Source organism: Paenibacillus sp. FSL R7-0312 (genome assembly GCF_038004445.1).
In the GTDB taxonomy this organism is placed as follows: domain Bacteria; phylum Bacillota; class Bacilli; order Paenibacillales; family Paenibacillaceae; genus Paenibacillus_AQ.
Window position 1 is genome coordinate 692,060 of sequence record NZ_JBBORE010000001.1, and the last position, 56,467, is coordinate 748,526.

The 56,467-nt window shown below is 49.5% G+C and carries 61 protein-coding genes and 1 riboswitch (2 of these 62 cut by a window edge); of the genes, 15 read left to right on the forward strand and 46 right to left on the reverse strand.

The features are described from left to right. The 5 genes from MKX70_RS02885 to MKX70_RS02905 all read right to left on the reverse strand — a co-directional run. Window positions 1-602, reverse strand: partial view of an alpha/beta hydrolase gene (locus tag MKX70_RS02885; protein ID WP_042232296.1) — the 5' portion only. It extends 19 nt beyond the left edge of the window; 602 of the gene's 621 nt are visible here — the first part of the coding sequence; the start codon lies at window positions 600-602; its stop codon lies off the left edge, out of view. Between the two features lie 228 nt (window positions 603-830). Then, on the reverse strand, window positions 831-1,940 hold the full coding sequence (locus MKX70_RS02890) for a GerAB/ArcD/ProY family transporter (RefSeq protein WP_042232294.1): 1,110 nt from the start codon (window positions 1,938-1,940) through the stop codon (window positions 831-833). Window positions 1,941-1,966: 26 nt separating this feature from the next. Then, the gene (locus MKX70_RS02895; RefSeq protein WP_042232292.1) at window positions 1,967-2,170 is read right to left on the reverse strand and encodes a hypothetical protein; all 204 of its coding nucleotides are present in this window, start codon (window positions 2,168-2,170) and stop codon (window positions 1,967-1,969) included. A 2-nt stretch (window positions 2,171-2,172) separates the two neighbouring features. Next, window positions 2,173-3,309, reverse strand: a complete 1,137-nt coding sequence (locus MKX70_RS02900) for a Ger(x)C family spore germination protein (protein WP_042232289.1) — start codon at window positions 3,307-3,309, stop codon at window positions 2,173-2,175. Between the two features lie 14 nt (window positions 3,310-3,323). Continuing rightward, a complete protein-coding gene (locus tag MKX70_RS02905) occupies window positions 3,324-4,871 on the reverse strand; it encodes a spore germination protein (RefSeq protein ID WP_197073028.1) in 1,548 nt (515 codons plus the stop codon). Between the two features lie 281 nt (window positions 4,872-5,152). Between MKX70_RS02905 and MKX70_RS02910 the strand changes: the two genes are divergently transcribed. Beyond that, window positions 5,153-5,539 carry an MGMT family protein gene (locus MKX70_RS02910; RefSeq protein ID WP_081956354.1) on the forward strand — a complete coding sequence of 129 codons (387 nt, stop codon included), beginning with the start codon at window positions 5,153-5,155 and terminating at the stop codon, window positions 5,537-5,539. Here the strand turns inward: MKX70_RS02910 and MKX70_RS02915 are convergent. From MKX70_RS02915 to MKX70_RS02950, 8 genes are all read right to left on the reverse strand, one after another. Next, entirely contained in the window at window positions 5,515-6,216 is a 702-nt protein-coding gene (locus tag MKX70_RS02915; RefSeq protein WP_042232287.1) for a DUF1361 domain-containing protein, read from the reverse strand. The genes MKX70_RS02910 and MKX70_RS02915 overlap by 25 nt on opposite strands. Window positions 6,217-6,432: 216 nt before the next feature. Further along, window positions 6,433-8,211 (reverse strand): SulP family inorganic anion transporter, encoded by a 1,779-nt coding sequence (locus MKX70_RS02920; protein WP_042232285.1) that lies wholly within the window; start codon window positions 8,209-8,211, stop codon window positions 6,433-6,435. A gap of 108 nt (window positions 8,212-8,319) precedes the next feature. After that, window positions 8,320-8,646 carry an ArsR/SmtB family transcription factor gene (locus MKX70_RS02925; protein WP_039306638.1) on the reverse strand — a complete coding sequence of 109 codons (327 nt, stop codon included), beginning with the start codon at window positions 8,644-8,646 and terminating at the stop codon, window positions 8,320-8,322. Window positions 8,647-8,757: 111 nt separating this feature from the next. Beyond that, window positions 8,758-9,135, reverse strand: a complete 378-nt coding sequence (locus MKX70_RS02930; RefSeq protein WP_042232283.1) for a hypothetical protein — start codon at window positions 9,133-9,135, stop codon at window positions 8,758-8,760. Between the two features lie 64 nt (window positions 9,136-9,199). Continuing rightward, on the reverse strand, window positions 9,200-10,828 hold the full coding sequence (locus tag MKX70_RS02935) for a phospholipase D-like domain-containing protein (RefSeq protein ID WP_052415942.1): 1,629 nt from the start codon (window positions 10,826-10,828) through the stop codon (window positions 9,200-9,202). A 271-nt stretch (window positions 10,829-11,099) separates the two neighbouring features. Next, on the reverse strand, window positions 11,100-11,396 hold the full coding sequence (locus MKX70_RS02940) for a putative quinol monooxygenase (protein ID WP_042232281.1): 297 nt from the start codon (window positions 11,394-11,396) through the stop codon (window positions 11,100-11,102). Between the two features lie 58 nt (window positions 11,397-11,454). After that, window positions 11,455-12,090, reverse strand: coding sequence for a nitroreductase family protein (locus tag MKX70_RS02945; RefSeq protein WP_042232279.1), 636 nt, complete (start codon window positions 12,088-12,090; stop codon window positions 11,455-11,457). Between the two features lie 39 nt (window positions 12,091-12,129). Further along, complete coding sequence (locus tag MKX70_RS02950) at window positions 12,130-12,558, reverse strand: MarR family winged helix-turn-helix transcriptional regulator (protein ID WP_042133283.1); 429 nt, start codon at window positions 12,556-12,558, stop codon at window positions 12,130-12,132. A 108-nt stretch (window positions 12,559-12,666) separates the two neighbouring features. Here MKX70_RS02950 and MKX70_RS02955 point away from each other — a divergent pair, with 108 nt between their 5' ends. Beyond that, on the forward strand, window positions 12,667-13,446 hold the full coding sequence (locus tag MKX70_RS02955; RefSeq protein ID WP_340839534.1) for a carbon-nitrogen family hydrolase: 780 nt from the start codon (window positions 12,667-12,669) through the stop codon (window positions 13,444-13,446). Between the two features lie 513 nt (window positions 13,447-13,959). On the opposite strand, the gene MKX70_RS02960 is transcribed toward MKX70_RS02955, so the two are convergent. After that, window positions 13,960-14,856 carry a lipoate--protein ligase family protein gene (locus MKX70_RS02960; RefSeq protein WP_340781119.1) on the reverse strand — a complete coding sequence of 299 codons (897 nt, stop codon included), beginning with the start codon at window positions 14,854-14,856 and terminating at the stop codon, window positions 13,960-13,962. Between the two features lie 287 nt (window positions 14,857-15,143). Between MKX70_RS02960 and MKX70_RS02965 the strand changes: the two genes are divergently transcribed. Further along, window positions 15,144-16,046: a CHAD domain-containing protein gene (locus MKX70_RS02965; protein WP_042232273.1), complete on the forward strand. Its 903-nt coding sequence runs from the start codon at window positions 15,144-15,146 to the stop codon at window positions 16,044-16,046. 179 nt (window positions 16,047-16,225) lie between these two features. Here the strand turns inward: MKX70_RS02965 and MKX70_RS02970 are convergent, their stop codons facing one another. The 4 genes from MKX70_RS02970 to MKX70_RS02985 form a co-directional block, all read right to left on the reverse strand. Beyond that, a complete protein-coding gene (locus MKX70_RS02970) occupies window positions 16,226-16,567 on the reverse strand; it encodes a thioredoxin family protein (RefSeq protein WP_042232270.1) in 342 nt (113 codons plus the stop codon). 62 nt (window positions 16,568-16,629) lie between these two features. Then, on the reverse strand, window positions 16,630-16,995 hold the full coding sequence (locus MKX70_RS02975) for a MerR family transcriptional regulator (protein WP_042232267.1): 366 nt from the start codon (window positions 16,993-16,995) through the stop codon (window positions 16,630-16,632). Between the two features lie 137 nt (window positions 16,996-17,132). After that, on the reverse strand, window positions 17,133-17,768 hold the full coding sequence (locus MKX70_RS02980; protein ID WP_340839535.1) for a ThuA domain-containing protein: 636 nt from the start codon (window positions 17,766-17,768) through the stop codon (window positions 17,133-17,135). 73 nt (window positions 17,769-17,841) lie between these two features. After that, window positions 17,842-18,564 carry an SDR family NAD(P)-dependent oxidoreductase gene (locus MKX70_RS02985; RefSeq protein ID WP_042232263.1) on the reverse strand — a complete coding sequence of 241 codons (723 nt, stop codon included), beginning with the start codon at window positions 18,562-18,564 and terminating at the stop codon, window positions 17,842-17,844. A 233-nt stretch (window positions 18,565-18,797) separates the two neighbouring features. Between MKX70_RS02985 and ytxJ the strand changes: the two genes are divergently transcribed. From ytxJ to MKX70_RS03000, 3 genes are all read left to right on the forward strand, one after another. Next, the gene (gene ytxJ, locus MKX70_RS02990; protein ID WP_039306673.1) at window positions 18,798-19,124 is read left to right on the forward strand and encodes a bacillithiol system redox-active protein YtxJ; all 327 of its coding nucleotides are present in this window, start codon (window positions 18,798-18,800) and stop codon (window positions 19,122-19,124) included. Beyond that, window positions 19,121-19,363: a glutaredoxin family protein gene (locus MKX70_RS02995; protein ID WP_042232260.1), complete on the forward strand. Its 243-nt coding sequence runs from the start codon at window positions 19,121-19,123 to the stop codon at window positions 19,361-19,363. The genes ytxJ and MKX70_RS02995 overlap by 4 nt, the downstream gene beginning before the upstream one ends. A gap of 699 nt (window positions 19,364-20,062) precedes the next feature. Then, window positions 20,063-20,230: riboswitch (cyclic di-AMP (ydaO/yuaA leader) on the forward strand. Window positions 20,231-20,406: 176 nt separating this feature from the next. Further along, window positions 20,407-20,850 (forward strand): hypothetical protein, encoded by a 444-nt coding sequence (locus MKX70_RS03000; protein WP_042232257.1) that lies wholly within the window; start codon window positions 20,407-20,409, stop codon window positions 20,848-20,850. Between the two features lie 502 nt (window positions 20,851-21,352). On the opposite strand, the gene MKX70_RS03005 is transcribed toward MKX70_RS03000, so the two are convergent. From MKX70_RS03005 to MKX70_RS03025, 5 genes are all read right to left on the reverse strand, one after another. Next, window positions 21,353-21,541 carry a hypothetical protein gene (locus tag MKX70_RS03005; RefSeq protein WP_042210345.1) on the reverse strand — a complete coding sequence of 63 codons (189 nt, stop codon included), beginning with the start codon at window positions 21,539-21,541 and terminating at the stop codon, window positions 21,353-21,355. A gap of 517 nt (window positions 21,542-22,058) precedes the next feature. Then, window positions 22,059-22,256 carry a hypothetical protein gene (locus tag MKX70_RS03010; RefSeq protein ID WP_042232253.1) on the reverse strand — a complete coding sequence of 66 codons (198 nt, stop codon included), beginning with the start codon at window positions 22,254-22,256 and terminating at the stop codon, window positions 22,059-22,061. Window positions 22,257-22,513: 257 nt separating this feature from the next. Beyond that, a complete protein-coding gene (locus MKX70_RS03015) occupies window positions 22,514-23,377 on the reverse strand; it encodes a hypothetical protein (RefSeq protein ID WP_042232251.1) in 864 nt (287 codons plus the stop codon). A 323-nt stretch (window positions 23,378-23,700) separates the two neighbouring features. After that, on the reverse strand, window positions 23,701-25,236 hold the full coding sequence (locus MKX70_RS03020) for a tetratricopeptide repeat protein (RefSeq protein ID WP_042232247.1): 1,536 nt from the start codon (window positions 25,234-25,236) through the stop codon (window positions 23,701-23,703). Window positions 25,237-25,419: 183 nt separating this feature from the next. After that, window positions 25,420-26,456, reverse strand: a protein-coding gene (locus tag MKX70_RS03025; protein ID WP_269322090.1) for an IS630 family transposase whose coding sequence is annotated in 2 segments (ribosomal slippage) — window positions 25,420-25,956 and window positions 25,959-26,456 — 1,035 coding nt in all. Because the reading frame shifts where the segments join, the coding sequence is not laid out codon by codon here. A gap of 129 nt (window positions 26,457-26,585) precedes the next feature. Between MKX70_RS03025 and MKX70_RS03030 the strand changes: the two genes are divergently transcribed. Beyond that, window positions 26,586-27,143: a papain-like cysteine protease family protein gene (locus MKX70_RS03030; RefSeq protein ID WP_081956353.1), complete on the forward strand. Its 558-nt coding sequence runs from the start codon at window positions 26,586-26,588 to the stop codon at window positions 27,141-27,143. Between the two features lie 140 nt (window positions 27,144-27,283). Beyond that, on the forward strand, window positions 27,284-28,063 hold the full coding sequence (locus MKX70_RS03035; protein WP_042232241.1) for a hypothetical protein: 780 nt from the start codon (window positions 27,284-27,286) through the stop codon (window positions 28,061-28,063). 1 nt (window position 28,064) lies between these two features. On the opposite strand, the gene MKX70_RS03040 is transcribed toward MKX70_RS03035, so the two are convergent. Further along, a complete protein-coding gene (locus MKX70_RS03040) occupies window positions 28,065-29,417 on the reverse strand; it encodes an IS4 family transposase (protein WP_042241427.1) in 1,353 nt (450 codons plus the stop codon). Between the two features lie 215 nt (window positions 29,418-29,632). Further along, complete coding sequence (locus MKX70_RS03045) at window positions 29,633-30,091, reverse strand: hypothetical protein (protein ID WP_042232239.1); 459 nt, start codon at window positions 30,089-30,091, stop codon at window positions 29,633-29,635. Between the two features lie 292 nt (window positions 30,092-30,383). Here MKX70_RS03045 and MKX70_RS03050 point away from each other — a divergent pair, with 292 nt between their 5' ends. Beyond that, on the forward strand, window positions 30,384-31,013 hold the full coding sequence (locus MKX70_RS03050) for a class I SAM-dependent methyltransferase (protein ID WP_042232237.1): 630 nt from the start codon (window positions 30,384-30,386) through the stop codon (window positions 31,011-31,013). A 76-nt stretch (window positions 31,014-31,089) separates the two neighbouring features. On the opposite strand, the gene MKX70_RS03055 is transcribed toward MKX70_RS03050, so the two are convergent. The 7 genes from MKX70_RS03055 to MKX70_RS03085 all read right to left on the reverse strand — a co-directional run bounded on the left by MKX70_RS03055 (window position 31,090) and on the right by MKX70_RS03085 (window position 37,216). Next, entirely contained in the window at window positions 31,090-31,284 is a 195-nt protein-coding gene (locus tag MKX70_RS03055; protein WP_042232235.1) for a hypothetical protein, read from the reverse strand. A gap of 13 nt (window positions 31,285-31,297) precedes the next feature. Further along, window positions 31,298-32,587: an ABC transporter permease gene (locus MKX70_RS03060; RefSeq protein WP_042232232.1), complete on the reverse strand. Its 1,290-nt coding sequence runs from the start codon at window positions 32,585-32,587 to the stop codon at window positions 31,298-31,300. Next, the gene (locus tag MKX70_RS03065) at window positions 32,580-33,482 is read right to left on the reverse strand and encodes an ABC transporter ATP-binding protein (protein WP_042232230.1); all 903 of its coding nucleotides are present in this window, start codon (window positions 33,480-33,482) and stop codon (window positions 32,580-32,582) included. The genes MKX70_RS03060 and MKX70_RS03065 overlap by 8 nt, the downstream gene beginning before the upstream one ends. A 3-nt stretch (window positions 33,483-33,485) precedes the next feature. Further along, on the reverse strand, window positions 33,486-34,415 hold the full coding sequence (locus MKX70_RS03070; protein WP_042241425.1) for an ATP-binding cassette domain-containing protein: 930 nt from the start codon (window positions 34,413-34,415) through the stop codon (window positions 33,486-33,488). A 14-nt stretch (window positions 34,416-34,429) separates the two neighbouring features. Then, the gene (locus MKX70_RS03075; protein WP_042241422.1) at window positions 34,430-34,825 is read right to left on the reverse strand and encodes a GntR family transcriptional regulator; all 396 of its coding nucleotides are present in this window, start codon (window positions 34,823-34,825) and stop codon (window positions 34,430-34,432) included. 54 nt (window positions 34,826-34,879) lie between these two features. Continuing rightward, entirely contained in the window at window positions 34,880-35,608 is a 729-nt protein-coding gene (locus tag MKX70_RS03080; RefSeq protein ID WP_340839537.1) for a hypothetical protein, read from the reverse strand. 642 nt (window positions 35,609-36,250) lie between these two features. Then, window positions 36,251-37,216, reverse strand: a complete 966-nt coding sequence (locus MKX70_RS03085) for a tyrosine-type recombinase/integrase (protein ID WP_042232226.1) — start codon at window positions 37,214-37,216, stop codon at window positions 36,251-36,253. Between the two features lie 205 nt (window positions 37,217-37,421). Here MKX70_RS03085 and MKX70_RS03090 point away from each other — a divergent pair, with 205 nt between their 5' ends. Genes MKX70_RS03090 through MKX70_RS03100 form a run of 3 tightly spaced genes read left to right on the forward strand, consistent with a single transcriptional unit; the run spans window position 37,422 to window position 41,496 of the window. After that, complete coding sequence (locus MKX70_RS03090) at window positions 37,422-37,850, forward strand: chemotaxis protein CheW (protein WP_042232224.1); 429 nt, start codon at window positions 37,422-37,424, stop codon at window positions 37,848-37,850. A gap of 29 nt (window positions 37,851-37,879) precedes the next feature. Further along, window positions 37,880-39,877, forward strand: a complete 1,998-nt coding sequence (locus MKX70_RS03095) for a chemotaxis protein CheA (RefSeq protein ID WP_042232222.1) — start codon at window positions 37,880-37,882, stop codon at window positions 39,875-39,877. Window positions 39,878-39,906: 29 nt separating this feature from the next. Next, window positions 39,907-41,496, forward strand: a complete 1,590-nt coding sequence (locus MKX70_RS03100) for a methyl-accepting chemotaxis protein (RefSeq protein ID WP_042232220.1) — start codon at window positions 39,907-39,909, stop codon at window positions 41,494-41,496. Between the two features lie 162 nt (window positions 41,497-41,658). Here the strand turns inward: MKX70_RS03100 and MKX70_RS03105 are convergent, their stop codons facing one another. From MKX70_RS03105 to MKX70_RS03150, 10 genes are all read right to left on the reverse strand, one after another. After that, entirely contained in the window at window positions 41,659-42,159 is a 501-nt protein-coding gene (locus MKX70_RS03105; RefSeq protein ID WP_340839538.1) for an AAA family ATPase, read from the reverse strand. Between the two features lie 79 nt (window positions 42,160-42,238). Continuing rightward, complete coding sequence (locus MKX70_RS03110; RefSeq protein ID WP_197073026.1) at window positions 42,239-42,745, reverse strand: nucleoside deaminase; 507 nt, start codon at window positions 42,743-42,745, stop codon at window positions 42,239-42,241. 33 nt (window positions 42,746-42,778) lie between these two features. Continuing rightward, complete coding sequence (locus MKX70_RS03115) at window positions 42,779-43,231, reverse strand: hypothetical protein (protein WP_340781133.1); 453 nt, start codon at window positions 43,229-43,231, stop codon at window positions 42,779-42,781. Window positions 43,232-44,794: 1,563 nt separating this feature from the next. After that, window positions 44,795-45,259: a DUF420 domain-containing protein gene (locus tag MKX70_RS03120; protein WP_042133229.1), complete on the reverse strand. Its 465-nt coding sequence runs from the start codon at window positions 45,257-45,259 to the stop codon at window positions 44,795-44,797. Between the two features lie 18 nt (window positions 45,260-45,277). Continuing rightward, the gene (gene ctaG, locus MKX70_RS03125; protein WP_042241419.1) at window positions 45,278-46,204 is read right to left on the reverse strand and encodes a cytochrome c oxidase assembly factor CtaG; all 927 of its coding nucleotides are present in this window, start codon (window positions 46,202-46,204) and stop codon (window positions 45,278-45,280) included. 27 nt (window positions 46,205-46,231) lie between these two features. Then, a complete protein-coding gene (locus tag MKX70_RS03130) occupies window positions 46,232-46,555 on the reverse strand; it encodes a cytochrome C oxidase subunit IV family protein (protein ID WP_042232209.1) in 324 nt (107 codons plus the stop codon). Between the two features lie 4 nt (window positions 46,556-46,559). Then, entirely contained in the window at window positions 46,560-47,186 is a 627-nt protein-coding gene (locus MKX70_RS03135) for a cytochrome (ubi)quinol oxidase subunit III (RefSeq protein ID WP_042232206.1), read from the reverse strand. 6 nt (window positions 47,187-47,192) lie between these two features. Then, on the reverse strand, window positions 47,193-49,031 hold the full coding sequence (gene ctaD / locus MKX70_RS03140) for a cytochrome c oxidase subunit I (protein WP_042241416.1): 1,839 nt from the start codon (window positions 49,029-49,031) through the stop codon (window positions 47,193-47,195). Between the two features lie 137 nt (window positions 49,032-49,168). Next, entirely contained in the window at window positions 49,169-50,218 is a 1,050-nt protein-coding gene (gene coxB, locus MKX70_RS03145) for a cytochrome c oxidase subunit II (RefSeq protein WP_039306711.1), read from the reverse strand. Window positions 50,219-50,620: 402 nt separating this feature from the next. After that, complete coding sequence (locus MKX70_RS03150) at window positions 50,621-50,809, reverse strand: hypothetical protein (protein ID WP_019913840.1); 189 nt, start codon at window positions 50,807-50,809, stop codon at window positions 50,621-50,623. A 627-nt stretch (window positions 50,810-51,436) separates the two neighbouring features. Here MKX70_RS03150 and MKX70_RS03155 point away from each other — a divergent pair. Both MKX70_RS03155 and MKX70_RS03160 read left to right on the forward strand, forming a co-directional pair. Next, a complete protein-coding gene (locus MKX70_RS03155; RefSeq protein ID WP_042232203.1) occupies window positions 51,437-51,775 on the forward strand; it encodes a DUF4870 domain-containing protein in 339 nt (112 codons plus the stop codon). Window positions 51,776-51,861: 86 nt separating this feature from the next. Further along, the gene (locus tag MKX70_RS03160) at window positions 51,862-52,809 is read left to right on the forward strand and encodes a diacylglycerol/lipid kinase family protein (RefSeq protein WP_340839539.1); all 948 of its coding nucleotides are present in this window, start codon (window positions 51,862-51,864) and stop codon (window positions 52,807-52,809) included. A gap of 615 nt (window positions 52,810-53,424) precedes the next feature. On the opposite strand, the gene MKX70_RS03165 is transcribed toward MKX70_RS03160, so the two are convergent. Genes MKX70_RS03165 through MKX70_RS03180 form a run of 4 tightly spaced genes read right to left on the reverse strand, consistent with a single transcriptional unit; the run spans window position 53,425 to window position 56,046 of the window. Beyond that, window positions 53,425-54,000 (reverse strand): xanthine phosphoribosyltransferase, encoded by a 576-nt coding sequence (locus tag MKX70_RS03165; RefSeq protein ID WP_042232198.1) that lies wholly within the window; start codon window positions 53,998-54,000, stop codon window positions 53,425-53,427. 42 nt (window positions 54,001-54,042) lie between these two features. Then, window positions 54,043-54,348 (reverse strand): hypothetical protein, encoded by a 306-nt coding sequence (locus tag MKX70_RS03170; protein WP_042133213.1) that lies wholly within the window; start codon window positions 54,346-54,348, stop codon window positions 54,043-54,045. A gap of 42 nt (window positions 54,349-54,390) precedes the next feature. Next, window positions 54,391-55,209, reverse strand: a complete 819-nt coding sequence (locus MKX70_RS03175) for a TrmB family transcriptional regulator (RefSeq protein ID WP_042133210.1) — start codon at window positions 55,207-55,209, stop codon at window positions 54,391-54,393. Between the two features lie 36 nt (window positions 55,210-55,245). Continuing rightward, window positions 55,246-56,046 (reverse strand): zinc ribbon domain-containing protein, encoded by an 801-nt coding sequence (locus MKX70_RS03180; RefSeq protein WP_042232195.1) that lies wholly within the window; start codon window positions 56,044-56,046, stop codon window positions 55,246-55,248. Window positions 56,047-56,236: 190 nt separating this feature from the next. Between MKX70_RS03180 and MKX70_RS03185 the strand changes: the two genes are divergently transcribed. Next, window positions 56,237-56,467 carry the 5' portion of a hypothetical protein gene (locus MKX70_RS03185; protein ID WP_042232193.1) on the forward strand. 144 nt of this gene lie beyond the right edge of the window, so only the first 231 of its 375 coding nucleotides appear in the window; the start codon lies at window positions 56,237-56,239; its stop codon lies off the right edge, out of view.

Sequence of the window (56,467 nt, forward strand, 5' to 3'; positions counted from 1 at the left end):
AACTCATGATAGAAATTAATAATGACCAGCAGTACGGCCAGCGATTCATTGACACTGCCCACTTCCAGAGAATGGTTAGCGTCATCAATTCTGTACACCCGTACCTGCTTCAAGCCGCTGAGCTCGGTGGAATGCTGCTCGGTGAACATCGGGTCACTCCCGCCGTAAATAACGCTGCCCCGGCTCTGCTTAATGTAAGGGATACTTTCAGCTACCGGAGTAAGGAACAGCTGGGATATCTTCTCCCCCATTCCCGTCTCTGAAGCCACCTTACCGGCGATAACGGTCCCCATGCTCTTGCTGATGAACAGCAGCTGCTCATACTCCGGAAGCGAAGCAAGTGCCACCTTGCATTCTTCTGCGACAATATCGATCTCTTCACGTTTGAAGGCCATCCGTGCACTTTGGTATCCATATTCCAGCAGCAGCAGATCACAGCCGTATTCACGGGCCAGCTTGCCTGCATATTCCAGCAGGGGCCGCTCGGCAGAATAATTCTGTCCCGGAAATACCACGACCAGCGCTTTGGAGCCTTGCACAACATACTTATGTCTGACCTCCCTGCCCCAATGCGAGGACATTACGATGCTGGACACACTCATCTATTCTCACGCCTTTCGTTAACCTGTTGTATAGAGGCGGTCGCTTCCGCTCCTGCAGTTCCAAAATCCCCCTCTGATTCTCAAACGTTAGTCTCTGCCTCTCATTATAGCTAAATTCTAAATCATTGGACATTAAATAGCCCCACAATGTGGGACTAAGGGTAATAACGCCTAAGTTAAGTATCTTATCTCAAAACGTGTTAAACGTTGTTCTTCAGCGCTTGCGGGCTACTGCTGCCGGGAAGCCGCAAGCCTGCGCCCCTTTCCCCGGGAGAGAATCTCCGCAGTAATCCATAGAATTACAGGAATAACTACCTGGAACGGGAGTGCGTATATCTTATAGATATGATACGCAAAATACTGCATATCCATAATATCCGTGTAAATGAAATCGGATAGATAGACCATGATAAGTCCCATCTGCAGCACCACCGACCGGTAGCTCTTCAATTTGAAAACTCTGGCCAAGCCAATACAGGTGACGTACAGGCAAAGACTGACTTTAATGAACATCGTGGTTACAAATACTATGGCCCCCGAGCCCTCAATTCTGGTCAGGAAATCGCCAATGTTAATTCTGCTGATAGCCACATACGAGGGAAAATACAGACTTGACATAATATCAGGACCCAGCACCAGTAAATTACGGAAAGTAATTATAATTATAGTTATTCCCGCAATCAGTGTTCCGCTTACAAGCACCCGTCTGGCGGAGCCTTTGGCAGGCAGCACATTGAAGGCGCCCAGAAAGACCACAATCTCGGCAAATGGAAACGTAAATGCTCCTGCTGCATCTCCAAAGACAGGCCTCCATCCGCGGTCCAGCAGCGGCAAAAGATGATGGAACTCAAATTTAGGAACCGAAAGGAACTGGATCAGTATAATCACCATGTAACTAAACAGCAGCAGGAATTTAGCGCTTCTGCCGATCACCTCTATTCCTGCAATGACTACCCAGACGCATAGCAGTCCGATCATTAGCATAGGAGCGATCATCGGCGTTGAGGTTAAGGCAACCGTCTTGCTGAATTCCCCGAAATTCCGCAGCACAAGCGCCCCCAGATGCAGCGCGTAGAAGATGTACAGGCAGGAACCCAGCCGGCCAACAATAGGACCGAATACTTCGATCAGCATATCAAACAGATTCTTACCCGGAAACAGGACATGAAGCCTCGCGTAGATGAGCATGAGCGGCACAGCCAGTATTATGGCTATAATCAGGGCAATCCAGCTGCTGCTGCCGGACTGCCCGGCCACGCCCATGAATAATGAACTACCCATAATAAACTGTACGGTTATGCTAATGGCCTGGCCCGCTGGTATGATCTCTTTGCTCATGTGATCTCCTCCTTCTGGAGCGTGCTTCAGTACAGTTTTTTTATCAGATTTACGATAACCGGTGATGGACTGGGGATCTCCCAATGCATCGCGAGCGCGAAGGCCAGAGAGAAGGATATCAGGCACAGCACGGAGCATACGTAGAAATCACGTTTCATCCCCCGCTTTAGCAGCCCGTAAGGGTCAAGTACAGCAATAACCGAATAGATGACTATAAGGTAGATAGCCATGGCTAATCCCCCCGCTTGATGGCCCGCTTGGTTTTGGCACTGCTCTCTATGGTAACTTTTGAACGGACTGTCACATCCACCTGGACGAACTCTTCCGGCCATTGCCCCTTAATCTCAGCCCATAATTTGGGATGATACGCATGTATCACTTCACCAAAGCCAAAGATATCGGCCCCGTACTCCTGCTGCACCTTGTGGATTACAGCGAGGATATTCGTCTGAAGCTGCTCACTAGCCCTCGCTTCAATATCCTGGGTCGTCTCATCCTTCTGGAAGCCTTCATGTGTCATCACTTCATCCAGCCCCACTTGGGTATCTGTATGAATTTGCATCAGCACCTTACCCTCGACGATTCTAGGCTTCAGCTTGGTCCGGCTTCCTAAGATCTCCAGAGAGTACGAAGGGATTCCGTCTTTATTACCCACCTCCAGCACTCCTCCTTGTATCTTATTCTTTACAAACAGTGCGCTCTTCGTCTCATCACCGTTCAGACTTCCTACCATTCTATCCTTCTTGAATATGGCGGTGCCGTCCACGCGTTCGGTCTTCTTCCCGTTCTCATCATGAATGCTGATAATGGGAGCTATGGCGCTTTTGCCCACTGTCTCTAACTTATCAATGAAATCCCATATTTCTACAACGGGTGCTGAGCCGACATGCTTCTCGTCCCGCATCATCTGGGCCAATTCAAACGACAGCACGGTCTGCGTCGCTTTATTCAAATCCAGCACCTCATGTGCTGTTTTCTCGCCCGAGACAAATATGAATACATCTGACCGGGTTTCCGTATCTCTGCTGTACCAGTCCAACGCTTTAATTAGGCCGTCTCGGGCAATCTCTTTACTGACGATAATGCTCTTCGAATGGCTCCAGAATAGCTTCTTGCCAGTCAAGGAAATCATATTGCGGACAATTTCGAACATGGTATCACCGCTGAGACTTAACATCCTGAATCCGGACTGATTCCTGTCCTTTCCGCCAGTGGTATCAACTATCTCTGCTGTAAGCTGCAGCTTCCCGTCCTCCTTGTTCTTGTCAATCGCTACTCCAGCTACAATGGCCATATCATCAACCTCAGTATAATTCCAGCACCCGGTGATGCTCAGCAGCAGCAGCAGCGAGATCTGAACAGACAGCATTCTGCGCAAAATCCTCATGACCGCTTTGCCGGCTTCTTGGATGGCTGCCGCCTCATATTGCGCGCTCCAATCATTGCGGGACGCAGGTACATATCCCACCATGGCGCCCGAATGGCTGTATCCTTAATATCCTGCGGACGGATGGAGCCTACTCCGAGCATGTAGGGAACCCCGAAGGAGCGCATGCTCATCAGGTGAATCACCAGGCCGAGCAGGCCGAAGTAATATCCGTATATCCCCAGGAAAAAGGTCACCAGAAGCAGTCCCAGCCTGACAATAATTAGCGGTCCGGTCAGCCGCGGATTGAGCAGTGTCGTGATTCCCGTTAATCCCACGACAATAACCATCGGTGCACTGACAATTCGCGCATCAACAGCAGCCTGACCCAGAACCAGTGCTCCTACGATACTGACAGCCTGGCCAATGGAGGTTGGAATACGGGCTCCCGCTTCCCGCAGTACCTCGAAGATTGTAAGCATAATTATCGCCTCAACTATCGTAGGGAAAGGCACTGACATCCTGGCATTGGCAATGCTTAACAGCAGCTGCGTCGGAACCATCTCCTGAGCATAGGTAACCAGTGCAACATACCCGGCGGGTATGCTGACCGACATGAAGGCTCCAAGTACTCTAAGCAGCCGGTTAAAGGAGGCAAAATAATAATTAATATAATAATCCTCGCTGGCCTGAAAATTCTCCACAAACACATACGGCAGTGTTAATACAAAGGAAGTCCCCTCAATGAGAAGAGCAATTCTTCCCTCCATAATCTTGCCAACTACAGAGTCCGGCCGTTCAGTACTGCCGATCAGCTCGAAGGGTGAATAGGGTTCGTCGCGGATAAGCTCGGCAAGATAGCCTGTATCCAATAAATGGTCAATCTCCACACGCTCCAGACGTGTATAGAGCTCCTTAAGAATGTCGGGGGAGGCCAAACTTTCCATGTAGCAGATGCAGGTCTGTGTCTTGCTGCGTGTTCCGATATTGGTGAAGACAAATTTCAAATCAGAGTTCTGCACTCTGCGGCGGATAAGGGTAAGATTAACGAGCAGCGATTCGGTAAAGCCTTCTCTGGGACCTCGCACCGCTTTTTCCGTCTCAGGCTCTGCTATTGAGCGTGTCTCCCACCCTTGGGCATTGATATTGAGCGCCCCGGCATAGCCGTCTAAGAGAAATACGGTCTTCCCGCTCACTACTGCACCGACCAGTTCTTCCAGCTCCGTAGAGACCATAATGTCACTGATATTGATAACTTCCATACGGATTTTCTCCATCAGCTCGGCAGGATTTCCACTCTCTTTCTCTGAGAATTCATAGTTCATCACCGGCTTAGTAATCCCATTCTGAATAAGATCCCGGTCAATCATTCCCTCCACGTAGATTAAACCGCAGCGGACCGGTACGCCGTGTTTATTCTCAATGACCCGGACCCTCAGGGTGCCGTCGTTGTTAAATATCCTCCGGAACAGCGCTATCGTATCATCCAGCGAAGGACTCAGCGGCTGGTAAGAAGATATTTTGCCGGCAGATTCATTATTCATTGCAGCATCCTTACTCTTCACAGCAGTCACCCCTGTCGCATTTCTATTGCTCTGATTATCCCCCGTCTCTCTAACTCCTATTCGCCATAATTATGCTGTAGAGGAAGAACTCAGGCTTAGGCAACGAACAGCAAAAAGCCCCTGTCTGTGCAGACAGAGGCTTGGCAGGGCAGGACCGGGAGAACTATTATCAGGCTATCGCAACTGCTCCATCCCGGCAGATGCTCTATGCAGCGCTTTATGTTATGGTTGTCCTAAGTACATACAGCGGATAGTTCTATTACAGACAAAGGAGCCTGTACATGACACCATTCACCAAAAGAGTGATCACCATTATTCAGTCCATTCCGGAAGGAGCCGTCATGACCTACGGTGGAATCGCCCGCGCGGCCGGAAGTCCCCGGGGAGCCAGGCAGGTAGTGCGCATTCTGCACTCCATGAGCAGGAAGTATAAGCTGCCGTGGCATAGGGTCATCAATTCCAAAGGAATGATCTCGCTTACCGAAGACGAATCCGGCTCACTGCAGCAGCTGTATCTGCTGGGTGAAGGGATTGTTATTGACGAGCGAGGAGTGATTGACCTTGCACGTTATCAGTATCACCCAGGACCCGGGCTGGAACTGGAACTAGATCCGGAGCAAGATTCCAACCTTTACGCTGAAGATCATCTTCTGCCGCCCTTCGAATAAGCTTTGCCGCTCCCGCTGGCAAGACCGTTCAGCAGACAATATAGCGTAGCATAAATCACCAGCAGCACAAAGGCTACGAACAAGCTGAAGAATACAGACTGCTGGTTCAGACTGGTGATCACCAGCTGATACAGCTGATGGCGGTCTGTCAGCACATCCCAGCTGTTCAAGCGGTAGACTCTGCCCAGTAGAACGCCATAACCGCCCATTACGCAGGCAAACAGCACGAAGATCCAGGACAGCACCCCATTGGTCTTGCGGTAGATCACATGCTGGAACTGGTACAGGGAGAAGAATCCGGTCAGCCAGCCGCTCCAGGTGAACAAGAGCAGGGTGGTCAGATCGTACCAGTACCGGTTCTGGATCGTCCCGCCGACGATGTATTTGCTTTTGCGGATGGTTAAATGCACGAGGTCAGTCATAATATAGGGCGCATTCGGGAAAAAGAGCATCCAGGCTATACCGAGCGGCAGAATCAGCAGCCCCCCGATCTTCCGCTTATCCAGCTCATGCGCGGCCATGGAGAAGAAGAACGGCACCCAAGCCAGAAACAGATTCCAGAGCAGAAAAGCATAGAACGTATCCGTCCGCAGCGAAACTACGCGATATACGGCAAGTGTCGCTGCCGTCATTCCAACCAGTAGTATAAATACCTTCGAATAATTCAGTTCCTTCATGAGAGGATAATCTCCTTACCTTGTTATATAGTTCAGCTATGTACACACTTCAATTGTCTTTTCACTCTTCTAATTGTACAAATATGGAACCGCTTAGTCCAACATTGTATGCGGCAGCTATACAAACAGCCCGGACGCGTAAATGTCCGGGCTGGAGCTGTTGCTATTGATGTTATTAATGTTAAGTCTGTATCAGCAGGAAACGGGTTCCGTTATCTACACCCCGCCGCTCAGCTTCCTGGCGACAGCCGGAGTACGCCCTTTGAAGGCTGCGCTGCGCGGGTAGGCCTCATCAAGCCCTGAGAATGCACTGCATTCTCTGAAGGCAGCATGCTTGCAGCCCAGGCAACGGCTGTAATCAATGCTTCCCAGCGCTTCATTGATCGCTTCCCCTGTATGATCATAGAACTGGGCAGCCCCGATTCTGTCATACAGACCTGTCTTCTTCAGCAGATCCAGCGGCTGGCTCTGGATACCGGAGATCATCAGTCTTCCGCCATCCGCGTGCAGCTGCTTCACCAGACCGGCCAGATTGGCTTCACCGGTGGTGTCCATTAGCGGCACCTTCCCCATGCGAAGCAGAATGACCTTCGGCTGATCCGGCCCAAGTCCCGGCATGGTACTGTCGAAGCGGTAGGCGGCTCCGAAGAACAGCGGTCCTTCGACATTATAGATTCCGATCTGCGGACAATCGTGGCTGTCCGTCACCATATGTGCCTCAACCTTCACGGAGGAAGGGTCCGGCAGCACTTTGGAGACCATGTGTACTTCTCCCATACGCTTCACGAAGAGTATCACCGCAAGCACCAGCCCCACCTCTACCGCCAGCGTCAGATCCGCAAACACAGTCAGCAGGAAGGTAATGAACAGCACCAGTGAATCCCCCGTCTTCAGCTTAAGCAGGTGAAGGAATTCCTTACGTTCACTCATGTTCCAGGCCACGACCATCAGGATCGGGGCCATCGCGGCCAGCGGAATGCTGGAAGCATAGGGTGCGAATAACAGCAGAATCAGAAACACAACAACGCCGTGAATGATACCGGAGAGCGGCGAAGCCGCACCGCTGCGGATATTGGTGGCCGTTCTGGCGATCGCTCCGGTCGCTGGTATTCCGCCGAACAACGGCGCAGCAATGTTGGCGATCCCTTGGCCGACCAGCTCGCGGTTGCTGTCATGGCGGCTGCCTGACATGCCATCGGCGACTACTGCGGACAGCAGCGACTCAATGGCGCCCAGCATCGCAATGATGAAGGCCGGGCGGATAAGCAGTCTGATCTTCTCCCAGGTAATGACAGGGAAATGAAAGCTCGGCAGTGTATTGGGGATATCCCCGTAAGCTGAACCGATCGTAGTCACCTTGCCGCTGAAGAATAGAGCAGCAATAATCGTAGCGCACAATAGCCCGATCAGAGAACCGGGCACCTTCGGCGCGAAGCGCATCCCCAGCACTACGACAGCCAGACAAATCGCTGCTGTCAGGATACTGTACAGATTGATTGTCGAGATATGGGCGCCGATCTCTTTCATATTGTCCAGGAAGCTCTCATGCCGCTCCATATCCCTAAGACCCAGAAAGTTGGCAATCTGCCCGCTGAAGATAATAACGGCAATTCCTGCCGTGAACCCGATTGTCACCGGCTTCGGAATGAACTTGATCAGCACCCCGAGCCGCAGAACGCCCATCACCACGAGAATGACCCCAGCCATCATTCCGGCAATCAGCAGATTCTCGTATCCATACTGCATGGCAATAGCGAATAAAATAGGAATAAACGCACCCGTAGGCCCGCCAATCTGAAACTTTGTACCGCCGAATAAGGAAATGAGAATACCGGCTACTATGGTCGTATAAATTCCGTACTCCGGTTTGACACCGGAGGCAATAGCAAATGCCATCCCCAAGGGGATGGCAATCACGCCGACAATCGTCCCTGAAATAATATCCTTACGCAGAGAAGCAATATTATAGCCTTTAAAACGGCCCCACCCTGTCATCATTTAACCTTCTTTTCTTTGAATATCTGATTATTTGAATATAAGACTCACATTACTCCTGCCTGCCGTTCTTGTCAACGGGGTAATCAGCCCCCCGGGAAGCCGGGGTCATTCGCTGCGGATGCCTTCAAGCAGGGAGATGGTGTTTACAAGATGATTGTCGAATATTTGTTTGGCTACAGCCAGAAGGTCTTTGATGAGAGGATCTCTGAGGGCATAAATTACGGTGGTTCCTTCCTTGACACTGGCCACTACGTTCTTGGCACGGAGTACGGCCAACTGCTGGGATACGGCAGAGCCTTCCGAGCCGAGGATCGCCTGCAGCTCATTCACATTCTTCTCGCCTTCACTGAGCAGCTCCAGAATGCGAATCCGCATCGGATGAGCCAGCGCCTTGAAGAATTCCGTCTTAAATTGTTGAATATCGCTGTTCATGGGACTTCTGCTCCTCTTGCTATACTTTCTAATGTATATTATCTTAGCTCATTTAGCTGAAGGTGGCTATGCCGGACAGGAAATAGTTAGTCCGGTATCCGCCCCGCAGGCTCAAAGATTGACAGGGTACAGCATGAGCTCCCCGGTTCTGATCTCCACGAATCCGCCCAGCGCCATCGGTTCACCCAGGCAATCGAACATGATTACATCGCGGCCAAGCCGCAGATACCCGGTGCCGTCCTCCTCAATATTCTCCAGTATACCCGTCAATATGACAACCTTCCCGTCCATACGTATCTCAAAGCGGCCTCCGTGCGCCGGCACAATATCCACCCAGCGCATGAACAGCGAGGGCAGCTCAAATTCAGCCTCGCAGGCCTCCCCGGCAGCCACAGCGGCACCGCGCCAGGTTCCTCTGCCCTCGCCGAATTCGGACGCGAAGAGTACCTCATCCTTCTTCAGGCTTGTCCCAAGTATGTTAATGTTCATCCTCTTTAGCTCCATCTTCATATGTTATACCGCTCATTATACATGACATGGACCAGCAGGCATATCAGGTGTAATTATGCGTCGCCTTGTTCAGATACGTGCTGGGATGCAGCCAGGGGTACTTGAAGAATTCGTGCTTGTCGCTGATTTTACGGGATACCCCAAGATCATAATCTATCATCCGTTTCACCTTGTCTGCGAACGGCTCACTCTTAACCAGCATTCCCATTTCAAAATCGTGGCAGGCACTTCGTTCGTTGATATTATAGGAGCCGTGAAATACAGCCCGCGCTCTGTGGTCATAAGTGATTTTCCAGTGGGAGAAGCGTTCTGTAAAGCTGTAGTCATAGAAGGACACCCCATTGCAGAAAGGAATGTACATATTGCTGCGCACAGCTGCCTTGTTCGTAGGATGATCATTGACCTCAAGCGAATTGCATATCGAGATATGGCAGGAACACTCCGGTCCAACTTCACCGAGCCGGTCCCAGAAATCTTGGTCGATTAGGTAAGGATTCACAATAATTGTCTCTTCGGCGGCATACGTAAGCAAATCCAGATAATACTGCTGAATTAGATTCACCGGATTTCCGGGAAAACTTAGAAAGAGCGTGCATTCTTCCCCGCCGAATTCATAGTTTCCTGCAGGGTGGTAGAACGGCGCTTCCACCTCAAAGTGATCTCCTCCAAGCAGAAGCCACCTGGCGTGAAAAGCCTCATTCAGCGGCCGGGCAGCCTCCCCTTGAATCCGGAAACAGCCGTCATGCCACTCCTCTTCCCTGGAGGGAATCCCAAGCGGTCGTCCGTCTATCTGTTCAGTTGCCGATTCCTGGATAGGCGTCGCAAAAGTATATTGGTCACCGATATTCAGACTGCCTATAACGGAGGTTATCCCGTCAATGACCATAAATTTACGGTGGTCGATCACATTCAGCCCGGTAATTATCACATCCTCCTGTACCTTGTCCTGCAGAAAGAGGATACTTTCAGGGACGCCCTGAGACTTCAGTTCCTCACGCTTCACTGCCCATTCCGCAGCAGCGTAGCAGGAATGAAATGTATCTTTCAGCCGGGCTCCTGCCTGCTCAAGAACTTCTGCAATCTCAGAGAAACTTCCTACTTCAAGATTACTTCCGTATCCCATGGCGGTGACGGTGTAATTCACCAGCATCCGGACTTCTACTCCCCGCTGAAGCGCATAAAGCAGCTCCGAAGCGATCAGATTTCCCGAATGGTCATTGAAGAACAGCATCACGGACAGATGGATATAGCGCTGTGCATTGCGAATCTCTTCCAGCAGCATCTCCAGGCACTGCGGCCCGTTCACATAAGGATCTACCCGGTTATGCCGGGTAGTCTGCGGCGCCAGCGCTCTAAGCTTGCCGGAATCGAGGCCGGACACGGCTGATGCGAGCTGTTCAAGCAGCTCCGGGCTGAATCCGGGAAGCTCCTCCAGCTGCCGGACATCGGTGATCACACCCCCATGCTGTGCCTGCCGGTAAGCGCGGACAACCGCACTGTCCAGAATAGGCTCAATAATAGAATCGGCGGCGTCCGTGTTCTTAGCGATAGTTCTTAATGAGCCGCCGGATATCCGGTAATTCACGTAATCCGCGAGATCCTGCCGAAGCCGTTCATCCCACTGCGCTGCAGGTAATTGCGGCAGTTGCTTGTTCCTATGTATATTTCCCATTCGATCCCCTCATCCCTTTCATCCCCCACTCTCTTCAGGTCCTGCCTGCGCGTTACAGCGCGTGTAAGGGTAAGCTTAGTTACCCGGCACGCCTGTTTTATAAACGTTCTGCTTCTTAGCAATGTTTTCTTCCAAATCCTGCTGCGGATGCAAAATGGGAAACCCCGGCAGCCGTTAGGACTGCCGGGGTTTCCCAGGGGGGATATTAGCTAGCTTAGGAGAGCTACAGAACTATAGCCCGGAGGGCATGCTCCCCCTCTTCAAGCCGGAATTATTTGCTCAATTCTTCAGCGTTATACAGCTTAACATCGAGCGGTGCAGTCAGGAATTCTCCTGCTTTGGCGGCGAAGCCGGTGAAGTGCGGGCTTGTATTATGGGCGGCTACAGCCGCCTGGTCACGCCAGATCTCGACCATAATGTAGGTATTTCCGCCAGCTGTATGCTTATACAATTCATAAGAGATGTTGCCTTCTTCTTCGTGGGTTGCGGCAACCAGGGTCTTCGCGACTTCAAGGAACTCCTGCTCCCGTGCGGGATTTACCTGAAGCAATGCATGGGTAATAATCATCTAGTATTCCTCCTAAGTTTCTTGAATATTAGCTTACACGGCCAGCACTATCCAATGTTTATTTCCACTGGGCAACGGTGTTAACCGGTAGACGGACGGATGCATAGCCTTCTTCAACCGCTTTCCCGACCGAAATCAGCATAACTGGAATATAACGTTCTTTGTCCATATCAAACAATTCCGCAATCTGATCCTTCTCGAAGCCGCCGATCGCGTTCGTGTCATAGCCGTGGGCGCGGGCTGCCAGCATCAATTGCATCGAGACCAGACCCGCATCAATCATTACCGTTTCTCTGTTCACGTCCGCAGGCAGCTTCGCGAAGTGGGCACCCAGGGCAGCCAGCTGTCTTTCTTTTACCTCAGCAGGCATCAGCCCGCGTTCTACCGCAGTCCCGTAGATTTCTTCAGCATAATCGAAGTTGTTCAGATCACCGAATACGGCAATCATTGCTGCGGAGGTTTCTACCTGAAGCTGATTGAATTTGGCAATGGTGGCCAGCTTGGCTTTGGCTTCCGGGCTTTCGATGATAAGGAAACGCCAAGGCTGCATATTCACGGAGGAAGGGGCCAGAGTCGCTTCAGTAAGGATTTCTGTCATTTCCTCTTTGCTGATTTTGACGGAGGTATCGTATTTGCGGATTGAGCGGCGTCCTGTAATAATGCTTGTGAAATCATTGTTTCTGGTTGCGTTCATGAATAATTAACTCCTTTATGGTTTGATTATAGGTGACGGCTACAGTAGATTAATATTATATTGCAGCCGGGTAAGCATCTCTGCGAGTACGGTACGTTCCTGTTCATTGAACCCGGTAAGCAGTTCGCTGATGAAGCGGGTCTTCTCTTCCCGGTAGGAATTAATATGTTCCCGGCCGTGATCGGTCAGGGAGACGAGGGTGACCCTGTTATCGGCAGGATTATTCCGGCGGGCAATCATTCCGCTGTCTTCAAGTCCTCTCAAGTGGCGGGTGACCGCTGCGGCATCGATATCGAGTGTCTTTTGCAGCGAAATCTGGCTGATCTCGGAGACTCGAAACAATTCCTGGAGAAGGCGGAACCGGGTGGGTGTAATGCCAGCACAGCGCTCGAATTTCGGGCTGATTCCCTTATGCAGCGCCTGCAGCAGCTCAAAGATCGTATCTTCATCGGGCAGATGTTCTGTCAAAATTAACCCCCTTACGCAAATATATTGTGCAAAATCTTTTTGACAAAGATTACTTTACACCGAAATCATTGACCCGTCAACTAATTAAAAAACAGAGGAGACCGCCTTATGAAAATAGCCCTGATTCAGCTCGATATAGCATTCGGCAATCCGGAGGTGAATTATGCTGCGGCAGAACGAAAAATTCGCGAAGCCGCCGCCGGCAACGCGGACTGCATAATCCTTCCCGAATTGTGGACGACCGGCTACGATCTGACCCGGCTGGATGAGATCGCTGATCACGGGGGCCAGGCTGCCGGGGCACTGATTTCCAGTCTAGCCCTGGAATATGGGATTAATATCATCGCCGGCTCAGTCGCCGTGAGACAGGATACCGGAGTCACCAATAGCATGTTCGTCTTTGACCGTACCGGAGCACTCGCCGGGCAGTACAGCAAGCTGCATCTGTTCAAGCTGATGGATGAGCATCTCTACCTCCAGCCCGGCTCTGCCAAAGGACTGTTCAAGCTGGACGGCACCTTATGCGCCGGATTAATCTGCTATGACATCCGTTTTCCGGAATGGGTCCGTGTTCATATGTCAGAGGGCGCAGAAGTGCTATTCGTCAGTGCAGAATGGCCGCTGCCCCGCTTATCCCACTGGCGGGCGCTGCTGATCAGCCGGGCTATTGAGAACCAGTGCTACGTGGTGGCCTGCAACCGCTCCGGTTCTGATCCGGCCAACATTTTTGGCGGCCATTCCATGATTATTGACCCTTGGGGAGAGATTGTGAGCGAGGCTTCCGGCAGCGAAGAGATTCTCAGCGGCGAGATCAACCTCGCCAGGGTGCAGGAAGTGCGCGGGCACATCCCGGTCTTCTCCGACCGGCGGCCGGAGCTGTATCTGTAGGGCGGGTAAGACGCCCTCTCCCGGGATTCAGGGGCACTTCTGCCCCTCATTTCAGCCAAATGACCACTTCCATCGGATTCAGGGGCACTTCTGCCCCTCATTTCAGCCAAGTGACTGCTTCCCTCGGATTCAGGGGCACTTCTGCCCCTCATTTCCGCCAAGTGACTGCTTCCCTCGGATTCAGGGGCACTTCTGCCCCTCATTTCCGCCAAGTGACTGCTTCCCTCGGATTCAGGGGCACTTCTGCCCCTCATTTCCGACAAGTGACCACTTCCCTCGGATTCAGGGGCACTTCTGCCCCTCATTTCCGCCAAATACCCTCCCACCAACCAACTTAAAGGGATTTCCCCCTCCTCCTCCCCAAGCAGCAAAAAGCGCAGGCGAATTTAGCTCGCCTGCACTCGTCTGCATTTGCCTGCACCCTTCTCGTGTGCACCTGTCTGCACTCTTCAATGGCCGCCCGCTCGCCGCTCTCCACGCTCCCAAGGACTCCCGTTACATTGCCTACTTGCTTCAGCGCGCGTATCGCTCCCGCAGCACATGCGCCGCCTGCAGTACCCGCGGATCGCCGTACTGAAGGCTGTAGCCGGTCTCCTGCTGCAGGCGATCCGCAGGCTTCAGCAGCGTGCCCCGGCGGGCAACCGCCTGCCGGATGCCTGCGGTGAAGACTGCGGCCGAATCCGGGCCGCCAAGCTCCCCGAGCGCGGCGATCGTCTCCGGCTGCACGCGGGGATATTCCAGCGATTCGTCCCCGTCCGCTGCCTGTGCATAGAAGCTGCGGATGAGTTCTCCGCGCGCTTGCCCGGAGCCGGACACGACAACAAACGCGTGGACGAAGTACGCATTGCTCTGTCTCCGCTGGGCAATGCCGCAGAACTTGCGGCCGCCGATAGCCAGGTCGAAGTCACCGGGGCAATACGACCCGGTGACTTCTTCGGCACGGATCAGAGCCGCCGCCTGCGGATGGCTCACAGCTACGGCTTCGGCAATCAGCGAAGCCAGCAGCCGGAAATCATCGTGAAAGTCCAGCTTGCCCGGACGTTTGGGCAGCAGCAGGGACACGCTCACGATCCCAGCATCCAGCGGCACCGCAGCGCCGCCTGAATGCCGGACCGCCGTGCGAATTCCCTGCGCCTCAAGCGCCTGCATCGCCGCTCCTGCACGGGGCAGCCTGCTGTCCCGCAGCCCCAGCGCCACACCGCCCGGGTGGCTCCAAAGATGCAGTACCGGCGGAACCTGTCCGGCTCCGACATCCCGGCACAGCATTTCCTCGAAGGCAAACGGAACCAGCATTTCCTGCCCGGATTCCGTTTCCTCCGTTTCCCCGCTCAAATGCGTGAAGAGCACCATCTCTTCAGGCAGCCTGCCCGCCACTCCATTTTCCAGCACATTATAAGGTTCACTTCTCATTCGGATTGCCTGCGAGTCCCACTGACTACCTCTTTCCCGGATACGGCAGGCCGGACACCGCCCTGATCCCGCAAGTTACGCTGCGTATTCCGCTGTGTTGTAATTACACTTTCTTAATTAATCCTATTGTAACCGATCTGCGTCCTGGCCGCGAAGCCCCCGTAATATAGACTCTGTATTTGAAATGGCGGCTGGAACCCGTTATCCTTAGAGGGTAAGAAGATAATCCCAGCCATAAGAATCGTGTTGAAGCTCATGCTATACACAACCCTTAGGAGTGATGCCGCATGACAACCGAACAACTGACAAAGGACAGGCAAGTAAGCAAGGCCAGACAATGGGAGCAGGCAATGAACAAGCTGTATATCAACTTCCGGGACTACAGCCAAGATGTGCTGAAGGGCTTCGGAGATGAAGATATTCATCAGGCCAGAGTCAACAGCCGCAAGCTTCTGACGCTCCTGTCCATTCTTGATCCGGGCCATTCGGCTACGGAAGAGTTGTACAGCACCTTCAAGCAGGCACAGAAGAAGCTCGGCAAGGTACGGGACGCAGATGTACTGATCGCATCGTTCAAGGAACGGCGCAAGGCCGCCAAAGAGGCGGGCGATGTCAAAACCGCCGAACTGCTCACAGCAGTAATCGAACACCAGAAGGCCAAGCGGAAGATATTCCGCAAGAAGCTGGAGGAAGGGCTCCCGAAGCTGTCCGGCAAAGCTCTTGATGCACAGTGGACCCCTTTTATCGATACACAGCTGGAGCCGCTCGCCGCCAAAAAAGATGCCAATGTGGTCATGCGCGAGCTTGAGGTCGCTTTTGAGCAGAAGAAAAAAGCCTGCAAGACCCTGTTCAAGGGGCCTGAGGCTGAATCGAAGGAAGCCTTCGAAGCTCTTCATGAGCTGCGGATTGCCGCCAAGCATCTGCGCTATACCGCTAACGCGGCCGCTTTTGCGCTGAATCAGAAATTCCATGCCCACGAGGCCATCTACAAGGATATTCAGGAGCAGCTCGGGGTGATTAATGATAAGCGGGTGTGGCTCGAAACACTGAATTCCATTGGACGTGAAGAGCTGGATGTCGGCAAAAAAACATGGGCGGCATTCACCGAAAGTCTGCGCGCAGAGGTACTGGAAGCATTGCACCAGAATGAGGTTGTCCCTGTTGTTCCTGCAGCAGAGAGCACGAAATAACGGCATTATATATATTTCCGGTAAATACAAAGGCAGAACGCTGCATGATCCTCATGCGGCATCCTGCCTTAATTCTTGGGCTGCGGGTGCCAGGAAACGCTGCCTGGGAAGAATCGCGGGCCTGTGCTCCACGATATCGGCGGCAAAGCGGCGCTACCGCCCCTCCCCGTTACAATACCTTAAAGAGTGCCGCGTACCACTCCGGCAACTTTGTTCAACACACCCTGATATACGGATTTTGGCCGCAGGCCGACCAGCTTCTCCACAGGTTGACCTCCGCTGTATACGATCACTGTCGGCATGCTCATTACACCGGCTTCCGATGCAAGCTCCGGCAGTTCATCACAGTCCACCTTAATCATACTTACGTCATCCCCGTATTCGGCATTCAGCTCTTCCAGAATCGGCAGCAGGGTTCTGCAGGGCGGACACCAGGACGCACCGTAATCCACCAGCACGGTTCCGCCGGCCTTCAGCTGTTCACGTACAGCTCCGGCGTTATCGGCAATTATCATAGCCATCTTAAGCCCTCCTTCAAAATTTAACATTCATTATTCACAGAAACAACTTCAATCGATCCGCCTTATTCCGCTTCATTCTGCTGCTCTTGCAGAATTGAAGCCATCCGCTCCTGCAGGTTCAGCTTGATCTGATTCAGCTCAATCAGCTGACGTTCAATCTCTTCCAGCTTGCTGCGGTACAGCGGCATCACTTCTGCACAGAACGCCTCTTTATTCTTCAGAACACAGTGCAGGAATCCGGCAATCTCTTCTGTCGACAAGCCAAGATTCAAATACAGCTTAATTGTCTCCACCGTATCCACGGCAAGCGGAGAGTATTCACGGTACCCGTTGTCCTGGCGCAGCGGTTTGATCAGTCCCTGACGCTCATAATATCGCAATGAACGGACGCTTACGCCCGTAAGTGTGGCTAATTCACCTATTTTCATGGTATTCTCCCCGGGGTTCATGAGAAATGGTCTGCCCTCAGTATAAACCCTGACACTAGTGTCAGGGTCAAGGTGTTTTTTTAGAATAAACAAAAGAAACCAGCCTAAGCATAACTTAAGCTGGTCGCCACATTATCTTACAGCAGTCCGGCTGCCCATAACCCGCCTCTGCGGATCATCCGGCGGAACGGCTCTACCGAGAAGGAAGGCAGATGATGGCCGGGCATCAGGTAGACTACCCGCCCTTGTCCGAATTCATGGCACCAGGCCGCCTGCCGCATCGCCCCTCCATGGGGATATTCTGCGAGAATGGTTGATTCGAAGTATGGCACCTGCTCAAAATAGTACGGCTCATCCTCAATCACAAAGTCATTGATACCCTGCATAATCGGATGCTCCCGGTTGGGAATCGTCATATGAAGCGCGGTATAGTCCGGATGATGGGTGAAATGGGCGCCCAGCATTACGCCGAGCTCCTGATTGCGCTGCAGGGAGATTCCGTTGTGCACTACGAGCAGCCCCCCGCCGCCAGCCACATAAGACAGCAGGGCACCGCTCTGCGCAGCGGATAATTTCTCATCAGAGAATTCAGTATAGGAGACCACCAGCTTGCAGTCCGACAATTGTTCCTTGTTCATCAGCCCGTAATCCTCAGTCGAAGCCACCTGAAATTCCGGTTCCAGCAGCTGCTCAATCTCGCGGTCAACTCCGGCGAACGGATGGTACTTAACCTCGGTATAGCTGCCAAACGCAAGTGCTTTGAAGGAAGTCATTGCATTCACACCTCTCTTGTTACAAAGTTAATCTATAATTTATTAGTCCATTATTTCATATATTGCGCTGCTGTTACCAGGGCCAGTGATTGCCGTCCAGATCGATGTAAACCGGTTCCTCGCCCAGATACTTCTTATGCTCCTGAACAATATTCATGATCTTATAGGCCGACTCCTCCGGAGTTGTCACCGCTTTCAAATCCTTCTCTCCGTATATGCAAGACTGCAACCACCCGGGATGGAAGACCATGACCTGTCCGCCCAGCATACGCAGATGGTTGTGCATCAGCGAGGACTGCATATTCAGCGCCGCCTTCGACATGCAATAGCCGTACATATTAATCCTTTTATTCCGGCTGATACTGCCGGCCTCTGAGGAGATGTTAATAATCAGACGCTGTTTGCTCTGCAGCAGCAATCCCATGAGCGCATTGCTCACTCTGAGCGCACCGAGTGTGTTCACATTATAGAGCTGCGCCATGGCCTCATCATCCATATCCACGAGTATTGTTGCTTTGTCTGCGCGGTGGATAATACCGGCATTGTTGATAATAATATCGATATGGCCCGTACTGCCGGCAATACTCCGTGCTGCTTCCTTCACACTCTCTGCGCTGCCGATATCAAGAGGGACCAGCATCAGCATGTCCTGGTATTGCGCTTGCAAAACTCCCAAAGCCTCCGATTCTGCTAAATACTGGCCAGCAAAAACTGTGTACTTATTCTCCAGAAGAAAGCGTACCATGTAAAACCCGAGCCCGCGGTCAGCACCGGTAACAAAAGCGACCCTTTTCATGAATTGCACACCCCTCATACCTGCTTATTTATGCGCAGAGCGTTACTGCATCTCTCACACATTAGCATGGCATTTAGCCTTTAACAACATCCCCCAAGGGAGGAGGGGATAAGCCTGCTGAACATTCTTTTGCTTTAATTTTGAACTATGTTACAATCAAGAATAATAGTTGTTAACAACACAATTGTTGACAAGATGCTTTCAAAATTCTATTCCAGAAAGGTGATCCTCTGATGTCTATTCAACAAATCCATACACTGGATGAACTGCAACAATACGTAGGGCAACCCGGCAAAAAATTGCTCTTCAAGCACAGCACCACCTGCCCGATCAGCGCCAAAGCAAATGAGGAGTTCCAGGCCTATACACAGAATTCCGACACGCCTGCCGCCATTGTACATGTTATCGAAGACCGTCCGGTTTCCAATCAGATTGCCGAGGATTTCGGGATTAAGCATGAATCGCCGCAGATTTTCCTGCTGGAGGATGGTGAGGTCCGCTGGAACACTTCCCACTGGAAAATCACCCGTGGCGCCATCAAGGAAGCTGTGGAGCAATGAGCCAGAACGTAATCATCTATTCCACATCCGGCTGCAGCGACTGCAATCAGGTGAAGCAGCTGCTTGAGAGCAAAGGCATTCCCTTCGAAGTCAGAGATGTGATGACCAGTACTGTCTATCAGGAAGAAGTCGAGAAGCTGGGCTTCATGGGTGTTCCAGTCACCGTATCCGGAGACCGGGCTGTCAAGGGCTTCAATCTTCCTGAGCTTCAGGAGCTTATTGAAGCAGCTGGTCATTAATAAGCTTACCCGTATGCAAAAAGGTGCCGCCCTCCCAGCAGGGCCGGCACCTTTTTAGGGTTCAAAATTATTCTGCCGGGAAAAAACTCCGTCATAGCTTCACTCCGTTTCCACACCGCCGGGCGAAGGCATCCACCGATGACGGTTCCAGCAGATCCAGCGCCTCTTTATTGACAGTCTGCCCTTACAGAATCAAATGATAATCCCTGGAGTATGGTCCAAGTCAAGCATTCGGAAAGCGGGAATTAGGCCCTCCGGGATGTATCGTTTGCAGGGCTAGAACGGAAGCATTTTCGTAAAATCAGACTCTAATTCAGGGACAATTTGTAAACCGCCATAATTACCCTAATAACACAATCACGAATCTATTTGCCTGACGGGTAACGCATACAATAACATTTATCTCCCGTTATCTCCCGATTACTCACTAATACACCATTTTTCAAAAATCCATTATCGACGGTATTTCCGTCTAACGCATTAATATTTCCGGAGTTCCCCTGCCACTGCCTCCCAAAAATAAAAAACGGCGATTGAGCGAGATAAACGGATGATAACCGGCCACATATATGGTTTTAGTCTCCAATATTCCTTGCGAAGCAGCAATTTATTGCAAATCCGGCGCAGAAGCACTCTTTTCCATTTTTACAAAGACAATCCTAAAAGGGTATGATTCGTGTTGAAAGTTAACAGCGATAATGTGAATGCACGCTGAATTTCCGCCAAGCGGAAAACGGGGGAACCATCAGGCCGCAGGCCTACTTGGGGTGAATCCGAAGGAGACTTCAATTGCGCAGTCTCAAAAGGTAGGGCGACTCTCACCGTCCGAATCCGACAGCTAACCCCGTAAGCGTAAAGAGAGAGATCTTGATCCGCCACGATTTTGCCCCAGGCTTCTTACGCCTGTAACAAAACCGCAGCAGAGGTCCTCCTCTGTCTGCGGTTTTTTGCGCACTTATTCCGGCGGATCAGCATTTCGGCAAACCAATCAGCTATATATCCAAACAATAAAATCGCCCACATTCAGGAAGGAACGTGTCCACATGCCAGACCCATTATCGACCAAGGCAGCTGCCGCTGCCGGATTCACCGGCTATATTGAGCAATACAGCGGAACCGTATATGCACTTAGCTGTCTTCTGCTGGAGAAGGGCACCCGCGCCGATCAAGCCACAACTGCCACATTCGCGGCACTCTTTGAGCCTTGGCTAAAGGGTAGCATCCAATCGGACTTCTCCCTTGCCGCCTACAGGGAATGCATCCGGCAATGCTCGCTGGTTGCTCAAGACCGCGGCCGCTGCTCTTCTGCCTTGCTCACCTGGGAGGATCAGATTGCCAGCGCCTTATGGTACGGCATCCAGCTGCCGCTGCCCGAGATCAGCCTCATCCTGCAGCGAAGCGTTCCTGAGCTGAAAGCGCAGCTCAGAGAGATTCGCGAACATATGGCTGCTGCGCGGCCAGCTGTCCCGCGTCCGTCGGCGGGATAGGGAAAGCTGCTGGGGCCTGCACCAATAGACTCAGGCAGGCTGCTGCGATCTATGCGGACTGTAGATCCGTTATTTCGTCCGGTCAGGCCATTCAGCGATCCATGCGGACTCAGAGGACCTTAACTAACCCGTTTCGCCTCATTTTGAGCTCCATCGAACAATATAAGCGCTCCTGAGTCCGCAACGAGCAAAAAAGCAGGCTTTTTCACAAAATAAGGTCCTCTCAGTCCGCGTAGCACTACGTATGGGAGAATTCCGCTGACGGCAAGCTAATAAGTTCTCATTCCCTTAAGGCTCCAGGTTACGCTCACTGAAGCTCCCAACTTATACACATGCACGCCTTTGGCAATGTACATTTGCCTGACAATAACGAAAAGCCGCAGCTTCCGCCACGGCTCTCTATTTGCTCTCGTGCCAGCGCTTAAAACACTAACACTTGTATTGAATTCACTAACCAACCCATACCCTGTTCTTGCCTATGCTGTCTGCTCCATTCCAGAAATCAGCGCTTGCCCTTGCCGCCCTTAGCGAACCGCCAAAAAGCCATGCAGCATCCGAGCAGCCCGACGCCCAGCAAGATGGTCTGCAGTGCTCCCAGCCAGGTTGATTTGTCCGACGGGATCAGACTGCTGATAATGATCAGCAGGATGGAGACCGCGACCAGCACGGGGGTTTGTCTACTTTTTTTCACGAAAAATCACCACTCCTAATTACTAATATTACTAAGGTACACTATCTGCGGGGTTTTAACCAGTTTGGGGGGGTTGTGATCACTCTATAGAACAGCATTATTCATAAGCCCAATCCGGTTGATTCGCTAAATCACTTACATGCAACTAATTAATAACATCCTATCCCCCGCTTCACATAAGTCTATCTGTTTAGATACGAGGATTAACAATAACATTGCAAATCAGTTTTATCGTGGATATAATATGTCTGTAATAACTATTTAGTGAAATTAAAGGAGACCGGGCTATGACGGAGTTTTGGGAAACAAGCTTCATAGAAAAACAAACGAGACCTGATGCGCCTCGGATAGATTCCGGTACCGCATCGCCTGCCTTGCCTGCTCCAGCAGTTCGGGCACTTGGCTGAGTGCTCCGGCCTGACCGGAGACCATAATCGTTACATTCAGCTTGAGGATTCCGCCCAGCGACGAGATCAGCTCCTGAGCGAAAGCAAGCAGCCTTGCCTATATCCACAAATTATTTCATGCTCTTAAATCCCTTATTCTTAAGGAACATCGAGACGGCCAGCGCCAATACGATGATCCCGCCCCCTGTCATGAATCCCTTAAAATATATACGCACTTCAGATCCGTTAGACGGGGTTATCAGACTTAGCATAATGAGCATCAGACCCGAGAATACCATCATCACGAATTCCTGTTTCTTTTTATCCATTCTAAACACTCCCCAAAAGGTAAGTAGTACTTTGTTTATCTTTGGACTGTGAGCAGCCATTATAGATCGGACAAAAAGACGCCGAAAAGGATGCTTTTTTAATACCCAAATCAGACTATCGACAACTTGAAATCAGATAAGGCGTGTTTTTATCATGTATAAATCAGATTTATTCAGAAGGCATTATTCTATGCTTAAAATAAGCATCTTACACCATTAAATCAATATGTTAGACATCTTAATTCATTTTCAATCCACTAACTAAAAACTGCGACGAATTGGCTCATAGATAAAACCTTTGTTTTAATTTCAAATGCATCATATAAGAACTTAATTTTTTTCAATGTTTTTTTATCTTCAGAAATAAAATATTCTGCACCCATACCCCAGAATGCATGATTCTCATCTCGAAGAATGTTATCTAATGTATTTTTTTCAGTAATGCCTTCTTTAAACAAAGGGTGAAAGTCTAGCAGCATGTAGCCATTGCTGAGCAACAATCCAATAGGTAACGGTTCCTTTGAATTCATTTTAGACCATTGAATAACAGCATCCTTCCATCCTGCTTTCAATTTTTCTATATCAGAAACATCTAATAAATCAAGAATAGGCGACATATATTTAAGCAGGTAACTATACTCCATATTATTCCGATCTGTGCTTTCTTTAACAAATTCCATTACCCTATCACGTAGATTTTTGTATGAATCTACAGATGAAAAAAAATTAGTGAGTAATTGGTTTAGAGTGTTCTTCTCATTGTTATCTGCTTGTTTAAGTATTTCTTGTTTAAATAATCTGACTGGTGATATCTTTGAAAGTATTATGCGGCTTAACTCTTCGCTCCAACCAATCACCCAACCGTCAGTAATTTTCTCGAGAAACTCCAAATCTCCTTGAACTTCCATTTCATATTCAGGTTTAAATCGGTTTATTCTATCATTAATATGCGCGAGGCTAAAAGGGAGCCTATATTTTTTTTTACTTATTTTACGAACAATCTCTCCGAACTCCATATCTAAAGCTAGCTTGTTTGCTCTCGGATTTTTTATATACTTGACTACATTCCAGTCTATATAGACATAGGGTGAATGCAAGTCAATTTCTTGGTTAATTTCCATTATATACACCGACCTTAACTATAATTTCCTCATACTGCGATATATTTTTTTGTATTTCAACACTAATTGGTCAATTCGTTAAAATAGTCAACTATATAGATTGAACTTGTGATTTCACTATTTAGGGATGGGCCGTGACTCCAGAGAATGTTTGGACTTCCGGCCGCTGTTATCTACAGATTTCTTTTATTCGTACCGCTGTTCGCGGTGGAAATCCGCAGACAAAGGCGGACGCTTCCGCTCCTACAGTTCCAAAATCCCCTTACACCACTTTTCCCTTTTTGTATATTTTCAAGTTCAATCTACATAGAAGTTGAAGTTAATTATTTTTCTGGAGTTCCAGATAAGTTTCCTATAGCTGTTTCAATTGAGTTTCTAAACTTATCACTTGTACAGAATTTTAACGCTTCTTGATAAATCGCTAGTGCATTAGTTTGATCACCAAGTGCAGTTAATACTTGAGCTTTGTGATTAAGAAAAGTAGTTCTGAACCGTTCTTCAGATTTTTTAATTATATCAATTGCAGTATTAATCTCTAATAGAGCATTACCTAAATCAGATAGATCATATAATGACAGAGAGTATCGATGGTGCCAAAAGCTATTGTCTCTATCTTTAATTGGTACCTCTTCTAATTTACTTATTGCAAGTGAAGGTAACGCTAATAATTGGTACAACTCGCAAATCTGGGTCTTTTGAAAGCTATTTGTTTTGAACATTTTTTCAAAGAATATTTTTGATGATTCAAACGCACTTTGGCCTTTCTCAGAATTCAAACCTTCGACTTGCCTATAACATTTGCCAAGCTCCTTGTATAATTGGCCTGATAAAAACAACATATAATCAGTAGATGACTCTTCAGAAGGTTCTGGTATCATCTCCATAATCTTAATAAATCTTGTCGGATCATGGTAAGATATTGTCTTGCCAATCTCAGTGATAACTTGATACGGTTGCGTGAATCCCCAAATAGAAGACATAGATATCGCTTCTTCAAAAAGAGTTCCGTTAAATAAATATTCGTCAATAACTTCTTTAAACTCAGTTTTTTTAAGTTCATTAAAAGCCGCAAGTACAATGGATATACTTACCTGCTGACGATTTTCATCAAAGGATTTAAAGATGTCTATTAAATGTTCTTTTGCTTCTTCAGTCTTTGTAGTATAAGTTATTTTTAACAATTGCAATTTACTATGAAATGGTTTGGGGACATTTTCAATTACTTGACGAAAATATTCCTCTGCTTTATCAGTATCTTTGACAAAAACATAAAACTTTCCTCTATGGTGCATTAGTTCATATTTAACTTCATTACTCAACCCTTTAATTCCCATCAATTGTTCTAGGAAAGGTAACTGTTCTTCAGCAAATTTAATACCTTCATCAGTACTTCTCCATTTTCTAAGCCTATGAATATATTCAATGCAATCAATAAAAGCTAATATTTGAAAGTAATCCTCTTGATTGAAATTGTATTCTGAACCAAGAAACTTGTGAATATTGATTTTTTCAAGTGTTTCTACTAGAGCTTCTAATTCTAAATGTTCAAGTGAAACATAAATTAAGGCAAACTCATCCGGATATTTTTTGGTCATATTAATTAATTTTTCTTTATGAAGATGCAATGTTCTAAAATAAAAGTAATCTTTTTTTATTAAATGCTCTTTAAAAAAAGCAATAAACTGTGATTCAAAATAATCCGAATAATCTATATGACTAGCTTTTAGAGAAATGCATTGATATATTAAATCATGGACTTTTAATCCATTTATTCCATTGTCACTTATTAAATCTCGGATCTTCAGTTTATTCAAACCGATTTTTGATATTAATTTAATAAGTAACGCTTCGCTAATCACTTGATTATCAAGCCATTTGATAGCAGCAATTTCACGGTTTATTGACTTTAAATGACGCTCAAATAACCTATCTAAAAAAATCTGTCCGTTGCTATCCTCGTAATGAGGGAATTGAAGTGTATCTTGTTCAATTTCCTCCCAACTAACTCCATCAAATCTAACTATATAAATTGAATTAAAGAATTACACATTTATACACAATCGATCAATCACTTCCATTGGATTCTGGTTTATGCGTTTCATAAAACTGCTGACAGCGGTTCGAATTTTGTATGTTTTATCGTAAAAAACGTTGTGGATGACATCACTTTTTAACCATTTCCAGAGTCCCTCAATGGGATTGAGATTAGGAGAATATTTGGGCAAAAACACAAACTCTAGCCGGGGTTCATCCTGTAGAAAACGTTCAATGGAAGCTGCTTTATGAATACGACCATTGTCCAGTACCATAACGATTTGCCCGGTAGGATATTCGGTGAGAAGTGAGTTCAAGAAGTGTTCGAACGCCTTTGCATCGTATGATTCGCTTTCTTGGTAAAACACTTTACCCGTTGCATAATCCAGTGTTCCAAAGAGCTTCGCGCCCTCATGCTTGCCATAGGTTTTAATCTTTCGTTGTTGCCCCCGAGGAAACCAATTGTACTGCAGGGATTGGTAGGCTCGAATCATGGATTCATCTTCAAAGAGCAAATGGGCGATTTGTCCGTCCATGAGCTTTTTTTTAAAGTGATTGCGGTCTTCTCCCGAAACCTTTGTTGCTCTTCTGGATTCGCAGCCGTCAAGGTATACGTTGCTTTCGTGTAACTGAATCCAAGTCGATGCAAAAGCAAAGATAGACCACGCTCGCTAAAAGTTTGATCGAATTCACGCTCAATATAGCCAATAACAAGTTTCAAGGTCCATGTGTATTTCGCATCAAATCCAACGTCAGCCGGACGTTTGTTGGTAAGCACTTTGGTGAGTTGGTCCGTCTGTGTTTTCGTCAGTTTTGGAGGTTTACCCGGTGAATGCTCCATCGCCAATGCATCCAGTCCACCATCCCGATATTTATGCAGATAGCCACCTATAGTTTTTCGCGTACGATGAAGAGTCTTTGATATTTGTTCAAGGGTCTGTCCTTCCAATCGAAGGCGAACTGCAAGAAAACGCTCGTACATTCGCTTATCTGTTGTCTGTTTCATCGCTTGTTCCACTGCTTCAATTTCTGTCTGAACTTGCATTTCCTTCACGTCCTTTTCAAATCGTCTTACTTTTTATTACCCGATTTTGGACATGAAGGTTAATTTGGGTATTTCTTTAGATCATTTTATATAGCTATATTTTTACACTAAAATAAAGGTGGGGAAAAAATGTCTCGTAAAAGAAAACTATTATTAGTCTTGCCGTGTTTATTACTTTCTCTCTCGTTATTTGCATCTAGCGCTTCTGCTTATATTAATTACAGATACAACTCTGTGACAGCACAAGTTCAACAAAAAACTTTATGGTGCTGGGCAGCAGTTTCAAGTATGCTTGGTAATTATCTTGGTGCTACACCGACACAATCGCAAATTGTTACCTACATTTATGGATCTCCAGTTGACCAGACAGGTACTGTTACCGATATGAAAAATGCATTAGCCAACTGGAATGTATCTTCGACTGCATTGCTCACAACAATTTCTTTTGGAGATATTATTTACAATATTGATAGAAATATGAATATGAACGCTGCAATTGGCTATCATGGTGGAGGTGGACATGCATTACTCATCAGAGGATATTACCAAGATACGAGTAATTCAACACAAACAGTATATTACATTGATCCTTTTAATGGATCTTATAATACCATGTCCTATAGTAGTTTTTCATATAATAGCAATTGGTATTGGGGTAATACTTTAACTGCAGTTTATATAAATTAAATTCTTAATTCTTCTCAAAACAACAAAACATCCATTTCGTTCTTATTTTTATGCATTTAGAATACTCTATAATAAATTCATTACCAGTTGAGTCTTTCTACAAAAGAATGTAATTAAATAAAATCAAGGAGGTTTAATTAATGAAAAAGAAAATGGTTTTTTCTTTTTATATTATCTTCAATCTTTTGCTATTTAACTTAAATAACTTCATATTTGCTGACTCTTTTGAAATGACTCCCAATAATGAAATTAAAGCTAGTATAGAAAATGAATTCAAACAAAAGTATCTCGATTCTTTAAATTCAGTGAAATCAGAATATGGGCTTCAAGAGGAAGAAAATTTTGAAAACGCACAATTAAGTTCGGGGGTTGCTTACTACAAAATATCTGATGATGCGAATAAAAGTGATTTAGTATTTGCAGGCTATTTATTTTCAATAAAAATAAATGATCGAGATGCTGGAACAATTTATTCAAATAATGATTCAGGTTCGTGGCAGATCTTTAATATCACTAATAAAGTGAATTTTGAGCAATCTTTAATAGCGGCTGAATCTGCTCTTATAAAAGGAGAAAATGTTAAACTTGTTAGTGACACTAGATATGGTATAGATGCTTTATATATTGAGGGAGAAACAGGGGAGCGTATATTAGATTTAAATAGTGATAACTCTAATTTTCAAAAATCCACTGAAAATAATACTATATCAAAATCAACTTTTGATGAAAAAATAAAAAATATTAAAGAAGAACGGGCTGCTACACCTAATGAAGAAGGAGTAATTCAGATGGGGTCAAGTCAAGTTGGTTTCACTAAATCTGAGGACACCTCTAATAACCTTCCATTAATTTTATTCATCTCTGGCATTATTGTATTTCTCCCCATCTTATTCATTTTAAAGAAGAAAAATAATAATTAACTCAACTTTCGCAGCCCAAATCTCCAAACAAACCCTTGATATAGCTGGGTAAACTAGAGATCCAATCTTGTAGTTGACAAAAAACAGCTGTTTTGTTCTTCTTGGTTTTGGCCTCTGACATTTCGAGAAATAAACTCATGAGTTGCTGAAGCGCGGTCTGGAAGTCCAGATCGCGAACTTCATCTGCAAAGAGGAAAAAGAGTCCTCCCAGTGTCCGGTCATCACTCGATTGACGCCGTTCGTATTCCATTGCCAAATAACGGCTGAACACAATCGTTGTGTGACTGATCAATTGGTCGAAGGAACGGCCTTGAAATTCGGTACCCAGTTTCAAATAGCTTTTGGTGACTTTGAAAAAGGTCTCTATACTCCAGCGCATACCGTAGATTCGTACAATTTCAGCAGCATCCAACGTTACGTCTGTACTTAAAATCGCCAGCCATTCCCGTTTTTTATTCCGGTTACGGACAAAAACAAGCTTCACGGGCAGATCACAGGTCGTGTGTACGATGACGGAGCCTTTGATGTCTTTTGAATTGGACTTCGGAAGGCTTTGAAAAACTTCACTTAGCGTCATTCGCTTGCCTTGAACCAGATAGCGCTGTTTCATTTCCTTGACCATACCAATCACAGCGAAGCCTTTGCCTGTGAGCTGACGAAGCAGTGGAGCTTGCGTAAACCAGCTATCCATGAGTACGTAATCGGCGGTGAATCCTGCACGTAAAGCCCGTTCCAGCAAGGCAACAACGGCATCCGGCTTCCGAGAAAAGGCCTCCATTCGACGTTTGTACCCGTTGCTGCGTTTCGAGAGATTCGAAGCCATTTCGCACAACCAATTGGCCAGTTTAGCTGAAGACAGCATGGCAAAGTCAAGCGGAGCGAAGCTAAAACCGTCCGACCAGCCCAGGGTTAGCATGGTGTAACCTTTGGTAAATTTGCCCGTGGAATGGTCAAAGACTCGTGCCAGTAACTCTGCTTTTTTGCTCCGGTTTCGGCTCAAAACGGAATCGTCGATGATGAACACTCGTACACGCGTAGATGAAATAAGCGATTCGAAACCCTGCACGGTGCGAAGACTTAAGGTTTGCAAAAAGCGCCGCCACGCAAAAGAAGCTTGATTCAAAAATCGATAGATGACATCTTTGCCGGGAAGATCTGCTCTACGGTCACTTTCCAGAAGTCGAAACCAGTTCTTTCCTTCGAAGACCAAAGAGAAAACGATTTGAAAAACCGCTAGACTCGAAAGACCAAAGGATTTGGAAATGCCTGCGTGCCGTAAGGCTTTCCCGATGTGGAGCGAAGCAAAAAGTTTGGAAAAGCGAGACTGTTCAGACAGGGAATGTTGTTGTACCATAGTGTTACGCACCTTTCTTGTTGGCATGGTTGATTCGACACTTCCATGATACCAAACAAGAAGGTGTTTTTTGTCAATAGAGACCAATATATTGAATCCTTCTTACGCCCTCAACGGTTTATGACAATATTCCAGGTGCGAAAGTTGAGTTACTAATATTACTAAGGTACACTATCTGCGGGGGTTTAACCAGTTTGGGGTGATTTGTGATCACTCTATAGAACAGCATTATTCATAAGCCCGATAACAAGTATTGCTTCTTCCTTATAGCCTTCAAGATTATCTAGCGCCACCCATTCCGGGTCATCTTTTCTATACTGATAGAATCTTACAACCACATCTCCTCCGTCGGGCTGACAGCTCAGTATGATAATAAATTGCTTGCCGCTATAGTCCTCTTGCAGTTTCCGTGTCCACTGATCCATTATTTTCATGCCACTTGCAAAATCACTTAGATGCACATGGTTAATAGATGCTTCTAATTCAGTTCTGTCTAGGTATATTGTTTCTTTGACTGTTTTTAAAGTTCCAAGTTCCGTGGTATCTATCAAAATACAATGATCCCATTCCGTAAAATTAGGACTCGCTCTCTCCAAGGCTACATGGATTGAAGGTGGCACATTTTCAAGTAAATAACGCATCGCCTTATTTGTCTTCTTGCTTCTCCTCATCAATACCGGTCATCCACCTTCCATACCCCATCCATTTTAATTATTGAATAGACAGCGGAATCATCACTCCCGTTATCCCAGGACCTGTCCACCATCACTTCATATTCATCAGTGTTTATTTACAGATCCTTCATTTCATCTATCGCCTTAGTTTCCGAGTTATCTATAATATCCGCCCGCTTCACAAAAGTCTATCTGTTTAGATACGAGGATTAACAATAACATTGCAAATCGATTCCATTGTAGATATAATGTATCTTCAATAACTATTTAGTGAATTAAAGGAGACCGGGCTATGACGGAGTTTTGGGAAGCAAGCTTCATAGAAAAACAAACGATGTGGGGATTTGAACCTTCTGACTCGGCCATCCTAACCAAGGATTTTTTCCTTGAAAAGAATGTTAAAGACATCCTGGTTCCCGGCATTGGATATGGCAGAAATGCAAAGGTTTTTATGGACAATGGAATAGAAGTTACTGGTATTGAAATTTCGCAAACAGCGATTGACCTGGCGAGGCAGAGCGGGCTGGATATGAATATTTTTCACGGCTCGGTAACCGATATGCCATTTGATAACAAGCTCTATGACGGTATATTCTGCTATGCCCTGATTCACTTATTGGATCAGCGTGAGCGGGAGAAGTTCATTCAGGATTGTTATAATCAGCTGAAGCCGGGTGGATATATGGTCTTTACAACGGTATCCAAAAAAGCTCCAATGTACGGTAAGGGTGTCCAACTGGATACAGACTATTTCGAGATCATGGACCGAGTGAAAATGTTTTTTTATGATGCTGACTCCATTCAACAGGACTTTGCCAATTATGGCCTGGTCGAGAGTTCAGAAATAGATGAGCCCGGTAAGAATATGAAAAACAAACCTTTCATAAACTTCTTAATTGTAAAATGTAAAAAAGAAGGATAGAGCCCACCAAGCTCACTGTCTGCATACGTAGAAAAAGCCCACCCGCCTCCTCCGGCGAATGGGCCTTGATCTATTTTTACTGGCTGCGCTTCTGATATCTGCCAAAGGCTATGATGGTCACCACCATACCCACAATGCCTATACCCGTTAGCATCCCTTGCGTGAAATCCATCAGGTTACTTCCGTTAGAATCGAGCATTCGGGCCGCTGTTAGGGAAAGAAAAGAAGCTGCAAATAGTAATCCGGCGTTTTGTTGGTGTTTTTTATCCATTAGTTCCCGCTCCTTAGATCTTATAAGCCTTCATCGCTTTTCTAATCTCCTTAATACTAGGACGCTTGCCGTACATCAGGACGCCGGTGCGATAAATCTTGGCGGCGAGCCAGCCGAAGACGAAGGTCGTTGCCAGCAGGATGGCCAGCGAGACTATGATCTCCCAAACGGCCACATGGCCAACGCCGATCCGCAGCAGCAAGCTGAGTGAAGAGGTGAATGGAACGAAGCTTGCTACCTTAACCAGCAGGGTATCCGGGTTCGAGATGCTGAACAGCGGCAGGTAGAAGCTGACGAAGCCGAGCATCAGCACAGGCATAATCGCCTGCCCCAGATCTTCTGTCCGGCTGACAATCGAACCTACAGCTGCATACATCAGGGCATACAGGAAGTAACCCAGGATATACAGGATAAATCCATACACCAGAATGCCGGCATTCAGCTGTCCCAGATCCAGATTAAAGTCAGTCAGTATACTGGAATTGTGCGGAAGCATCAGGTTGACAGCGATGCTGGCAGATATAATGGCGATCTGCAGCAGGCCGACGAGGAAGATCCCGATGACCTTGCCGAACATCTGTGTTAAGGGTGATGCGCTGGTGATCAGAATCTCCATGATACGCGAGCTTTTCTCCGAGGTAATCTCAGCGGCGATCATGTTGCCTGTCATCATCACGGACATGAAGAACAGCATCAGCAGGACGTAGACGACAACATAGTTAATGACCGGCTTGGCATCCCCTTCTTCTGCACCGGACGCTGCTGCATCGGCATTCAGCTGTTCAGTGCCAATGGAGACCGGAGCGAATATCGCGGCTACCTGGCTCTCCGTCAGCTTATCGCCAACAATAAGTCCGGTATTCACCTGCTGCAAAGCAGTTTGAAGATAACTCTGCACTTTGTCGCTGATATCCCCGTCTTTGCTATGATACGTTACCGGCGGTACCCCCTCACTGCCTTCTGAAGCAAAGGTGAGATACCCCTCAACTTTCTCGTCCTCCAGCCCTTGCTTCAGCGCTGCATCATCTGCGGAGGTATAAGCTGTGAATTCGACTTGAGCATCTGTTTCAGCCGGTGGTGTATACGCCAGAAGCAGTTCGGCAGGGCGGAAGCCCTGCTCGGCAACCACTCCGATTTGCGTAGCTTCCTTAGCACCGTCTTCTCCCTTAAATACTTTGATCAAATAAGGAATATTCATCCCGATACTCAGCAGGAGCACCAGAATTAATGTTGTAATCATGAAGGACTTGGTTCTTACCTTATTCTTGAATGTGAAGCCTATAATACTCCCCATCTTATTCATTAGATTCACCCACCGCTCTGATAAAGATTTGGTTTAGCGTCGGTTCCTTAATCTCGAAATGCTCTACCTCGCCTTGAGCCATTGCCAGCTGCAGAATACGCTGCGCTGCGCCAATCTCGCTGATGGACAACAGATACCCGCGTTCCTGGCGCTGCACTGCAGTGACTCCGGCAATCTCCGCAAGCCCGTTCACATCCCCGGCCGTACGCAGTAAGACTTCTTCGCGCGGATACCCCTTCTTGATTTCACGGATATCCCCCTGCACTACAGTGTTAGAGCGGTCAAGAATCGTAATATTGCGGCATAATTCTTCTACATGCTCCATCCGGTGGGTGGAGAAAAGAATACTTGTGCCCTGATCACGCATCTCCCGGACCGTATCCTTCAGCAGCTCCACATTCACCGGATCGAGGCCGCTGAAGGCTTCATCCAGAATCAGAATCTTCGGCTTATGGACGACGGCAGCAACGAAGCCCATCTTCTGCTGATTGCCCTTGGACAATTCTTCAATCTTCTTATTGTAGTATTCCGGAACATCGAACCGGTCCAGCCAGTAGCGCAGGCTCTTATCCGCCTCACTTGCGGGCATCCCGCGCAGCCGCGCCAGATAGATAATCTGATCGCTTACTTTGACCTTCGGATATAGGCCCCGCTCCTCTGGAAGATAGCCCATCAGATGCTGAAGCTCCGTACTATACGGCTTGCCGTTATAGAGGATACTGCCTTCATCTGGATAGATCAACCCCAGCACCATGCGCATAGTCGTCGTTTTGCCGGCGCCGTTTGCACCCAGCAGACCGTAAATTTCGCCTTGTTCCACCTTCAGACTGATTCCGTTGACTGCTGTTTTATCACCGTACTGCTTCACTACCTGCTCCAAATGCAAAGCTTCCATTCGTTATTCCCCTCTCTTCTGGTCGATCAGAACCGGACGATGTCCCCGGGTCCACAAGCTTAGGATTTCATCCAGCTCCAGGCTGCGGCTCTTGATAACCTTTACGCCCAAATCATGAATGCGTTTCTCATATTGAAAGATTTGCTGGGTCAAAAATGAAGCCACTCCCGGAGTTTCCAGCTTAAGCTCCAGCGCCTGCGGCAGCTCTGCTGCCAGTTCTTCCAGCGCCTGTCCGCCTTCTGCCTGAACCCATATTTCACTCCAGGAGCCGAACAAGCTGTCTTTCTCGGCCATTCCCAGCAGCTGCCCCTGATGCATCAGGACAATGTAATCCGCCAGCCGCCGCACCTCTTCCACAATGTGGGTCGAGATCACGATGGTGGCCTCATGCTCATCCATGTACCGCTGCAGAGTCTCAATCATAATCTTCCAGGCAAAAGGGTCAAGGCCGGAAGACGGCTCATCCAGCAGCAGCAGCCGGGGCTTCGCAGCCAGGGCCGCGGCAATCTCGAATTTGCGGCGTTCACCCTTGGACATCTTGCCCAGCCTGGCATTCTCCGGCACCTCCAGCTTCAGGAGCAGCTCCTCGTAATAGCCTTGGTCCCAGGCAGGATACCAGTGTCGGCGGAATCCGGCAGCCTCGCTGGCTGTCCAGAAATTCTCTTCATTCTGCGAGATCTCCGGTACATAAGCGATAGTCTGGCGGAGCTGGAGCGGCAGCCCGTCACGGTAGGCTTCCTCAAACCAGCGGATCTCACCTTCCTCTGGAAAAGTCAGCTGCAGCAGCATGTGCAGCAGCGTGCTTTTGCCGGAGCCGTTCTGACCCACCAGCGCAGTAATGTAACCCTGCGGCAGATTAACATTAAGCGGCCCTACCGTCTTGCCCCTCCGCTTCTTGCACACATTCCGTAGTTCTATGGCTTGCTGTACCATGAGATCCCCGTCCTTCATTCCTGTTTCCCGTATTTGTCCTGCACAATTTCCTTGAACAGCTGTGTCAGCTCATCTTCACTGCAATGTACGGACAGCCCCACATCCACTGCACTCTCCAGCGCTTTGCGGATGGCGTCCTGCTTATAGCCTGCCATGGTTCCGTCGCCTACATGGGAGACGAAGGTGCCCGTTCCCTGTCTTGTGCGCAGCAGCCCTTCATTCTCCAGATCCTGATAGACCCGCCGGACGGTAATCACACTGCACTTCAGGTCACCTGCAAATTCACGGATGGAAGGAAGCAGGGTTCCCTCCGTGATCGTGCCAGAGATAATCAGCGATTTCAGCTGGGTTTCGATCTGATGATACAGCGGCTCTGCGCTGTTCTCATTTATCTGTATGGGTATCCACATCATACGCACCTGCCTTCCAAGCTCCGGCATGCCGGACTAACGCTTTGCCCCGTTTCATACGAGATCACGGCTCTTCAGCCGGTGAATCGTCCACCGGGAGAACAACTGCACCGATACAATGCCGAGCAGCAGTGAACCCCACATCAGCGGAGACAACAGCCCCCACTCCTTGGAGACAGCCACACTTGCTAGCAGCAGATTCCCTCCGGCCAGATAGACCAGTCCAGCAATGCCTATGGCCAGAAACATGATGATGATCATAATCAGGAAATATGCTTTGCCGCTGACCGAGAACTCGATAAAAATGTATATTCCGGCAATAACCAGACCGCATCCAATCCAGGTAAGGGCGAATGCGAGGTACATGGTGACCGGCAGCTCGCTGCGTATATTGGCGCCGATCGTATAGATTAAACCAAAGTACAGTGTGCTGTTCAGGATAAAGGCAAACAGCGTATTCAGTTTTCTTTTGCAGAGAATGACCTCAGCAGGTACCGGCAGGGAACGCATATACGCCAGCATCCGGGTATAGGTATCATCCGCCAAATATTTCATGTTCCTCCGGGAGAAGGTAATGCCCAGCATAGTAATTATGGTGACCAGTAAAACATCGCTCAGCAGCCTCCCCTCGCCCCGGTCCATCGCATCATCCAATACCATTCCGGCCAGTGCGGCCATATACCCCATGAATACGACGGCGAACAGCAGCGCCCACAGCAGCTTCAGCCTGTCACCGCGGAAATCGCTGCGCACGATGAACCAGGCATTCTTTAATGTTGTCATAATCTCTAACCTCGCTTTGTGAGTTCATCAGCGGCAGGCGGCAGTAGATTCACACGGTTCAGTGTGCTTCTCTCTGTGCTTACTGTATATATCTATATACACAGTATATGACCTGTGATTTCCGGTGTCAACCCAAAGTACATCGATAATTCGAACTTTTCATCTCCAGGTCAGGAAAGCTCCCCATAAGCAAATAACCCCCATATAGGGGGTTGGCGTTTGAAAAGATTCACTGTGTTCATTCTGTGGGACAAACGGATGTGCTTCATGGATGCAGTAGAATAAATTTAGTTTTTTCACCCATCATACACATTATTAACCATATTATACATTAAATATTTATGTATGACTTGACGAATTGTGTCGTACAATATCACTTATGCGACATTTTTCACCAAAAATAAGAATAACCCTTCACATTTACGCATAACGAAGCAGCAATGCGTTAATTATAGGCCATTTCTTAACTTCTGTATAGAAACTTCCCGGATAAAACTCTCTCCAACCGATCCGCTTTTAAGTTGATTCCACCTGCAAATCGCTTGAATTCTCCGTAGAATAAACCTTCTATGCTTTGACGGACGGCTTCAAGGACAAAATTCAGTCCTGCCCGTGTTCCTGCACATTTTGTCAAACCTTGTCTTATTGAATAAAATTCCGCAGGCTGTCCTCCACAAAATCCGGGGCGGCCTTTTGAATTTGCTGAACCGTGTGGAGATAACGCTGAGTGGTATTGATGTGGGAATGTCCCAGCGATTCCTGTACCTGTTGAAGCGAGGCCCCTTGCAGCAACGCCAGTGTGGCACTGGTATGGCGCAGCCAGTGCGGAGTAGCCTTTTTCTCAATGGAGCTTGACTCTCCGGCTGTCTTGATGATCCGCTCAACCTGTCTTGAGGATAACGGAAACATCCGAAGCTCCGCATCAGCACTCCCCTTCACATCAGGGGCACCGGGTAATTGAGAGTACAGACGCCAAAGCATTGGCGGCACTTTGATTTCTCTGCGCTTGCCGCCCTTGGCATTCGCGACCGTCAGCCAGACAGAGGCCTCCAGAGGATCCGTATGGAAATCGCCCCATTTCATCGCTGTCAGCTCAGATACGCGGAGTCCCAGCATCACCAGTGTCAGCCCGATCAGGTAATTGCGCAGGCTCTGCTTCTGAAGCTCCCCCAGCAAATTCCCCACTTCTCTTTTGGTCAGGAAATTCTTCCGGCTTGTTATTGAAATTTTGGGAATGCGCACGCTTAAGGTGGGATTGGCTGCAAAGATGCCGATATGCTGATCACTACCCCATTTATAAAATGACTTCAAAGGCGCAAGAAATGCGGCAATACTTGCCGGAGCCAGTTGCTTCGGATAGCTGTAGCCTCCCTGGGTCAGAAAGAATTTATACGCCTCTATCTCCCTCCAGGTCACTTCCCGTAAGGGCGTACCCGTTATATATTTACGAAAGTCAGCAATGGCCCTCCTGTAATTACGTTCTGTATTGGTATTGGCGCAGCAGGTTACCACAAACATCTGAACAATCTGATCATCACTGATATTGCCCGCACCCGAGTAAACCAAACTTAACTGGGCGCTGCTCATTTCTGCCTGTTTTATTGTCATTTCACTGCTCCTCCATGTATAAAAATGTCGCATAAGTGATATTGTACGACATCTTTCCGGTAATTTGTCTTTTTACGACATGCGATCTTGAATACCGGGCACTGCAGGAGCAGCAGGATTATCGATTGTGAAGAAAAGGGGGTAGGAATCCGTACCCAAGGAGCAGCTGCGTACAAGCAATTATTAGAGAAGCCGGAGGTAAAATATGGAGTCTGCCTTACAGAAGCAATATGTTGAATTCGGGGTGGATCATGAGCATTACGCCATCCCCATTTCTGATGTTCATGAAATTATTAGAATGCAGGAGATTACGGATATTCCTAACGGCCGCCATTACGTTAAAGGGATCATCAATTTGAGGGGAAAAATCGTGCCTGTGCTTAGCCTGAGGGTGCTGCTGGATATGGCAGAGCTCGACTATACCAAGCATACACGTATTCTGGTCGTCCATCACCTGGAGGACGCTGTTGGTATCATAGTCGACAAGGTGAATAAAGTGACTACATTTAACGATATTCAGCCCCCACCTGACAGCTTCTCCGGAATCAGCCCTTCCTTCTTCAACGGAGTAGGCTTCTCATCTTCGGGACTGGTCGGAATCCTCAAGCTGGATGAGATACTGCTGCGTGAGTAATCGGCGGCTACACGGAGAGAAGGTGAATTATGGTTGACTTATCAGAATACCGCGGGATTTTTCTTGAAGAACTGGAGGATCAGCTACAGCTGATCGAAGATGAAGTACTCCGGCTTGAACAGAGCGGAGAAACGGAAGCCGGAATACAGCAATTCTTCCGGGCGGCCCATACCCTGAAAGGCTCCTCTGCATCCATGGGCTATAACAGGCTGAAGGAGGTCACACATCATCTTGAGCATCTGCTTCACCAGATGAGGAACGGAGAACGGCAAGTTACGAATGAGCTGATCCGCCTGTTCTTCCAGGCGCTGGACGGAATGCGCGCACTGCAAAGTGAGATCGCCGCTAATGATCAGGAGACGACAGATGTATCCGGGCTTATTCAGAAGCTCAGCACATTTGGAGTGGAAGAACGGCAGAGACATGAACAGAAACCGTCTGTCCGGCCAAGCAGGGCCGGCATTCCTCTCCAGCCGTTCTGGCTTCATGTCTGGCTCTCTCCCGGTTGTGAAATGAAGCTGCCGCGGCTTCACCTGATCGATGCCAAGCTGCGGAGCCTCTCCACGGTCCTGCGAATGAAGCCGGAGCTGGAGGAGATCCAGGCCCATGACAACGGGATTGACGGGGCATCCTGGATGCTGTCCCCCAAAGGCAATATCCATGAGCTCCGGCAGGAGGTCCTCTCCATCATGGATGTTGAGAGTATCTACATAGAAGAATTGCCAGACAGTTCCCTGCGTCCCGCTGAATTCATGAAGCCGCCCCTCCCGGAGCCAGAGAGACAGGATCTCCTGGAAGAGCCGGAAGTACTGCCGGCTGCCTCCCAGATCGCCAAGCCGCAAACCATCCGCGTTCAGGTGGAGCGGCTGGAGAAGCTGATGAACCTCGCGGGCGAACTAGTCATTGATCAAACCCGGTTTCATCTCCTGAACCGCAGGTTCCACCAACAATATGGTGCGAATGAATTGACCGCAGAGCTCGGTCAGCTGGCTGACCATCTGGCAAGTATTACTGGTGAGCTGCAGGAGAGCATGATCAAGGTACGAATGCTGCCCCTGGAACAGCTGTTCAACCGTCTCCCGCGCATGGTCCGAGACTTGTCCGGCTCCCTGAACAAGCAGATTGAGCTGGTCATTGAAGGCAAGGAGACCGAGCTGGACCGGACACTGATTGAAGAGCTTGGTGACCCGCTTATCCATCTTTTGCGGAATGCTGTCGATCATGGTATCGAAACCCCGGAAGCCCGGCGCATCGCCGGCAAAAGCGAAACAGGAACCGTACGGATCGCCGCTTCACATGAGGATAATCAGGTCGTTCTGGTTATTGAAGACGACGGGGCCGGTATTGATTCCGAAGCGATTGCCCAATCCGCCTTAAAGAAGGGCATCATTACCGCTGAAGAGGCCCGTAACATGACTGACGATGAGGCCCTGCGCCTTATTTTCAGACCCGGCTTCTCCACAGCCAGTCAGATCAGCGATATCTCCGGCCGCGGGGTAGGAATGGATATCGTCCGGAATGACATTGAACGGATCAATGGAATGATCGATATTGAGACCACCAAAGGGCAAGGCACACGCTTTACTATCCGGCTGCCCTTGACACTCGCTATCATCCGCGGACTACTCGTACATGTCGGCTCAGCCACCTTCGTTATTCCGATGAGCAGCGTGGCCGAAATTATCCGTACAGCCCCCGGTGAGATCCGCTCTGTTCGCGGACAGCCTGTCATTACCGCACGCAATCAGCTCGTCCCGGTGGTCTGGCTGCAGGATTGCCTGGGGATACCACCGGAAGCAGACGCAAGCGAAGCTTCAGTTCCACTGATCATTCTGGGACGTGGAGAGAAAAGGCTGGCACTGGCAGTAGACGCGCTTGTTGGCAACCAGGATATTGTGATTAAATCGCTAGGCTCATACATAGGCAAAACAGACAGCATTTCAGGAGCTACCATTCTGGGGAACGGCAAAATTGCGCTTATCATAGACACGGCAAATCTGTTTGTCACAGCAGGTACTTTTGTTTAACAAATTCATGATTACTGGGGGAAACAGGTATGAAATGGTTTTATAATTTAAAAACAAGCGTGAAGTTAATCTCATCCTTTTTGGTAGTCGCTGTCATTTTAGCCTTCGTGGGTCTCTATGGTCTGAGCAATCTGGGTTCAATCAATAACAGCCTGGATGATATGTACACAAACAATCTGGTGCCTGTCTCTTCACTCCAAAGTTCGCAGAACAGCTTCTCCGTGATGCGCGGCATTGCCCGTGACCTGTATATTAAAGAAACGGCCTCTGAACGGAATCAGCGTGTGGAAGACTATGAAACCGAAAAGCAGAATGTGCTGGACAGCATCGCAGCCTTCCGTAAAACAAAGCTCAGCGAGGACTCCGTCCAAGCGATCGCACCGTTCGACAACGCCTGGAACGCCTATGTAAAAACTTACGATTCCCTGATCAGCGCCGCCATCGCCCAGAGGGACGACGAACTGCTGAGCATACTCCGCAGCCCTGCTCTCGCCAATGAAGCAGAGGAGCTCAAGCAAATCATCAACAATCTGATCAGCATCAATATCAAGGAAGCGGATCAGGCCAAACAGGACGGGGCTTCCCTGTACAGCTCCTCGCGCACAATTACGCTTGCTATCATTGTAGGTGCCGTGCTGCTGTGCATCCTGCTCGGCTATATGATCTCCCGGATCATTTCAAATCCGCTGGCGAAGGTAGTACAGATCCTCTCCAAGGTAGCCGATGGCGATTTACGCAGCCAGTCAGAGATCGACACCAAAGATGAAATCGGCATACTGGCAGCCAAGGTTAATGAGATGGTCAGCAATCTCCGCAAGACCGTAGGGTCCATCCTGCTGCATTCCCAGAGCCTGTCCGCCGCCGCAGAGGAGATTTCCGCCAGTACTCAGGAGGTGGCGAGCGGCAGCACTTCTACCGCGAATGATGCCGGGACGATCAGCGAGCTATTCAAAGAGCTCTCCAGCGCCATCCACTCTGTAGCCCAGAACACCGAGCAGGCTTCGGTCATCTCCGATGAGACTGTAGCGATTGCCGAGAACGGCAACAGCATCATTCAGGAATCGATGGAGAGCATGCTGGCCGTCAGCGGTCAGATGTCCCGGCTGGAAGAGGACTCCCAGAAGGTCGGCGATATCATCGATGTCATTGAGGATATCGCTGACCAGACTAATCTGCTCGCTTTGAACGCCGCCATCGAAGCCGCAAGGGCCGGGGAACAGGGACGAGGTTTCGCCGTCGTTGCCGATGAGGTACGAAAGCTTGCCGAACGCAGTGGTGAAGCCACCAAGCAGATAACTGGGATCATCAAGGGGATGCAGCTGAACACGCGCGACAGTGTGAGCGCCGTTCAGGAAAGTGCCGAGTTGTCACAGAAAACCGGTGTCTCTTTCCATAAAATCGTTACGATGGTGAATAATGCCGGACAGAAAATTTCCGAAATCGCCGCAGCCAGTGAAGAACAAGCGGCCCAATCGACCAATGTACTGGCCGCTGTAGAGAATATCTCCGCCACCACTCAGCAGTCGGCTGCAAGCAGCGAAGAGACCGCTTCTTCCGCCCAATCTCTGGCCAGCCTGGCCGAAGAGCTGCAGAGCACTGTCTCCTCCTTCCGCCTGTAGCTTCACCTTTGCTCCAAGCAGCAACATTAGACAGACCTTGAAAGTGAAACAGCGGCAGTTGTGGACAGAAATTCAAGTCCTTGACTGTCGCTGTTTATTTAGCTTCTTCCCCTATCCAAATGTAAGGCAGGCATCGTCTACGACAATCATAGCTCAAGTTTATTATTTCTTCAGACTTAGCTGTTCACGTAATAACATCCAGCTTTCCGTCACGGTTTGATGAGCCGTATCGATCACGATGTGGTCGCGGTCCCAAGCTTCGTAATATCTGTTCTTAACCTCGTCCCAAGTGGGGAGAGTAAAGCCGGGGATATCTGTTGTACGAGTAGTGACCCGATGCTTGAGTACACATTCGTCTGAGCAGACCACTTCGATTTCGACATACGGAATTTCTAAAGACTCTGCTACATTACGCCAAGCTTGGCGTGTATAGTGAATGGGATTGACCGTGTCTGCGATCACATCCAGACCTAAAATAAGATTCTGCCTCGCTATCTCGTAACAAACGATGTAACCCTCAGGTCCGTCAACCTTGACCCCGGCAACACGCATAGCCTGTTCTACGACATCAACACGAAGATACGGTGCTCGAAGTTCACTTGCTAAAGCAGATGATAACGCAGACTTGCCGGTGCCCGGCAACCCGCCAAATATATACAGCATATTGATTCCCTCCTGCAAGACAACCTGCTTACATTTTACTGTATATTGCGTCGATTAATATGATTCTAGTAATTTTCGATCAACACTCCGCGTCACATATCAATTCATTATTCCATTCAGCCAACATTCGTCTTTGTCTAATTTCTAAATCAGAGTAGGGAGCAGCCACAATTTCAATGTCATTGAATAAATCATTATAAATCGGTAACGGACTGGTCATTTCTTTGAATTTTTTAAATGCTCCGATATCAGCATCATTTGCTGCCCACACTACCTTTTTAGTCTTGGAGAGAACTATAGTCCCCGTACACATCGGGCAGGGCTCACACGTCGTATATAACGTAAGCCCGTTTTTCACAACAAATTTCTTGCTTTCAACATCTACTATTTTATGTCCAGCCTTTCTTATAGCGTCAATTTCTGCATGAGATGTTGTATCACAGCTGGAAAAAACTCTATTTCTACCCCGGCTAACAACGGTTCCGTTAGAATCAATAATGACTGCCCCAATAGGGTAAGTCCCTTCTTCTTTTGCTTTTTCCGCCTCTTCGAAGGCAAGCAGAAGGTATTCATAGTGGTTGTCCATTTTCACCCATCCTCAGCTATATTCGTCCTCGTCTTATATCCAAGTTTGAAACGATTTATTGACCATCCTTACATTATTCATTTTTGCCCAACTCTTTAGATCAGAGATACCTTTATCTTCATCCTTTGAATACCTATATGCCATATCCAATGGGACGATCTTCCTCTTATAAGGTAATATCCCGACAACAGGTTTAAAGTAGCCTCTGATCATTATCACTTTAATATCGCTTGAGTTGATTATTCTCCCATTAAGAACAATTTGGTCATCGGATAGGCATAACTCGGTTAGCTTCTTAAAAAACGTTCTATACAATGCGAATAACAGTACAACTAAACCAATAAGAATCGCTGTAACCGAAGCATAAAATACACCTCTCTGATCCCACATTCTCAATACAATAATAGATTGACTCGATATCATAATTATCATCCCTATAATGGTTCCGATTTTTGATGGACTCTTAATTGAATGATTTATTTCCATCAACATCGCCCCCCTGTTCACTAAATATCAACTCTCCTGCCCCCTTAGCGCAACGAAGGTAGCCGTCCCTCTAGACAGGCTGACCTCGCTTTAGGTGAGCTATCGTTTCCTGTTGAATGAGTTTATCTCATCCTATTTTTGGGGGAACCCATATACGAAAAGGATCATACCTATGAACGTAAGAATTGGCACAAAAATGTTATCGAAACCATTTTACCACATTGTCCCAAATTTGTATTTCTATTTCCGTCAGTTCAATAAACGAATCACTGAATCAATCACGGTTTGAGGTTTGTAAAATATATTTGCCACGATGGCCTTCGCGCCAGCACATTGTGTTCGGTTTTTCGCTTACATTTGGCCCGGTGGCCTTCACGCCAGCACATTGTATTCGGTTTTTCTGTGAAAATACGTCTGGCACTGCGATAAACGCACGGCCTACGCGGCGCACCCAGTCCAATTGTGTTCGGTTTTTCGATTACATTTGGCCTACACGGTGCACCCAGTCCAATTGTGTTCGGTTTTTCGATTACATTTGGCTTACGTGGCTTACCCAGTCCAATTGTGTTCGGTTTTTCGATTACATTTGGCTTACGTGGCTTACCCAGTCCAATTGTGTTCGGTTTTTCGATTACATTCGGCTTAAGCGGCGTACCCAGTCCAATTGTGTTCGGTTTTTCGATTACATTTGGCCTACGCGGTTCACCCAGTCCAATTGTGTTCGGTTTTTCGATTACATTTGGCCTACGCGGTGCACCCAGTCCAATTGTGTTCGGTTTTTCGATTACATTTGGCCTACGCGGTGCACCCTTTCCAATTGTGTTCGGTTTTTCGATTACATTTGGCTTACGTGGCTTACCCAGTCCAATTGTGTTCGGTTTTCCGTTAAAATATGTTAAATAAATGAAAAGACGATGTTCTGTTTTTTAGCCACGCAGCGCTCATTTTCATGCTGGAGTTGTGCCTTGAAAGACATGTTTGTTTTCGCTTACATTTGCCACGATGGCCTTCGCGCCAGCACATTGTATTCGGTTTTTCGCTTACTTTTGCCACGATGGCCTTCGCGCCAGCACATTGTATTCGGTTTTTCGCTTACATTTGGCCCGGTGGCCTTCGCGCCAGCACAGTGTGTTCGGTTTTTCGCTTACATTTGCCACGATGGCCTTCACGCCAGCACATTGTATTCGGTTTTTCGCTTACATTTGCCACGATGGCCTTCACGCCAGCACATTGTATTCGGTTTTTCGCTTACATTTGGTACGATGGACTTCGCGCCAGCACATTGTCGGTGTTCAGTTTTTCGCATACTATATGGTCAAATCTGATGAAATGGCAGGTCAATCGGACTGAGATTCTGTTAAGCGTCCGGATATCCGTCATTTGGAGCTCAAATGAACCATATAAGCGCTTCTCAGTCCGATTCATCCCCGCTATAAGGTTTATTGGAGATATAACGTCTTCTCAGTCCGCTTCACTCGCAGGCTTCAGTACACCAAAAAAAAGCCCGTACACCCGCCCCGCATAAGCGGAACAGCAGATGTACAGGCTTGTCTTCAATTACAGCTAACCGCCCATAATGACTTTCCAGACCGGCAGCGTATGTCCGCCTGGATAGAAGATGTACAGCAGCACATAAACGGCAACACCCGTAATAGCGGTGACAAACCAGATCATAGCCGTCACTCTTCCCCACTTGCGGTGTTTGGCATACTTGGCCTTGAAGCCCAGCGTCAGCGTAGTGATGCCGAATACAGCAGCTACGGTAGCCAGCACAATGTGGAAGATCAGGAAGACATGATACAGCGTCGACAGATCATCCGGTCCGCCCCAGGTCGTATTCCCCACGAATATCGTTCTTGACGAATACACCAGGAAAAAGAGAATTGCCGCCACAGCAGCTGCAATCATAGTCTTCTTGTGCGCTTCGCGTTTGCCCTGAATGATTTGTCTCCAGCCGATAGCCACCAGCACCGCGCTAATGACGATGAACGATGTACTGATCGTTGGAAACAATGTGAAAATATCCATGATTATCCCCCTCGGCACTTACCAGCCCTTATAGTTCAGACCCTCCTCCGCAAGATCAGAGGCAGGCGCGGACAACTCCGTGTCCTCTTGTCCGTTCTCTTTTTTATACCAATGATAGAACACATAAGCAAGCATCGAGGCAAAAATAAATTCCTGAATGAACTTCATCACGATGCCGCCGACCTGCTGATCTACCTTGGGGGACAGAGATCCGAAGAAGCCGGGTCCGCCAAAAGCCTGCAGCAAAGCAGCCGGACTCTGCGGTACACAGTAGCCCATGGCCATCGCCCAGGTATTGGGGTCACTATACGTAGCATACAGGGGAGAACCGGCAAAAATAATCAGCCCGCAGGCCGGTGTCAGCAGGACCATGTTCAGAAAGATGAACCCTACCTGACCGAGGCCGCCCAGTGCGCGGTATTCCGGCAGGGGATTGATCAGATTCCACCACATGAGCCCTGAAGTCAGGAATAATACGGCGTAGTACAGACGGTGAACCGCGAAATGCAGCATGACATAATCATGAATCGCCGGGATATGGTAGAGCGAGAATAATCCGTTGAAGAGCAGTGCGGCAACGATGGGCTTAGCCAGAAAAGCAAGGCCGCGCAGCGGGTTCACCCGGAGCAGCGCACGCCAGCACCAGTCAGGAATCCCCAGCATAATCAGCGGGACTGCGACAAGATAAGACAAGGCCATACTGACCATATGGAACGAAAAAAGGATATGCCCCAGCAGACTGACAGGTCCCCCCTGCGCCAGATAGAGGGCCAGCATTCCGCATAAGAACAGCCCCCTCCGCCAGAAGGGGACTGCAGTACTGCCCTCAAACCGGGAGGCCAGCGGACCGATCAGCACAAAATATCCGGCAGTCAACAGGAGCATCAGGGCCAGAAACAGCGGACTCCACAGTTCAGTAAAGCTGAAGTATTGTAATCCCGGCATCATCGCAAGCCCTCCCCCCGTACAGTATTAATCCCACCATACCCAGTAGAGCGACATTATAATGCAAGTCCCCGCGATAAAAAATCCGCCCAGCATGAAGATAATCGGCATCATATGCCCTTTGTCCTTCAGATGCATCCAGAAGCCCATCTGCAGGATCACCTGCAGCACAGCCATCACCAGCAGCAGAATAACGGCAAAGGTGGCATTCACCCCTCCGGCGGCCACTGCGGCAAAGGCGATCAGCGTCAGTACAATGGAGAAGACAAAGACTACAATATGCCGCTGCGGTCCTTCCGGGCGGTGCCGGTGCTTCACCGGAGATTCCGGAGAATGCTGCTTCGTCGTCATGGCTTCATCCCACCTTTCCGAGCAGGTATACTACCGTGAAGATAAAGACCCATACCACATCGATGAAATGCCAGTACATCGCCGACACATAAATCTTCGGTGCGGTTACCACCGTCAGCCCCTTATGCAATAACTGACCGATCAGTACTGATATCCACAGAATACCGAAGGCCACATGGGCACCGTGAAAGCCGACCAGAGTATAAAAAGCCGAGCTGAATGCACTGGTGGTCATTCCGAATTCCTCATGCCTGATGTATACGCTGAATTCGTAAATCTCCAGGACCAGGAAGCATAGTCCGAGCAGGACCGTGACCAGCAGCCAGTTCCGCAGCATAGTGACGCGGCCCCGGTGCATCGCCTGGATCGCGAAGACACTGGTCAGACTGCTGACCAACAGAAGAAAGGTTGCTGCCGCGACCAGCGGAAGATGAAACAGCTCATTCGCAGACGGGCCTTCATTGGTCTGATTGCGCAGCGCCAGGAAGGTTGCGAAGAGGGTGCCAAAAAGCACCGCTTCCCCACCAAGGAACAGCCAGAAGGCCAGCACCTTGTTGCGTCCTTCGAGGGTTGCTTTTTCCGGTTCATGCGGGAGAGTCCCATTGGCTGCTTCAGCATGTGCTGTAGTCATATCCGCTCACCTTCCTTCCAGCTCTTCGGGTTCAATATGCCAGCCCGGATCATCGAACAGCGACCGCATCAGCATGGAACCGAAGGTAATAAGCAGTCCCAGTGCCGTAACGATATAGTTATTGAACAGAAAGCTCATTATACTGCTGCTGAACTCATCACGGCTGAACATGAAGCCCAGTCCCGCTATGAAAATACCGACCGACATCAGGAACGGCAGAATCGTTGCCGAAGGCATATGAATCGAGCCTACCGGTTCGGACGGGGTCATCGCCTTGTGTCCGGCCATTTTTTCCTTCCAGAAGGCATCCAGGCCCCGCACCAGCGGCGTCTGCTTGAAGTTATATTCCGGCGGCGGTGAAGGAATCGTCCATTCAAGTGTCCGCCCGTCTTCCCACGGATCATCGGCTGCATCAGCCGGCCGTCTCGAGGTCAGGAAGATATTCGTGAGGAAGATCAGCATGCCGACCCCCATCAGCATCGCACCAATAGTACTGACCAGGTTAAGCAGATCAAACTGCTGATTCGGCAAATAGGTGAATACACGGCGCTGCATGCCCATCAGTCCCAGGAAATGCTGCACGAAGAACGTCAGGTGAAAGCCGATAATGAACGTCCAGAAGGTCCACTTGCCTAACGTCTCGCTGAGCATCCGCCCGAACATCTTCGGCCACCAGTAGTGAAGTCCGGCAAACAGACCGAGCACCAGACCGCCGACAATAACATAGTGGAAATGCGCCACTACGAAGTAAGTATCATGGAACTGGAAGTCCGCAGGCGCAGAGGCCAGCATGACCCCCGTTACCCCGCCCATGGTGAAGGTCGGGATGAAGCCGGCTGCGAACAGATTAGGGGTGGTGAAGCGTACCTGTCCGCCCCACATGGTGAACAGCCAGTTGAAGATCTTGATCCCGGTCGGAACGGCGATCAGCATGGTGGAGACTGAGAACAACGCATTCGCTACCGGACCGAGGCCGGTGGTGAACATATGATGCGCCCAGACCATGAAGCCCAGGAAGGCGATCAGAATCGTTGCGAACACCATAGAGCTGTACCCGAACAGCCGCTTGCGCGAGAAGGTCGGAATAACCTCAGAGATGACGCCGAAGGCCGGAAGAATCAGAATGTATACTTCGGGATGGCCGAAGATCCAGAAGATATGCTGCCACAGCACCGGATTGCCGCCTCCGGCCACATTGAAGAAGTTGGCATCCAGTATCCGGTCGAAAGTTAGCAGGACAAGGCCTACAGTAATAGCAGGGAAAGCGAATAGAATAATAGCTGAAGTAATAAAAGTAGTCCAGGCGAACATCGGCATCCGCATGAAGGACATCCCCGGTGCGCGCATCGTGATGATGGTGGCCAGGAAGTTAATGCCGCCAATCAGTGTGCCAAGGCCCGCAATCTGCAGCCCGATGGTATAAAAGTCCACCCCGTGCGTGGGGCTGTAGCCCGTGCTGGAGAGCGGGGTATATGCGGTCCAGCCCGCATCAGGCGCACCGCCCATTACCCAGCTGAGGTTGAGCAGAATACCGCCGAACAGGAAGGTCCAGAATCCGAGCGCATTGAGAAAAGGAAAGGCTACGTCACGCGCACCGATCTGCAGCGGTATGACTGCATTCATCAGTGCGAAGATGACAGGCATAACGCCAAGAAAGATCATCGTTGTGCCATGCATGGTAATCAGTTCGTTGAAGGTCTGGGCATCGAGAAAGGTATTCATCGGCTTAATCAGCTGAATACGGATCAGAATCGCTTCCAATCCGCCGATGCCGAAGAAGATGCCTCCAGCCCACAGGTAGAGAATCGCGATCTTCTTATGATCGACGGTGGTGATCCAGTCCATTAGCCCGGTATGCCGTTTAACGCTGTGGCCATGCTTCAAGGGCTGGGAGGGATGCAAGGATTGCGCTGCTTCGGCCAAGGTACGTACCCCCTTTTTCAAATATGCTGCTTCCGCTTCGGGCTATAGGCTATCCGGCTTCAGTCCAGCGTGTAACCGGCCAGAAACTCGGCAATTCCGTCGATCTCTTCATCGCTTAAGCCCAGATCCTTGGGATCCGGCATCTTGTTGCCCGGCTTCACGCTCTGGGGATCATGCAGCCACGTCTTCAGATTCTCTTCTACCGGTGCCCCGTCCACGCGCGTGTCGTCATTAAGCAGAATGCCGGCCACCGATTCGCGGGAGCCAATTCCGGTCAGATTGGGAGCCTGGGAAAGATCCTGCATACTTCCAGTCGCATGGCAGGTGAGGCACTGGGATTTGAAGGTCTCCGCGAGCGCCGGATCATCCGGCAACACAGAATCAGGAGCCTTCATCGAAGCTAACCACTCCTCAAAGGCCGTACTACTGACTGATTTCACCTTAAACTCCATGAAGCCGTGGGAAGGCCCGCATAGCTCCGCACATTTGCCGCGGTAAACGCCTTCATTCGGCGCACTGAAGCTGAAGCGGTTGACCGTTCCGTCGGGGTTGGTGTCCATTTTGCCGGAGAGCGAAGGTACCCAGAAGGAGTGCAGGACATCCTTGGTGCTTAGCTCAAAAGCGATATCCTTACCGGCTGGAATCACCAGATCCTGTGCTGTTGTCACCCCGTAATCCGTATATTCAAACTCCCACCAGTATTGATGGCCGGTCACTTTGACCTTAATGGCATCCTTATCATCCGAATGATCATTGCCGGCAGCGAACACCGCCTTCACTGTAGGAACCGCCAGTACAACTACAAGAATAAGCGGGATGACCGTCCACAGCACTTCGAGCTTGAAGCTGCCTTCCACCTGCTTGGGAATCTCGTTCTGATCCGGTTTCCGGCGGAAACGGATCCATACATAAGCTGCAATAGAGAAGACGACCAAAAGCACCACGATCATGATTGAGATCGACAGCTTCATCAGTGCAAACGAGCTTTCTGCTGCGGGTCCCTGCGGTCTGAGTACCGACAAGTCTTCCCGCCCGCATCCGGCAAGAATGAGTCCAAGCGCTGCGGTCATGGGAAGAAGCCGCTTTCCAGCCTGCCACGTTTTCATCATTGATCTACCCCGCTTTTCCCGAATTCGTAGATTAGAGTATTTTCCTGTCAATTATAACAATCACTATTAATATAAGTTCGCCCCACTGTTTTGTCAATCGTTCACAACAATTTCACATAATCATTTCGAAAAAGAAAAAAGCTTGTCTTTATTGATTTTAAAAGCGCTTTCAAAATAAGTCGAAAACTGTTAAACTACTTTTAAAGCGCATTCATATGTATTTGTGTCTATTAATTCATTTGACTAATGATATGGCTCTGTATCCGGTAAACCGGGCATACAAAAAAAACCGATTCCAGCGGCAAACAGGCTGCCCGGGCACGGTTTATGAGAATCCTCATGGATGTTATAGCGCAAAATGTTGTCATCAAAAAGCAGAAGCAGAACAATTCTATCTGTTGTTTAAGAAACGGACGAATTCATTCTTACCAGTTCATGCTCCACAACCATGGTCAGCTCTTCTTCATAGCCTCCCGTGATCCGATACTTCCGGACGTACTCCTTCACAAATTTCTTGGGATCTTTGGGCCGGAAAATGCGTGTCATTTCCCGTAGACTTTCCTTGACTTCGTTATGACCTTTACTTGCCATGATCAGTTCCCTCCCAAAACATTGAAAATGAATGCTCCGTTGTAGAGAATGCATGATGAAAAGTCCGCCGTAACCTTGAAATGCAAGTTAAGAAACCATTACACATACGTGGCTTGCATTATCCGCCTTGACCATCCTTCCGGTATTCCGGAAATCCGCCTTGCCGGTGAAGCAGGTTCGTCGTGATTTGGGCTGAGAGTAAGGATGTCTCAGAGTAAAGACACCTTGACACTTTAGTTACCCGAAGAGCCACTTGCTGAATCACTCCTTTCGGGCTTTATCGTTATATTGTATCATATTCCAGTCCAAGTTCCACCTTTCCTTGTAAAATATGCGAATGGAAATTTTTTATACTTCTTTAGCTTCCACGTTAAGTAAGATCCTCATTTTCCGCTACAACCACTACTCCTAACCTGACCTCAACCGCGCCTCCCGCTCTCTCTGGCTAAAATTTATTGTATGTCTACCGCCAGCAGCGGGAACCTAATATTAGTCTACCCAATGCTGCAGAAAATATTGGACATATCCCCAGTGCAGTTCATACTTTAACGTGATTCTTCATAGGCTTGAAGGGAAGAAGGTTGATTATCCGTACCTTTCTTCTCCAAACCAAGGAGAGTGAGCCCTTTGTCCCCTTTCAGATCTTCCACCGGATTGCCCGATAATATTGCCGCCGCCTTGTGTTACTTCTTCCCGTTCATTGGTGCCATTGTGTTCCTCGCGCTGGAGAAGCGCAGCCGGTTCGTCCTGTTCCACTCGCTGCAATCCCTGATTGCCTTCGGAGCGCTGATGGTAGCCCATGTACTGAGCGGCTTCATCCCTTTTCTCGGTCCTGTCGCGGCCGCCCTTCTCTCCCTGCTGGGCTTTGCCGTATGGCTGCTGATGATCTACCACGCACTGGGCGGAAGATGGTATAGGCTGCCCTGGGCAGGAGCAATCGCCGAGAGTCAGCTGCGGCAGCTGTAACCGGTAAAAAAGATTCCCTTTTGCCTGTCCTCTCCGTACAATGGAATCAGGACATACAGGAAACATTACAGGCTGGGGGAACATCCATGTATTTATTGATCATAAATTCCCGCTCGGGCGGCGGAGCGGGGCGGCGGACTTGGCATACCGTTGAAGCCATGCTCAAGGTGCGCGCCATTCCGCATGAAGCGCTGTTCACTCAAAGCGCAGACAGCGCGGAGAATCAGGTGCTGCACGCCCTTGCCCGCCGCGAGGACTGGCGCGCCGCCATCGTTATCGGCGGAGACGGCACGATCCACAGCGTGCTAGGCGCACTGCGGCGCAGAGGGGTGCCGCTCGGCGTAATCCCCGCGGGCTCCGGCAACGACACCGCGCGGGGATTCGGCATCCCGCTCACCCCGGAGGCCGCGCTGGATAACGCGCTGCAGGACCGCTGCCTCGAAGCTGATCTGCTCTCGGGCGCGGATGGGCTCACCCTGACCGCCGTAGCCAGCGGCTTCGATGCCCAGGTAGCCGTCAATGTGAACAACAGCCGCTACAAACGGCTGTGCAATGCCATCGGCGCCGGCCGCCTGGCTTATATCATCGGCATTCTGCATACGCTGATTACCTTCAAGTCCTGCCGGGTCAGCGTGACCTGCGACGGCAGGGAGCAGACCTTCGACCGGGCGTGGCTGGTCTCGGTCTGCAACCTGCCCAGCTACGGCGGCGGGCTGCTGATCTGCCCGCAGGCGGAGTCAGGCGACGGCCTGCTCGACGTCTGCGTTGTCCACGGGATCAGCCGCGGGCAGTTGCTGCGGCTGTTCCCGACGGTGGTGAAGGGCAAGCACGTTTCGTTGCCCTACGTCACCATGCTGCGCGGACGCAGCGTAGCCGTCCACTTCGCGCAGCCGCGCCATGCCATCGGCGACGGCGAGGCCCTCGGCACCGCGCCGCTGGCCGTGCGCTGCGAGCCGGGGGCACTGCGCGTGCTCTCGCCGCTGGCGGCGGCCGGCGCGCAGAGCGCAGCCGGGCCGTGCCACGCGAGCGGCTAGGCGGGGCTCGTGCCGCTGCGGCTGTGGGAAGCATGGCGCAGCCGGTTAAGCTAACGGCTGCGCCGGCAAAAGCGGCTGCCTGTGGTCTCAATGCTTGCAGCCGGTACCGTCCACAGTCGCAGCAGCCAACGCACCCTTTACTGCTTAAGGCTGCTTCCACCAACGACGTTCCGGCGATCTAGCCATTATCTAACCACTATGTACCCCCTTGCGGACTGAGAGGACCTTATTCTCTCCGGCAAGGGGGTTTTTAGTTGACTTGCGGACTGAGATTCCGCTATCCCTCACAAATGGATCAATATGATACCCCAAATGACCAAATAAGCGCACTGGAGTCCGCTTCGCCTAACCGAAGCACAGGAGGCGTAGGGCTGGCCGCACGCAGTAGGCGTCCAGCCGCGAGCGCTTCTGCTTTTAGTCGGGGCTGCAGCCAGCACCCCACCCCCTGCAGCTTCAGCCGCGCTATTTGCGCTCTGCCTATAAGCACAAACAGGTACTCCCCCTCAGCTGCACTACCTATGCCCGCCTTCAAACACAAACAGGCAGGCCCCCGATTCCTTCCGGGGGCCTGCCTGTTATTTACGTCTGCCGCAAAAGTCCACTCGGCAGTATTCCTTATTCCTCCACGAAGCCAACAACGCCGTCATCCAGCGAAGCGATCCGCACCAGCGACTCCACGCGGTACCCGGCTTCCTTCAGCAGGCGGCTGCCGGGCTGGAAAGCTTTTTCGATCACAATCCCAATCCCGGCAACGCTGCCGCCCGCCTGTTCAACGATCCGTGCCAGCCCGAAGGCCGCTTCACCATTCGCCAGGAAATCATCGACGATCAGCACGCGCTCACCGGGTGCGATGAACTTTCGGGAGACGGTAATTTCATTGGTTTCCTTCTTCGTGAAGGAGTAGACCTTCTCCACATAAATATCTTCCGTCAGCGTCAGCGACTTTTGCTTGCGGGCAAAAATCATCGGGACCTCAAGCTCCAGCGCCGTCATAATGCCGGGAGCAATCCCCGAGGATTCGATAGTCAGCACCTTAGTGATTCCTTCCCCGGCGAAACGGCGGGTAAACTCGCGTCCTACTTCACGCATCAGGAAAGGGTCCATCTGGTGATTCAGAAAAGAATCAACCTTGAGCACACCAGGGCCGAGAACAATACCTTCGTTAATGACCTTTTGTCTCAATAACTCCATCCGTGCTCCTCCTCTATCCTCAAATGGACCCTGCTTCGTCTGCTACAGACCCGTAGGTTTCTGGGGCAGCAGGTTACCGACAATCGACTTCAGCTCGTTATCCTGCTTGCTGTTCTTTTTGCCGTTGTCAAAGCTCGTAATCCGAATCTCTGAATACTTCTCTCCAGGTGCCACAGGTTTGAACACTAACTTCTCCCGGTCCTCAAGCCGGACATTAAAATTCATGTCCTTGAACATGCCGATTAAATCCTGCTCTCCCGGGGTCTTCCCTTCGTCCAAAAACAGCAATCCGCGTAACGGCTTCACGCCTTCCGAATGCTGCACATCAAAATGAACAATACACTCCACGCTTGTCACCTCCCTAGCTTAGTACCCTCTGCATCTCAGGAGCTACTCCGCCTGTTCTTCCCCGGCTTCATCCTGGTCATGCAATACATATTTGCTGTAAATCCGGCCATAGCGTTCCCCGTACCGCTTCTGCAGCTCAGGTCCCATATCTTCTTCAAGCTCGAACAATACCATTTCCTGTGTAAAATGATTCAGCAGCAGCTCCACGAGCACCGGGTGCTCGGTAACCACCGCCTGCGCAGTTCCGTCCTCATAACGCATGCCCAGCATACACCAGGAACGGTCGATGACAAAAGAAAACTTCCGCCCCCCGCTGCGCTGTGGCTTACCGTCCAGCGGCGGCCATATCGGGTATGGCGCAGAGGCCGCGTTGCCGCCGTCAAAAGCCCACAGCAGCTTCACTCCGCGCAGCTCTGCCTGCTCCAGCTCACTGCGCAGCAGCGAGGCTTCCTCCCGCCATACATCAACCACGATCTCCTGAGCCGCGAGATTGAGCTGGCGGATCAGCGCTCCCGTTACGTTGCGGTCACCTTCCACGTTATAAAATGAAGGGCTGACCGGGCCTCCGCGCGGCATTTCACTTTCCATGTAGGCCAGCGACGCCTGTACCCGGCCGGATATCATCGTCGCCAGCTCTTCCGGGTCCAGCACGCTGTAGCGGGCCGGCTCCCCTTCCCCGCAGCGTACGTAGCCTTGCTGAGTCAGGCGCTGAAGCGCCGCATATACATTCGATCTTGATACTCCTAGCTGCTTTGCCACTTCGTAGCCCGAAGCCTGGCCCTTGGTGGCCAGCTCAACCATAATTTTGGATTCCATCTCTGTGAAACCCAAATTGCGCAGATGCAGCAGCAACTGTTCCATCTATGTTGTCCCCCTAAGCTGTCTGTCTAACCCTGTCTAAATTTGCTCCGAACCGCAGCGCGGGCACCACATTGAGCCTTTCGGCAGATCGGCGCGGCAAATCTGGCATTTCACAATATCCCGTGTACCCGATTCGCTGACGGCAGTCTCTTCTGCAGGCTCACTGGCTTTCCAGTCGCGGATCCGGCGGTCCAGCTCCAGCTGGCGCTCACGTTCACGCTCCAGTTCATCGGCCTCACGGCGGCCCCGTTCTGTATCCGGAAGAACCCGTTCATACTCTTCAGGCTCCGGTTCCACTTCAATTTCCGTCAAGGCTTCGGCGTACTGGACAGGCTGTTCAGGTCTCTTAGCGAGTTCCCGCTCCGCTTCTGTCAATTCTTCCTCACCGTAGTACTGATCTTCCTCATCTTCGTGCTCATGTACGGTATGTACCGTAACGGCCTGCGCCGGTTCCTTGCGCAGCACCGGTTCCTTGCGCAGTGGCAGCTCCTCAAGCTTGCGTCCGCAGTGCGGGCAGAAGTTGGCATCCAGTGCTACGATTTGGCCGCAGGCACAGAGCCGTTCATTCTTTAGTTCGGCAATTCTTGAGCGCACGCCCTCAATCTGCTCCTGAAGCTTGTTACAGCCGCGCGCCAGCTCGATCATCTGCCCCTCTGCCACCGACATATCTCTGGAACGATATCCTTCGTAGAAAAGCTTTCCCATTTTCAAAAATTCAAGTTGCATCTCATGTTCGATATCAGAAATTTGCCCGTTCAGCTTGCCTACTTCCACCGAGCTTTGCGCTTTTTCACTCACCCGGCTGGCACCGTCTTTAATGCGTTGCAGAAAATTCATTGTAGTTCCTCCTTCTCCAGAGTGAGAATAGGCTGATTCGCAGCCGCAAAATAACCCCATACATCGTTATCGCTCCGTACAGCAGTGGAAACGTGACTCTATCATACCAAAAGTCCCTGACAGATTCATTATTTGTCGTCAGGTGTTAAATACTACATGACGAACATTATCGAATAATGGAGGGATAACATTGCCTAACGATAACCATAAACGATATTTCGTATCCGTGAATCATGGCCTGATTCAGGATGTGCGTAACGACTCGAACGAATTTGAGGTTCTGCTCTCGGATGAAGAGCTTACCGTGCTCCAGGATCTTCTGAAAGGTCTTGCCGGTGAGGACGACTATGCCTTCCGGCGTGCTTTTGTCCCCTATAAATCAGCCGATCATGATGATGCTGCGGAGCAGTTTGACGATGCC

Excerpts from the sequence above, each read along its gene's own strand:
- MKX70_RS02890 (WP_042232294.1), bottom strand. The coding sequence starts at position 1,940 with ATGAGCAAAGAGATCATACCAGCGGGCCAGGCCATTAGCATAACCGTA.
- MKX70_RS02895 (WP_042232292.1), bottom strand. The coding sequence starts at position 2,170 with ATGGCTATCTACCTTATAGTCATCTATTCGGTTATTGCTGTACTTGAC.
- MKX70_RS02900 (WP_042232289.1), bottom strand. The coding sequence starts at position 3,309 with ATGCTGTCTGTTCAGATCTCGCTGCTGCTGCTGCTGAGCATCACCGGG.
- MKX70_RS02910 (WP_081956354.1), top strand. The coding sequence starts at position 5,153 with ATGACACCATTCACCAAAAGAGTGATCACCATTATTCAGTCCATTCCG.
- MKX70_RS02915 (WP_042232287.1), bottom strand. The coding sequence starts at position 6,216 with ATGAAGGAACTGAATTATTCGAAGGTATTTATACTACTGGTTGGAATG.
- MKX70_RS02920 (WP_042232285.1), bottom strand. The coding sequence starts at position 8,211 with ATGACAGGGTGGGGCCGTTTTAAAGGCTATAATATTGCTTCTCTGCGT.
- MKX70_RS02925 (WP_039306638.1), bottom strand. The coding sequence starts at position 8,646 with ATGAACAGCGATATTCAACAATTTAAGACGGAATTCTTCAAGGCGCTG.
- MKX70_RS02930 (WP_042232283.1), bottom strand. The coding sequence starts at position 9,135 with ATGAACATTAACATACTTGGGACAAGCCTGAAGAAGGATGAGGTACTC.
- MKX70_RS02935 (WP_052415942.1), bottom strand. The coding sequence starts at position 10,828 with ATGGGAAATATACATAGGAACAAGCAACTGCCGCAATTACCTGCAGCG.
- MKX70_RS02940 (WP_042232281.1), bottom strand. The coding sequence starts at position 11,396 with ATGATTATTACCCATGCATTGCTTCAGGTAAATCCCGCACGGGAGCAG.
- MKX70_RS02945 (WP_042232279.1), bottom strand. The coding sequence starts at position 12,090 with ATGAACGCAACCAGAAACAATGATTTCACAAGCATTATTACAGGACGC.
- MKX70_RS02955 (WP_340839534.1), top strand. The coding sequence starts at position 12,667 with ATGAAAATAGCCCTGATTCAGCTCGATATAGCATTCGGCAATCCGGAG.
- MKX70_RS02960 (WP_340781119.1), bottom strand. The coding sequence starts at position 14,856 with ATGAGAAGTGAACCTTATAATGTGCTGGAAAATGGAGTGGCGGGCAGG.
- MKX70_RS02965 (WP_042232273.1), top strand. The coding sequence starts at position 15,144 with ATGACAACCGAACAACTGACAAAGGACAGGCAAGTAAGCAAGGCCAGA.
- MKX70_RS02970 (WP_042232270.1), bottom strand. The coding sequence starts at position 16,567 with ATGGCTATGATAATTGCCGATAACGCCGGAGCTGTACGTGAACAGCTG.
- MKX70_RS02975 (WP_042232267.1), bottom strand. The coding sequence starts at position 16,995 with ATGAAAATAGGTGAATTAGCCACACTTACGGGCGTAAGCGTCCGTTCA.
- MKX70_RS02980 (WP_340839535.1), bottom strand. The coding sequence starts at position 17,768 with ATGACTTCCTTCAAAGCACTTGCGTTTGGCAGCTATACCGAGGTTAAG.
- MKX70_RS02985 (WP_042232263.1), bottom strand. The coding sequence starts at position 18,564 with ATGAAAAGGGTCGCTTTTGTTACCGGTGCTGACCGCGGGCTCGGGTTT.
- ytxJ (WP_039306673.1), top strand. The coding sequence starts at position 18,798 with ATGTCTATTCAACAAATCCATACACTGGATGAACTGCAACAATACGTA.
- MKX70_RS02995 (WP_042232260.1), top strand. The coding sequence starts at position 19,121 with ATGAGCCAGAACGTAATCATCTATTCCACATCCGGCTGCAGCGACTGC.
- MKX70_RS03000 (WP_042232257.1), top strand. The coding sequence starts at position 20,407 with ATGCCAGACCCATTATCGACCAAGGCAGCTGCCGCTGCCGGATTCACC.
- MKX70_RS03010 (WP_042232253.1), bottom strand. The coding sequence starts at position 22,256 with ATGGATAAAAAGAAACAGGAATTCGTGATGATGGTATTCTCGGGTCTG.
- MKX70_RS03015 (WP_042232251.1), bottom strand. The coding sequence starts at position 23,377 with ATGGAAATTAACCAAGAAATTGACTTGCATTCACCCTATGTCTATATA.
- MKX70_RS03030 (WP_081956353.1), top strand. The coding sequence starts at position 26,586 with ATGTCTCGTAAAAGAAAACTATTATTAGTCTTGCCGTGTTTATTACTT.
- MKX70_RS03035 (WP_042232241.1), top strand. The coding sequence starts at position 27,284 with ATGAAAAAGAAAATGGTTTTTTCTTTTTATATTATCTTCAATCTTTTG.
- MKX70_RS03040 (WP_042241427.1), bottom strand. The coding sequence starts at position 29,417 with ATGGTACAACAACATTCCCTGTCTGAACAGTCTCGCTTTTCCAAACTT.
- MKX70_RS03050 (WP_042232237.1), top strand. The coding sequence starts at position 30,384 with ATGACGGAGTTTTGGGAAGCAAGCTTCATAGAAAAACAAACGATGTGG.
- MKX70_RS03055 (WP_042232235.1), bottom strand. The coding sequence starts at position 31,284 with ATGGATAAAAAACACCAACAAAACGCCGGATTACTATTTGCAGCTTCT.
- MKX70_RS03060 (WP_042232232.1), bottom strand. The coding sequence starts at position 32,587 with ATGAATAAGATGGGGAGTATTATAGGCTTCACATTCAAGAATAAGGTA.
- MKX70_RS03065 (WP_042232230.1), bottom strand. The coding sequence starts at position 33,482 with ATGGAAGCTTTGCATTTGGAGCAGGTAGTGAAGCAGTACGGTGATAAA.
- MKX70_RS03070 (WP_042241425.1), bottom strand. The coding sequence starts at position 34,415 with ATGGTACAGCAAGCCATAGAACTACGGAATGTGTGCAAGAAGCGGAGG.
- MKX70_RS03075 (WP_042241422.1), bottom strand. The coding sequence starts at position 34,825 with ATGTGGATACCCATACAGATAAATGAGAACAGCGCAGAGCCGCTGTAT.
- MKX70_RS03080 (WP_340839537.1), bottom strand. The coding sequence starts at position 35,608 with ATGACAACATTAAAGAATGCCTGGTTCATCGTGCGCAGCGATTTCCGC.
- MKX70_RS03085 (WP_042232226.1), bottom strand. The coding sequence starts at position 37,216 with ATGACAATAAAACAGGCAGAAATGAGCAGCGCCCAGTTAAGTTTGGTT.
- MKX70_RS03090 (WP_042232224.1), top strand. The coding sequence starts at position 37,422 with ATGGAGTCTGCCTTACAGAAGCAATATGTTGAATTCGGGGTGGATCAT.
- MKX70_RS03095 (WP_042232222.1), top strand. The coding sequence starts at position 37,880 with ATGGTTGACTTATCAGAATACCGCGGGATTTTTCTTGAAGAACTGGAG.
- MKX70_RS03100 (WP_042232220.1), top strand. The coding sequence starts at position 39,907 with ATGAAATGGTTTTATAATTTAAAAACAAGCGTGAAGTTAATCTCATCC.
- MKX70_RS03105 (WP_340839538.1), bottom strand. The coding sequence starts at position 42,159 with ATGCTGTATATATTTGGCGGGTTGCCGGGCACCGGCAAGTCTGCGTTA.
- MKX70_RS03110 (WP_197073026.1), bottom strand. The coding sequence starts at position 42,745 with ATGGACAACCACTATGAATACCTTCTGCTTGCCTTCGAAGAGGCGGAA.
- MKX70_RS03115 (WP_340781133.1), bottom strand. The coding sequence starts at position 43,231 with ATGGAAATAAATCATTCAATTAAGAGTCCATCAAAAATCGGAACCATT.
- MKX70_RS03120 (WP_042133229.1), bottom strand. The coding sequence starts at position 45,259 with ATGGATATTTTCACATTGTTTCCAACGATCAGTACATCGTTCATCGTC.
- ctaG (WP_042241419.1), bottom strand. The coding sequence starts at position 46,204 with ATGCCGGGATTACAATACTTCAGCTTTACTGAACTGTGGAGTCCGCTG.
- MKX70_RS03130 (WP_042232209.1), bottom strand. The coding sequence starts at position 46,555 with ATGACGACGAAGCAGCATTCTCCGGAATCTCCGGTGAAGCACCGGCAC.
- MKX70_RS03135 (WP_042232206.1), bottom strand. The coding sequence starts at position 47,186 with ATGACTACAGCACATGCTGAAGCAGCCAATGGGACTCTCCCGCATGAA.
- ctaD (WP_042241416.1), bottom strand. The coding sequence starts at position 49,031 with ATGGACTGGATCACCACCGTCGATCATAAGAAGATCGCGATTCTCTAC.
- coxB (WP_039306711.1), bottom strand. The coding sequence starts at position 50,218 with ATGATGAAAACGTGGCAGGCTGGAAAGCGGCTTCTTCCCATGACCGCA.
- MKX70_RS03150 (WP_019913840.1), bottom strand. The coding sequence starts at position 50,809 with ATGGCAAGTAAAGGTCATAACGAAGTCAAGGAAAGTCTACGGGAAATG.
- MKX70_RS03160 (WP_340839539.1), top strand. The coding sequence starts at position 51,862 with ATGTATTTATTGATCATAAATTCCCGCTCGGGCGGCGGAGCGGGGCGG.
- MKX70_RS03165 (WP_042232198.1), bottom strand. The coding sequence starts at position 54,000 with ATGGAGTTATTGAGACAAAAGGTCATTAACGAAGGTATTGTTCTCGGC.
- MKX70_RS03175 (WP_042133210.1), bottom strand. The coding sequence starts at position 55,209 with ATGGAACAGTTGCTGCTGCATCTGCGCAATTTGGGTTTCACAGAGATG.
- MKX70_RS03180 (WP_042232195.1), bottom strand. The coding sequence starts at position 56,046 with ATGAATTTTCTGCAACGCATTAAAGACGGTGCCAGCCGGGTGAGTGAA.